Below are 55,724 nucleotides of genomic sequence, written 5' to 3'. Positions count from 1 at the left end.
TTCTGGGCCCGGACGTTGTTGCCCGTGTCCACGAAGATCAACTTGTAGAACCGGCTGACCACCTCGCGGATCTCGGCGAAGGCGGCGGCGGTGAGCATCTCGCCACCCGTGGCCGACTCGTCCGAGGCCAGGACGTCGAACATCCCCTCGCCCTGCGAGCGGACGTACTGCGACAGGTCGCCCACCCGCCCGTGCGCGCCCTGGAACTGGCCCAGGTCCCGCAGCATGTCCCGCACCGTACGGGAGTGGAAGTCCTGCTGGGCGCGCATCCCGAGGGTGCCCTGGGTCTCGTTGTTGTCCCAGGCCAGCACGTAGCCGCCGCGCTTCTGGCCGAACGTCATCGCCAGCAGCAGGATGGCCACCGTCTTACCGGCCCCGCCCTTCGGGTTCACCACGGTCACCTGGCGCAGCCCGCCGAAGTTGCGGCGTACCGTCTCGATGTCCCGCCGCATCTCCTGCTCGTGCCGCCCGGGCGGCAGCCGCAGCCCCATCCGGTTGGCCACCGCCCGTACGCCCATCGTGGCCACCGGGTCGGCGGGCCGGACCTGCCGCCGGCGCGCGAAGTCCTCGGCCGTCGGCGGGTCGGTGATCGCCGGACGCCAGTTCGGGTCGGGCTGTGCCGGCGGCACCGCGACGACCCCCTCGGCCGGCTGGTACGCCTGCTGCGGAGCCGGGGCGTGGCCCCCCGGGGCGGCCTGCTGCCAGGGCGGCGGATACCAGCCGGGCGGGTACGGCCCGGGCGGCGTCGCGCCCTGCTGCGGTGGGTACGGCCCCGGCGGACCGGCCTGCTGCGCCGGGTAGGGACCGCCCTGCTGCGGCGGGTAGGGCCCGGGCGGCGCGGACTGCTGTGCCGCCGGGTCGGCCCCGAAGTCCTGCTGTGCCGCCGGGCCGGCCCCGAAGCTCTGTTGCGGGGTCGCCGGGTCGCGCCCGAGGTCCGGCGCGAGGTTCGGCGTGGGGCCGACCGGCACGCCCTGCCCAGCCGCATCGCGCGGGAACGGCACCTGGGGCGCACCCGCCTGGGGCGGGGCCTGCCGGAGTGGGCCCTGGCCGGCCGGACCCGGTGGAGGGAGGACCTGGTCGGCCGGGCCTGGCTGGGCCGGTTGCTGGTGGTGGAGAGTCGGTCGGAGCGTGGCGCCCTGGTGCGTGGGCGCGGATTCGGTCGCGCCGGGTCCCGGTCCGGGCTCGACGGCCGCCGTGGCGGGCCGCTGCGGCGGCTGTGCCCACGGCGACTCGGCCGGCATCCGCACCCCGCTGCCGTTGGCCTGGCCGCCCCCCGGCGCCGCCCCGCCGGGACGCCCGTTAGCGGGACCGCCGGCACCGTCATTCGCGGCGCTACCGGCACCCCCGTGCGTCGGGCCGCCGGCACTCCCGTTCGTCGAACCGCCGGCACTGCCGTTCGTAGGGCCGCCGGCACCGTCATCCGCCGGGCCGCCGGCACTGCCGTTGGTCGGGCCGCCGGCACCGTCATCCGGCGGCCCGCCGGCACTGCCCTCCGTCGGGACGCCGCTACTCCCATTCGCAGGGCTGCTGATGATGCTCCCGTTCGCCGGGCCGCCGGTCCCGTTCCCGCCCGTAGTCGGCGAGCCGGCCGTCGGGGCGTCGCCGGTCCGCTGGAGGCCGTCAGCCCCGGCGGATCCGCCGGGGCCGGGCGCCGTGTCGCGGGGCGACGGCCGGCCACCAGGGAAGACGTCCGGCGAGGCAGCGTCCTGCCGCTTGGCGAACCCCTGGGCCGGCTCGCCCGGACCGCTGGGACGGGTCGAGGTGGCCGGTGCCGTGTCGGTCCGGGCGGTGCCCACGGGCTGCGGGGACGCCACCGGAACGGGTACGGCCGGCTGGTCGAGGCTGAATGGCATGTCGAGGTCGACCGGGGCGGGCCCGGTCTGCGGAGCCCGAGGAACCGGTACGCCGCCTCCGGCGGCCACCGACTGACCTCTGCCCGCCCCGACCGCCATGCGGTCGCCGGCAGGGCCGGTGGCAGGCGCGCCGACCGCGCCGAGGCCCGGGGCCGGGCTCGGGCCCAGACCCGGGCCTGCGGTCGGCCTCGGGCCTGCGGTCGGGCTCGGGCCTGCGGTCGGGCTCGGGCCTGCGGTCGGGCTCGGGCCTGCGGTCGGGCTCGGCGGGACCGTCGGGCCTGTGGAAGCGTTCGGGGTGGCCGCTGTGGGTTGCGCGGCGGGCGTCGGCGGTGCCCAGGCCGAGGCGTCCGGCCCCCATCCCGACGCCGTGGCCGGTGGGGGACCAGAGGCCTCGACCGGTACATGGGCCGACACCCCGGTCATTGGATGGCCCAAGGCGGCGGCATGCGGAGGCCCAAGAGCCCCGGCCGGTGGAGGCCCCGGAACTGCGGTTGACGGAGGCCCTGGGATCGCGGCCGGTGGAGGCCCCGGAACTGCGGTGGGTGAGGGCCCCGGGACTGCGGCCGGGGGGTGGCCCGGAAATGCGGGTGGTGGCGACGCCCAGCCGGGGTTCGCGCCCTGCGGGGCGGTCGCCCCCGCGTCGGGGAGCGGCACCCCGTGCAGGGACGGGTAGTCGGCCGGCGAGGGCGGGTGACCCGGCCGGCCCTGGGGCGGTACGGGGGACGGGGGCGCGGCGGTCGACGCCCAGGGCGGTGTGTCGGTGCCGTCGATCTGCTCCGGCGGCCAGAGTGGTTCGATGTCCCGCTCCGGCATCGGCTGCTGGCCGGGCCCGTGGACCCGGTCGACGTTCTCGTCCACCACGGTTCCTCCCCATTCCTCCTGCCGAGGATAGGCCCAGTGACCGCGCCGGGTCGGCCGTCGCGGGCCGGCCGCGTCGGTCGCGTCGGGGACGCCGAGGTCAGCCCGCCCAGACCGCCCAGGCGCCCGGCTCGGTCCACCAGGACCGCTTCCGGCTCAGCTCGCCCTCGGCACCGTCGTCGAGGAACGGGACCTTCCCCTCGCGGGGCAGCACGGCCACGGCCCGCCCCCGGGCGCGTCGTACCTCCAGCCGGACCCGCTTCCTGCCCAGCGCCGAGCGGGTCACCACGGGAACGGCGACCGCCACCTCGACCAGCCCGTCCGTCGGGTCCGGGTCGCCGAGCAGGGCCACGTCGTCGAGCCGGGCGTACCCGCCCGCGTTGCCGATCGCGCAGGCCAGCAGCGGATCGTCGCCGTTCGAGAGCACGGCGTCGTCCACCTCCACCCGCCCGCGCCAGTGCAGCGGCCGGCCGCTGTCGTCGGCGGCGCCGAGGAGCGCGCCGTCCAGGGTCACCGAGCCGCCGTCGTTGCGCAGCAGGTCGAGCCGGCGGGGCGTGCCGTCCAGCACCGCGGCGGCCACCGCCGCCGGGTCGCGGGGCAGCCCGAGCTGCGCCGCCAGGTCACGGTGCGTCGTGCTCCCTGCCGGATCGAGCGGGAGTACGCCGATCGGCGGCAGGTCCGGCACCGTCCGGTTGCCGGGCAGGTCGTCGGGACGGCGGCTGGGCGGTGGGGCGTACCGCCGGACGAGCCGGCGCACGACGGCGCGCAACTGGGCGTCGCTGGCGGCAGCGACCACGAGCCGGGCCTTGGAGTCCGGGTCGGGCCAGGTGAGGCCGTCCGGGCGGGGCGGGCCGTCGAACCGGGCCAGCACCTGGTCGATCTCGGCGTCGGAGCGGGCGGTGACCGTCTCGACGCGGGCGCCCCGGGCGGTGAGCGCGTCCGCGCAGGCCAGCACCGGCACCCGCGGGGTGTCGCAGCGCCCGTCGGCTGTCGCGTCACCGGCCGCGCAGGCGTCGGCCGTCGCGCCACCGGCGGGGGCGCAAGCGTCGTGCGTCGCGCCGCTGGCCGGGGCGTCGGCCGTCGTGCCGCTGGCTGTCGTGCCGCTGGCCGGGGCGCCGGCCGTCGTGCCGCTGGCGGGGGCGTCGGCGTCGGTCGTCGTGCCGTCGGACGCGCCGGCGGCGGTCGGGCCGGCCCCCTCCTGAGGCGCCGCGCCGCAGCAGCCGCCGCTGCCGCAGGCCCCGCCGGACGCGTCGCGGTCCGAGCCGAGGGTGAGCAGCACCACGTCGTACACCGAAAGGCCTCCTGCCTCCCGACGCGACCCCTGCCGGCCGCGCCGCCACTACTTGTTAGCCTGACACCCCGGGCTCGCTGACCGGTCGCCACCTGGCACCCGAGCCTTCTGGAGGCGAAGAGATGCCAGCGATCGTGCTCCTCGGTGCCCAGTGGGGCGACGAGGGCAAGGGCAAGGTTACCGACCTGCTGGGTGGGCGGGTCGACTACGTCGTGCGCTACTCCGGCGGCAACAACGCCGGCCACACGGTGATCACGCCGGACGGCCAGAAGTACGCGCTGCACCTGATGCCGTCGGGTGCGCTCTCCCCGAGCGCGATGATCGTCATCGGTAACGGTGTCGTGGTCGACCCGAAGGTGCTGCTGGCCGAGATCGACGGGCTCGCCGAGCGCGGTGTCGACGTCAGCCGCCTGCGGATCTCCGGCGACGCGCACCTGATCATGCCGCACCACCGGGCCCTCGACCGGGTCGTCGAGCGCTACCTCGGCAGCTCCCGCATCGGCACCACCGGCCGGGGCATCGGCCCCGCGTACGGGGACAAGGTCGCCCGGATGGGCATCCGGCTGCAGGACCTGCTCGACCCGGGCATCCTGCGCAAGAAGCTGGAACTGGCGCTGCGCGAGAAGAACCAGCTCCTGTTCAAGATCTACAACCGCAAGGCGATCGACGTCGAGGAGACCGTCGAGGAATACCTGCGGTACGCGGAGCGGCTCAAGCCGTACATCGCCGAGACCCGGGTCATGCTCTGGGACGCGCTGGACCGCGGCGAGACGGTCCTGCTGGAGGGCGCCCAGGCCACCATGCTCGACATGGACCACGGCACGTACCCCTTCGTGACCTCGTCGAACCCGACGGCCGGCGGGGCCTGCGTGGGCGCCGGCATCCCGCCGACGGCGATCAGCAAGGTGATCGCGGTCAGCAAGGCGTACACGACGCGCGTCGGCAGCGGGCCGTTCCCGACGGAGCTGTTCGACGACAACGGGCAGCACCTGCGCAAGATCGGCCACGAGTACGGCACCACCACCGGCCGGGAGCGGCGCTGCGGCTGGTTCGACGCCGTCGTGGCCCGGTACGCGTGCCGCCTCAACGGCGTCACCGACCTGGTGGTCACCAAGCTGGACGTGCTCACCGGCCTGCCGAAGGTGCCGATCTGCGTCGGGTACGAGATCAACGGCGAGCGCTTCGACGACATGCCGATGACCCAGACCGACTTCCACCACGCGACTCCGATCTACGAGGAGCTCGACGGCTGGTGGGAGGACATCACCAAGGCGAGGACCGAGGACGAGCTCCCGGAGAACGCCCGCCGCTACGTCGCCCGCATCGAGGAACTCTGCGGCACCAGGGTGAGCGTCGTCGGCGTGGGCCCGGGCCGCGAAGAAAACGTCCTCCGCCACCCCCTCCTCCCCTAACCACCCCACCCCACCCACCCCACCCGTCCCGTCCCGGCTCCCCGGGGCCCCTGCGCGGTGATCATGAGGTTGGCGGCGAAGTTGATCGCTATCAGTGCCGCTAACCTCATGATCGACTCGGCGGGGGCGGGTGGGGGAAGGGCAGGTTTTCCACAGGGTGGGGGTGGTTGTCCACAGGGGGAGCGTGGGGCGGATGGATTGGTCCATGGTGGTCAGCCATGGACCGTTCGGGGAAGTTGCGGCGGATCGCCGGTGGGCAGGACGGGTTGGTCACCCGGGGCCAGGCCATGAGTGTCGGATTCGGCCGGCACGAGATCGACAACCTGGTCGCGTTCGGCCGTTGGCGTCGCGTGGCGCGGGCCGTCTATCTGACTGACGGCGGGGCAGTCGAGGAGGCGTCCCGACGGCAACTGGTCCGCGCGGCCCTGCTGTCACTGGGGCCCGGGCGCACGCGGTGCTGGGAACGGCCGCCGAGCTTCACGGCATCGCCGGTCTTCCGCCCAGTGACGAGATCCACGCGGCGCTGCCCGGCACCTCCGCGAGGCTGGCGCGGGTTCGGGAACCCGGTCTCGTGGTCCATCAGATCGAGCACCCGGCGGCCTCGGTCGTCCGCATCGGCGGTATGCCCGCCACGAGCCCGCTCTGCACCGTGACGGAGGTGATCCGTCGCGTCGGCCGGTATCCGGCGGTCTCGGTCCTGGACTCGGCGCTGAACCGTCGTCTGATCACCGAGGCTGACCTGCTGGCCATTCCGCGCCTGGTCAGAGGCCTGCGGGGAGCCGTGGCCGCGCGCCGTCACCTGGCCGAGGCGGACGGCCGGGCGCAGTCCCCGCTGGAGACCCGCACCCGGCTCCGTTGCGTCGACGGGAAGGTCCCGCCGGATGTCCTCCAGGTGGCGGTGCGGGACGGCGACGGCCATCTGCTCGGGGTCGGCGACCTCGGCTGGCGAGGACCGAAGGTGATCGCCGAGGCCGACGGCCGAGGACCCCACGGCACTCCCTTGGCGGCCTTCGCCGACCGGCGCAGGCAGAACCGCCTGGTCAACGCGGGCTGGACCGTCCTCCGCTTCACCTGGGCCGACACCCTCCACCCCGACTACATCCCCTGGACCGTCCGCGAGGCCATCGCAGCCGCGGCACGGCGCCGTCGATCATGAGGTTGGCGGCGAAGTCGATCGCCATCAGCGCCGTCAACCTCATGATCAACGGTGTGGGGGGTGGGGGTCAGTAGGATGCCGGGTGTGCGGGTTCTTCTTCTTGGTGGTGGGGGGCGGGAGCATGCGCTCGCGCTGGGCCTCGCTGGTGATCCGTCCGTCGAGCAGTTGATTGCGGCGCCGGGCAACCCTGGCATCGCTTCGCTCGCCGAGCTGCGGGCGGTGGATCCGTGCGATCCGGCGGGTGTTGCCGCGCTGGCGGTGGAGGCCGGGGTCGACCTGGTGGTGATCGGGCCGGAGGCGCCGTTGGTGGCCGGGGTCGCCGACGCCGTACGCGCCAAGGGGATCCCCGCGTTCGGGCCGTCCGCCGAGGCGGCCCGGCTGGAGGGCTCGAAGACGTTCGCCAAGGACGTGATGACCGCCGCCGGCGTGCCGACCGCCCGCGCGTACACCTGCGCCGACGCGGAGAGCACCGGCAGGGCGCTGGACGAGTTCGGCGCGCCGTACGTGGTGAAGAACGACGGGCTCGCTGCCGGCAAGGGTGTCGTGGTGACCGACGACCGCGCCGCCGCGCTGCGGCACGCCGAGGAGTGCGGCCGGGTCGTCGTCGAGGAATACCTGTCCGGCCCGGAGGTCTCCCTCTTCGTGGTCACCGACGGCGAGGCGGCGGTGCCGCTGCTGCCGGCGCAGGACTTCAAGCGGGTCGGCGACGGCGACACCGGCCCGAACACCGGCGGCATGGGGGCGTACGCGCCGCTGTCCTGGGCGCCGTCCGGCCTGGTCGACGAGGTCATGCGCGACGTCGTCCACCCGACCCTGGCGGAGATGGCCCGCCGGGGCACCCCGTTCGCGGGCCTGCTCTACGTCGGGCTGGCGATCACCGCCGACGGCCCCCGGGTGATCGAGTTCAACGCCCGCTTCGGTGACCCGGAGACGCAGGTGGTGCTGGCGCTGCTGGAGACGCCGCTGGCCGGGCTGCTGCACGCCGCCGCGACCGGCACGCTGGCCGCGCACCCGCCGCTGCGCTGGCGCGACGGCGCCGCCGTCACGGTCGTGGTGGCCGCCGAGGGCTACCCGGCCGCCCCACGCACCGGCGACGTGATCACCGGGGGCGAGGGGCCGGGGATCATCCACGCCGGCACCCGACGGGGCGCCGACGGGGCGCTGCTCTCCTCCGGCGGCCGGGTGCTCTGCGCCACCGCCACGGGCGCCGACCTGCCCGCCGCCCGGGACGCCGCGTACGCGCTGGTCGCCGGGGTGGAGCTGGCCGGCTCGCACCACCGCACCGACATCGCCTCCGCAGCCGTCGAGGGTCGGATCACGATTCCGGGCTGACCGGGCAACCCACTCCCTCCTCGCCTCCGTTTGAGCGGTGCGGCGAGGAGGTGGCGGGATTGCCTGCCGACATCGAGGGCTACCGCGAGTACGTCGGGGCACGGCTGGAACCGCTGCGCCCGGGCTGACGCTGCATCCCTGACCGGTGCCGTAATCCCTGACCGGGGCCGTCACCCCCGCACGGGCGCGTCCCGGTGCGTGGCGGGCGTCCACAGTCCCTCGACCCGGACGCGCCCCTGTACGCGGGGCGTGTCCCGGCGCGTCGCGGAGGCGTACTGGCTGTTGAGCGGCACGAGCTCCTCCGCCCGGTCGCCCGGGCCGCCGGGCGGGGCGGGTGGGTAGCGGGGCGGATCGTCCAGCGCCCGCAGCACCGGCAGCGGCGCGGCGACCAGTACCGCCAGCAGCAGCGCCCCGGCCAGCGCCAGGAAGGCGGTACGCAGCCCGACCCATCCGACCAGCGGCCCGGCGAGCAGGTAGCCCGCCGGGCCGGCCGCGTACGCGAACGAGGTCATCACCCCGACCACCCGGCCGCGCAGGCGCTCCGGGGTGCGGGTCTGCATGGCGTAGTTGGACAGCGGGTTGACCGGCCCGTACGCGAGCCCGATCCCGGCGGCGAAGCCGATCATGGCCGGGAACGGGGGCAGGGTGGCCAGGCCGACCAGCGACACCCCGATGACCAGCAGGGAGGCCACCAGCAGGGTGCGGCGACGGACCCGCCGTCCCGCCGCGCTGGAGGCGAGCGCTCCGATCACGCCCGCGGCGCTCATCGCCATCAGGATCGCGCCGAGCCGGGCCGGCTCTCCCTGGGCCACGAACCACGCCGGCAGCAGCACGCCCTCGACCGGCAGGTAGAGCGCGGCCAGCACCATCGTGAGCAGCGCGATGGTACGCAGCAGCTTGTCCCGCCAGACGAACCGCAGGCCCTCGGCGGTGCCCTGCCACAGGCCCTCCGGGGGGCGTTCGGGGCGGCCGGCCCCGGGCAGCCGGACGGCGGCGATCATCACGACGGCCAGCGCGAACCCGGCGGCGGTGACCCAGAGCGTCGGGCCGGGGCCGATCGCGGCGATGAGGATGCCGCCGACGCCGGGCCCGATCAGGAAGGCGAGCCCCCAGACCGCCTCGTGCACCCCGTTGGCCCGTTCGATCCGCCAGCGGGCGGCCTGTGCGGCGGCCGGCAGCAGCGTCTCCCGGGCGGTCAGCCCGGCCGGATCGAACACCGCGCCGAGCACGGCCAGCGCCACGATCCAGCCGAGGTTCAGCCCGAGCAGGGCGTCGACCACGGGGATCGCGGCGACCGAGGCGGCGGAGAGCGTGTCGGAGACCAGCGCCGTACGCCGCCGGCCGAGCAGGTCCACGATGGTGCCGGAGATCAGGCCGGACAGCAGCATCGGCAGCGCGGCGGCTGCCGCGACCACGCCGGCCGCGGTGGCGCTGCCGGTACGTTCCAGCACCAACCAGGGCAGGGCGACGTTGGCCACCCCGTTGCCGGTGTTGGAGAGCAGGGTCGCCGCTTCGACCAGTAGCAGCGGTGCCATCCGTGGTCCCGGCTGGCGGTGACGGGGATGGTGGCGGTGACGGGCACGGCGGCGTGGTCCGGAGCCGATCATGGTGCCGTCAGCCTAGGGGCGGCCGGGCATCCGGGCAGTAACGGGCGGGGAACGGTCAGCCGTAGTAGCGGCGCAGCTCGCGGGCCAGCACCTTGCCCGTGGCGTTGCGGGGCAGGTACTTCACGAAGACGACGTCCCGGGGTACGGAGAACCGGGCCAGGTAGTGCCGGACGTATTCGCGGACCGCCTCCGGGTCGAGCGTCTCGCCGGGGTGCAGGGCGAGGAACGCAGCGAGGCGCTGGCCGTACTCCTGGTCCGGTACGCCGATCACGGCGGCCTCGCGTACCTGCGGCAGCCGGGCGATCAGGTCCTCCACCTCGGCCGGGAAGACGTTCTCCCCGCCGGAGACGATCATGTCGTCGGCCCGGCCGTCGACGAAGAGCAGCCCGTCGGCGTCGAGCCGCCCCAGGTCGCCGGTGTCGAGCAGGCCGCCGCGGTGCTCCCGGACGGCCCCGGAGGTGTAGCCCTCGAAGAGCATCTCGTTGCCGACGAAGATCCGGCCGACCTGCCCGGCCGGCACCGGCTCGCCGGCCGCGTCGAGGATCGCCAGCCGGGTGCCGTGCGGCGGGCGGCCGGCGGTGGTCGGAGCCGTGCGCAGGTCGGCGGGGCCGGCGATGGACGCCCACGAGACCTCGGTGGAGCCGTAGAGGTTGTGCAGCACGTCGCCGTAGACGTCCATGAACCGCAGGGCGAGGCCGCCCGGCAGCGCGGAACCGCTTACCGCGACCACCTTCAGCGGGGGACAGGGGTCCGGCGGCGGCACCTCCAGGAGCCGTTGCAGCATCACCGGCACGGCGAAGAGCGCGTCGCAGCGCTGCGCCACGAGGGCGGCCAGCGTGGCGGCCGGGTCGAACCGGCGGTGCAGCACGACCGTGGCCCGCAGGGCGAAGCAGACCTGGAGGGCCGCGTACCCCCAGGTGTGGAAGAGCGGCGCGGCGATCATGACGGTATCCCGGGCGTGCAGCGGGATCCGGTCGATGATGGAGACCAGCGGGCCGAACCCGTTCGGGGTGGGGCGCCGGGCTCCCTTGGGTGCGCCGGTGGTGCCGGAGGTGAGCACGATGATCCGGCCGTCGCGCTCGGGGGGACGCAGCTCGCCGGGGACCGCGCCGGCGACGAGCGCCTCCCGGGCGCGCTCGTCGAGCCGCTGCACCTCGGCGGGGAGGTTGGCGACCCGGTCGGCGAACTCGGCGTCGTGCGCCAGCACCCGCAGCCGCTGCTCCTGCGCGACGGTGGCGAGCTGCCCGGCGGAGAGCCCGGTGTTGACCAGCACCGCGTCCGCGCCGAGCAGGGTGGCGGCCACGATCGTCTCGACCAGGCCGTGGTGGTTGCGGCAGAGCACGCCGACCCGGTCCCCGGGTCGCACCCCCAGCGCCGTCCGCATTCCCCGGGCCAGCCGCTCCGACCGGTCGAGCAGCTCGGCGTACGTCAGGCCGGTGCCCTGCTCGTCGACGACGGCCGTGCGGTCGGGGTCGCGGGCGGCGGCCTGGCGCAGCTCGCCGGCGATGTTCCAGCCCCATTTGCGCAGCGCCTGGAGCTGCGAGGCGACGCGGATCGGTCGGCCGGGGGCGAGCAGCCCGCGTCGGGTCAGGGTGGCGACGACGAACGGCAGGTCCATGACGCGGCCTCCTCGTGCGGTGCGCGTGGGGCCCCCGGGCCGGGGCCCCACGCGGGCGATCTGGAGATCGAGCGCGCAGCGGTACGGGCGCGGCGGACGCCCGGGCCCGGTGCGGCCCCTGGACGGCGACCGCGCCGGCGGTCGGTCAGCGGATCTGGACGCCGGAGATGGCCCGGGAGATGACCAGCCGCTGGATCTCGGAGGTGCCCTCGAAGATGGTGTAGATCTTGGCGTCCCGGTACCAGCGCTCGACCGGGTGGTCCCGCAGGAAGCCGGCCCCGCCGAGCAGTTGCACGGCCCTGTCGGTGACGGAGACGGCCACCTCACCGGCCTTCAGCTTGGACATCGAGCCCTCGCCGGCCGTGAAGGGCCGGTTGTTGCGGCCCATCCAGGAGGCCCGCCAGACCAGCAGCCGGGCGGCGTCGATCTCCATCTTCATGTCGGCCAGCGCGAACGCGACCGCCTGGTTCTCGATGATCGGGCGGCCGAACTGGACCCGCTCCTTCGCGTAGTCCAGGGCGTACTCGTAGGCGGCCCGGGCCACGCCCAGCGCCTGCGCGCCGACGGTGGGTCGGGAGAGCTCGAAGGTGCGCATCGCGGCCTGACCCGAGACGCGCTTGCCGGAGCGGGCCCGGTCGAGCCGTTCGAGCAGGGCGTCCCGGCCGCCGAGCAGGCAGCGCCCCGGCACGCGTACGTCGTCGAGGAAGACGTCTGCGGTGTGCGACGCGCGCAGGCCCAGCTTGCGCAGCTTGCGGGTCGCGGCCAGGCCGGCGGTGCCCGGCGGTACGACGAACGCCGCCTGCCCGCGGGAGCCGAGCGTCGGGTCGACCGAGGCGGTGACCACGTGCACCCCGGCGATCCCGCCGTTCGTGGCGTACGCCTTCTGCCCGCTGAGCACCCACTCGTCGCTCGCCTCGTCGTAGACGGCCCGGGTGCGCATCGCGCCGACGTCGGAGCCGGCCTCGGGCTCGGTGGTGCAGAACGCGGCGACGGCCGGCTCGTCGACGGTGCCGAAGCACTGCGGCACCCATTCGACCATCTGGTCGGGGGTGCCGGCGCCGTAGATCGCGGCCACCGCGAGGGAGGTGCCGAAGATGCCCAGCCCGATGCCGGCGTCACCCCAGAAGAGTTCCTCGCTGGCGATCGGGAGGGAGAGGCCGGTGGGGTCGGCCCAGCAGGTGGCGAGGAACTCGAAGCCGTAGAGGCCGACCTTCGCCGCCTCCTGGATGATCGGCCAGGGGGTCTCCTCCCGGGCGTCCCACTCGGCCGCGGCCGGGCGCACGACCTCGGCGGCGAAGCCGTGCACCCAGTCGCGCAGATCCCGCTGTTCCTCGTTCAGGTCGAGCGAGAACTCGGCCATGTCAGGCCTTGGGGATGTCGAACAGGTTGGCGATGTTGGCGGCCAGGCCCAGGTCGCCCTTGGCCTTGAGCTTGCCGGTCATGAACATCATGACGGGGTTCGCGCCACCGGAGACGATCTTCAGGAACTCGACCGGGCCCATCGTGAGGCTGAGCTTCGGGTCGTGCTGCGGGGTCTCGTTGACGGTGCAGGTGCCGTCGGCGACGACCACCTCGTAGGTGTCGGTGCCCCCGTCGGGACGGCCGGTGATGTTCCAGTGGATGACCGCGTTGGTCGAGCCGGCCCGGTCGGCGCGGAAGAGTTGCGGCATCCGGCCGAAGACCTCGCCGAGGATCTTGCCGCGCAGGTCGCCGGACATCACCTCGGCGATCTTGTCGTCCGGGGTGGACTTGACCAGCTGGGCGAACTCCTTGGGGCCGACGTTCGCGAAGTTGGCCGGGTCGAAGTCAGTCATGGGGCTGCACCTTCCGGGTATTGGCTACTCGTGCGTAACCTTACGGGCGAGTAGGTATGCTCGCAAGGTGTCCACCCCACCCACCTTCAAGCGCCTCCCCCGCGCCGTACGCGAGCAGCAGATGCTCGACGCGGCCGTGAAAGTGTTCTCACGCAGGGGCTTCCACGCGGCCAGCATGGACGAGATCGCCGAGGACGCCGGCATCTCCAAGCCCATGGTCTACGCGTACCTCGGCACGAAGGAAGAACTCTTCGTCGCCTGCCTGCACCGGGAGGGCACCCGGATGATGCAGGCCATCGCGGGGGCGGCCGCCCCCGAGTTGCCGGCCGACGAGCGGCTCTGGCGCGGGCTGCGCGCCTTCTTCGGCTTCGTCGGGGCGCACCGCGACGGGTGGGCGGTGCTCTACCGGCAGGCCCGGGGCGAGCAGCCCTTCGCCGGCGAGCTGGCCGGCATGCGGGCCCGGCTGGTCGAGGTGGTCGCCGGGATGCTCGACCACGCGCTGCGCGCCGAGGGCCGCGAGGTGGGCGAGACCGATCTGGAGGTCGTCGCGTACGCCCTCGTGGGGGCGACCGAGTCGCTGGCGGACTGGCTCGCCGACCACCCGGAGGCCGACCCGGAGAAGACCGCCACCCGGATGATGAACGTCGCCTGGCTCGGTGCCGGTCAACTCCTGCACGGCGTCACCTGGCACCCACGGGTCACCCCCGGCTGAGCGGCGGCGGCTTCACGGTCGCGCGTTCAGCGGCGAGATGTGGCGCGGCGCCTGCGGTGGTGCAGCCAGCGGGCGGACTCCAGCAGCAGGGTGATCGCCAGCGAGAGGCCCACGCCGGCGAGGATGCCCTTGACCGGGTCGCGTTCGAAGGCCAGCCCGCCGAAGTAGCCGAGCAGGGTGCAGTAGAGCGCCCAGCTCACCGCCGCGATGGCGTCGAAGAGCAGGAACGACCGGAGCGGGTAGCGGACCGCGCCCATGGTGAGGGTGACCGCCGTCCGGCCACCGGGGACGTACCGGGACGTGGTCAGGATCAGCCCGCCGCGCTGGTGCACCGCCCGCCGGGCCCACTCGGAGCTGGCCCGGCGCCGGCTGTCCGCCGGGAAGCGGGCGAGCCGGCTCGCGCCGCCGCCGCGCCCGATGGCGTACGAGACGTGGTCGCCGAGGCACGCCCCGAGCGCGGCAGCGACGATCACCCACCCCAGGTCGGGGTTGCCGCCCGTGGCGAGCACCGCGGCGGTGATCACGGCCGTCTCGCCGGGTACGGCGGGGAAGAACGCGTCGACCGCGGTGAGCCCGAAGATCAGCAGGTACACCCACGGTGAGGCGACCAGCTGCCGGAGCAGGTCGAGCACGGACTCCATGCCTCCCATGCTCGCCGGGTGCGACCCGCCCGGTGGTCGAGTCGCCGGATCGACCCGCTCGGGACTCCGGGGCGGCCCGGCGTCACACCGACGCCCCGGCGGGCGTTCCGGCCGGTGCGAGGGGGCGCGGGGCGAGCAGCGGGCCGTGCGGGGTCTTGTCGTCGGCGGTGGGGCCCCGGGAGGTCAGCACCACGGGCGCGCCCAGCTCCTCCCGCACCGCCGCCGTCCAGTCGGGCGGCGGTGCGTCGTCGTACACGGGGCGGGCGCGCAGCAGGCGGGCGGTGAGCGCGGCCTGCCGGTCCAGGTCGCCGGGCGGGCCCGGGGTGAGCCGGTCGGTGGTGTCGTAGCGGCGGCAGATCCGCAGCCCGGGGCCGGCGAGGTCGAGGTGGGTGAGCGCCAGGCCGTCGACCCCGCCGGCCGCGGCGAGGGCGTACCGGTGGGCGACCGCGTCGAAGTGGCCGAACCGGAACCGACCCTGCCACGGGTTGGTCGGGTTGTGCGGGTCGGCCAGCGGCAGGGCCGGGTCCTCGGTCACCAGCGGGCCGGGCCCGTGCCGGGTGGTGACCACGCGCAGCACCCCGATCCGGGTGACGTCGCCGGGCTGGCCCGCCTCGGCGAGCAGGCCGTCGACGTTGGCGAAGGTGGTGGTGCTCCACGTCGTGTACGGGTGGAAGCCGTGCCACTCGTCGAGCAGCACCCCCTGCGCGCCCTCGAAGACGCAGGTGCCGGCCCGCAGCGCCCCGGCCAGCCAGCTCCGGTCGACGATCGCGACCCGCCCGGCGAAGCCGGTGAACGCGGGCAGGCAGTCGTCGACGGGCGGCGCGTCCAGCGGGCCCAGCTCGGCGGTCAGCCGGTCCCGCAGGGCGGTCAGCCGCCGCCGGAGCAGCCCCGGGTCGCCGCAGTCGGCCACCCGGGGCGCCTCGTCGGGGTGGGCGAGACCGTACGCGACGGTCTCGCCCACCCCGAGCCCGCAGGAGCCGTGCCGGTCGGCTCCCCGGGCGATCTCCCGGGCCCGGTTCGCGGCCCGGTGGTACGGGGTGGCGAGGAGCGCCTCCCCGTCGACGGTCAACCGGTCGAGTGCGTCGGGCACCCCGACCGAGGCGAGGTGGTCGGCCTCGGCGGCCAGCGCCAGCGGGTCCACCACCACGTGCCGCGACAGGTGCGTACGGACACCGGGGTGGAACGTGCCGGCGCCGAACTGCGCGAACGTGTGGTGCCGGCCGTCGCGCAGCACGACGTTGTGCGCCGCCTGCGCGCCCCCGTTGAAGCGGACCACCGTGTGCACGGGCCGGGTGGCGCAGAGCCAGTCCACGACCGTGCCCTTGCCGGCGTCGCCGTAGCCGAGGTCCACCACCGCGACGTGGTTCACAGCCGGGTCACCGCGCCGCCGGTGTCGCGGAACGCGGGCAGCGTCGACACCTCGGCGCGCCGCCCCCCGCGCAGGCGGGCCAGCGCCTTGGAGACGGTGCCGCTGGCGCCCGAGCCGGCCCGGTCGAGGTCGCGCAGGCCCTCGTCCAGGTCGATGGCCTGCTCGCCGAGCCCGACGGTGAGCGCGATCGTCTCGCAGACCGCGTCGAGGTCGTCCAGCACGACGGCGTTCTGCCCGAGCAGGTCCCGCCAGAAGTCGAGCACCTTGGCGTTGCCGGAGTAGTGGCTGCCGGCGGGGAGCAGGTAGTAGGTGTCCCAGCGGCGGGTCAGCTCGTCGACAGCCTGCCGCAGCGGCACGTCCTCGCGCAGGTCGTCGCCGACGACGCGGGCCACCTCCCGGGCCTTCACCTGCGGGTACGCCAGCTCGTCGCCGATGATGAACAGGTAGCCGCGCCGGCCGCGCTTCTCCCAGGAGTCGGTCACGGTGTGCCGGGCCATGAAGTACATGGCCAGCTCGTACGACTCGGTCATCTGTCCGCCGCCGCCGCCCTCCAGCACGATCCGGCCGAGGTCGTCGTCCATCCGGTTGTCCGACTCGAACTGGCCGACCTGCAACGGCACCCGGTCGCAGGTGGCGTCGCCGATCGCGCCGAACATGATCTGCGGGTCGCTGGCGTAGCCCTGCCGTTGCAGCAGCCCGAGCAGCTGCGGCAGCTTGGTCTGCAGGACGCGCGGCACGTTGCGCATCGAGCCGGTGACGTCGAAGAGCACCGCGATGGGCGTCGACCGAGGGTGCTCGTCGGAGTCGCGGCTCTCGCGCGTCGCGTCGCGCGGGTCGAGGGCGGGGTGCACCTTGCGCGCCCCGCTGTCGCTGTACGAGAACGCGCTCTTACCGGTCTTCCGCCGGTAGCGGTCGGCGGCGTCGTACACGTCGGTGGACCACATTCCACTGCCCATGACAGCTCCTTAGGGGTTGAGAGTGAAGGGTCGGAAGGTGCGTGGCCCGTAGAGCCGGTCCAGCACCTCGTCCAGTTCGCGCAGCAGCCGCCACGCGTCGTCGGGCCGGGCGTCCAGGGCCCGCTGGCGGCAGCCCCGCGCGAAGGCGTCCAGCTCGCGGGGCGCGCGCGGCCCCATCAGCCAGCTCATGCATCCGCTGGCCATGGCGATGTCGGTGCCCGGCCCGCAGGGCCGCTTCCGGGGGACCTCGTCGGGGTACCAGTTCGCGTCGTAGCCGGGCACCAGCGCGGGGATCGTGCTGCCGACGGGGGCGGAGAAGCACCAGTCGACAAGCACCACGCCGTGCCCGTCCGGCTCGATCAGCACGTGCGGCGGCAGGACCGCGCCGTGCACGATGCCCGCCCGGTGGGCCAGGCCGAGCGCCACCAGCAGCCGGCGCCACATCCAGGCCACGTCGCGGGCGTCCAGCCCGTCCGGGTACGCGCGCCGCACCTCGTCGAGGTCGTGCAGGCCGGGCGCGGTGGCGAGCACGTTGATCCGCCGTTCGGCGCCGGTGGCGGCGTCGAGGTGCCGGAATTCCTCGACCAGCCGGGGCACGTACGGCAGGTAGCGCGGGTCGCCGCGCTCGGCGATGGTGCGCAGGGCGTGCGCCTCGCGGGCCATCAGGTCGTTGTCGGTGGGTCGCCGGGGCAGCTTGAGCAGCCGGTCGGCTCCGACGTCGTAGAGGTCGGCCAGGTCGCCCGAGTGGGCCGGCGTGCCGAGTCGGTAGTCGCCGAGGACGGTGACCTGTCGGGCCCGCCAGCGGGTGGTGACCTGGACGAACGCGTCGGTGGCCTCGGCGCGTACCGCCGGGTCGGCCGGCAGGCGGTCGGGGTGCAGGGCCGCGACCAGCTCGCGGTAGCGCCGGGCCGGCTGGTCCGTGCCGAACAGGTCGGTGTCGGTGCGGGCCGCCGCGACCAGGCGGATGGCGTCGGCGGTCCTCATCGGACCGTCTCCTCCCGGGCGGGGCGCAGCAGCGCCGGGTGCAGCAGCCGGGCGTCGCCGGCCCGGTAGAGCTTGGCGCGGGGGCCGCCCCGGGCGCCGCCGCGCTCGGTGCTGGTGCCGGTGCTCTCCACGAAGCCCGGCACCGAGAGCACCTTGCGGTGGAAGTTGCCGGCGTGCAGCGGGTGGCCCCAGACCGTCTCGTAGACGGCGCGCAGCTCGCTGATCGTGAACTCGCCGGCGAGGAAGCGCGTGGCGAGCGGGGTGTATTCCAGCTTGGACCGGGCCCGCTCCAGCGCGTCGTCGATGATCCGGCCGTGGTCGAAGGCGAGCTGCCGGTTGGCCAGCGCGGTCACCGGCAGCCAGCCGGCCTCGTCGGCGTCGGTGCCGGCGGCCGGGTCGGGCAGGTCGGGGGCGAACGCGAGGTGGGCGACCGAGACGACGCGCATGCGCGGGTCGCGGTCGGGGGTGCCGTAGCTGCCCAACTGCTCCAGGTGTACGCGGCGCAGTCCCTCGCCGCCGAGCCCGGTCTCCTCGGCCAGCTCCCGTCGGGCGCCGGCGGCGAGGTCCTCGTCGGGGCGGACGAAGCCGCCGGGCAGCGCCCACCGCCCCTCGAAGGGCGGCTGGCCGCGCCGGATCAGCAGCAGGTGCAACGCGCCGTCCCGGATGGTCAGCGCCACCACGTCGACGGTCACGGCGACCGACGGGTAGGCCCCGGGGTCGTACGCGGCCAGGAAGTCCTGCTCGTCAACCATGTCTCTCTCATTCTGAGAACATCTCGATCTGAGAAGAACTTAGCGCACGAGAACGCCCCTGCCAAGTCCGGGACGGGATCCGGCAGGGGCGTACCCAGCTTCGGCGGGGGCGCCTCAGCGCACGAGGCCCGCCAGGTGCGGTCGGCCGCGCGAGTCGTGCAGGGCGAACCCGCCGTCCGGCAGCAGGCCGAAGCTCACCGTGCTCGGCAGCGGCACGGGCAGCTTGAAGGCCACCTCGACCGTGTAGGCGTCCGGCAGCCGGTTCTCCAGCGCGGCCAGGCAGCGGGCCTTGCTCCACATCCCGTGCGCGATCGGTCGGGGGAAGCCGAACAGCCGCGCGCCGAGGCGGGAGGTGTGGATCGGGTTGTGGTCGCCGGAGACCCGCGCGTAGTCCGTACCGACGCGGGGATCGACCCGCCAGCGGGCAGAACCGGCCGGCGTCGCGGGCCGCCCGGCCTGCTCGCGCCGCCCGCCGCCACCCCGCTTGCCCTCCCTGCCGAGGTACGTCGAGACGCCGCGCCAGACCTCCGCCCCGTCGACCGAGCCGACCAGCACCACGTCGACCTGCCGCCCCCGGTCGTGCGGGCGCAGGTTCTCGGCGTATGCGCGGAAGTCGAGGGTCTCGTCGGCGGTGACCGGGCGGTGCACGGTGATCCGGTTGCCGACGTGCACCACGCCGGTAAGCGGGATGGGGAACTCCGGCGTGGTCATCAGCCGCAGCGCCAGCGGGAAGCCCATGACGTGCGGGAACGTCGCGGGCAGCCGGTCGGTGAGCCGGAACCCGCAGACCCGGTCGTAGTCGGCGAGGTGCGTCCGGTCGACGGCGATCCTGCCGACGGCCAGCTCGACCGCCGGGACGCCCGCCGACCGCCGCCCGCCGCCGAGGCCGGGCATCGCGCCGAGCAGCGCCCGCCGGTAGAGCGCCCCGGCGGCCGGCATCCGGGGCAGCTCGACGCGCTCCCGGGCACCCGTCGCGGCCGGGCCCCCGCCCGAGAGGTCCCGCGTCGCCTCGGCGGCGGAGGCGGAGAGGTCGTGCGTCTCTTCGAGGCTCAGGTCGTGGCCGGACGCCGCCGGGCCGCGGATCGCGTCCAGGGTGTCCTGCGACAGGATCTCGGTCGGGCCGTCGATGAGCTCGTGCACCGACAGGTCGTCCGGGTCCGGCGCCGGTTGTCCTCTCCTCGCCATCACGCCCCCAGCAGGCTCTGGCCGCAGACCCGGACGACGTTGCCGCTGACCGCGCCGGAGGCCGGCCACGCCAGCCAGCCGATGGTCTCGGCGACGTCCACCGGCAGCCCGCCCTGGGACATGCTGTTCATCCGCCGGCCCGCCTCGCGGATCACCAGCGGGATGCGCGCGGTCAGCCGGGTCTCGATGAAACCGGGGGCGACCGCGTTGACGCTGATCTGCCGTTCGCGCAGCGCCGGGGCGAGCGACTCGACCAGCCCGATCACGCCCGCCTTGCTGGTGGCGTAGTTGGTCTGGCCCCGGTTGCCGGCGATGCCGGCGATCGAGGAGACCGAGACGATCCGGCCGCCGGCCGGAATCAGCTCCCGCTCCAGCAGCACGTCGTTGATCCGCTCCTGGCTGGAGAGGTTGACGTCGAGCACCGAGTCCCACCGGTCGGCGTCCATCCGGCCGAGGGTCTTGTCGCGGGTGATCCCGGCGTTGTGCACGACCACGTCGACCCGCCCGTGCCGCTCGGCCAGGTGCTCGGCGAGCCGCTGCGGGGCGTCGGAGGCGGTCAGGTCGAGCTGGACGGCGGTGCCGCCGATCTCGTTGGCGACCGCCGCCAGCTCGTCCCCGGCCGCCGGGATGTCCAGCGCGACGACCCGGGCCCCGTCGCGGGCCAGCACCCGGGCCAGCGCCGCGCCGATGCCCCGGGCCGCCCCGGTGACCAGGACGACCTGCCCGTCCAGCGGGCGGTCCCAGTCGGCCGGCGCCCCGGCCGTGCCGGCGCCGACCCGGACCACCTGCCCCGAGACGTACGCGGACCGGCCGGAGAGCAGGAACCGCAGGGTCGCCTCCACGCTCGTCCAGGTGCCGGCGTCCGGGTCCTTCGTGACGTGGACGAGCTGGGCGGTGACGCCCCGGCCGAACTCCTTGCCGATGCTGCGGGTCAGCCCCTCCAGGGCCCGCTGGGCGGTCGCCTCCCGGGGAGAGCCGCACTCGTCGGGCGGGGTGCCGAGCACGACGACCCGGCCGCTGGGCAGCACCGACCGGGCGCGCGGGTGGAAGAAGTCGTACAGCTGGCGCAGCTCGGTGGAGTCGGTGATGCCGGTGGCGTCGTACACCAGGGCGGCGAAGCGCTCGGTGGACTCCACGGCGCCGGGGTCGCGCAGCTCGACCCCGGCGGCGGTCAGGACCTTGCCGGCCCGCTCGGCGAGCCGGCCGCCGGTCGCGGCGCCCAGCAGGACGGGGCCGGGCACGATGGGATCGCCGGGGGTGTGCCGGCGCAGTCGCGGCGGGTCGGGCAGCCCGAGGCGCTTGACCAGCGTGCGGCCGGCTCCCGATCGGACGAAGGTCGCGTACCTGTCGGTCATAGGCGTAGCCTACTGGCGAGTAGGTTGAGGGCAAGTCTTTCGAGGAGGCGGGATCGTGCAGAGCATCCGGCGGGTGGCGGTCATCGGCGGCAACCGCATCCCCTTCGCGCGGTCCAACTCGCGGTACGCCAGCGCGTCGAACGCCGACATGCTGGGCGCCGCGCTGGACGGGCTCGTCGCCCGGTTCGGCCTGGCCGGCCAGCGCGTCGGCGAGGTGGTGGCCGGCGCGGTGCTCAAGCACGCGAAGGACTTCAACCTGACCCGCGAGGTCGTGCTCGGCTCGAAGCTCGACCCGCACACCCCCGCGTACGACATCCAGCAGGCCTGCGGCACCGGGCTGGAGGCGGCCATCCTGGTCGCCAACAAGATCGCCCTCGGGCAGATCGACGTCGGCATCGCCGGCGGCGTGGACACCACCTCCGACGCGCCGCTCGCCGTCAACGAGGAGATGCGCCGCACGCTGCTCCGGCTCAACAGCGCCCGCACCCTCGGCGAGCGGCTGAAGATCGCCGCGAAGCTGCGCCCCACCCAGCCGTTCAAGCCGGAGATCCCGCGCAACGCGGAGCCGCGTACCGGGCTGTCGATGGGGGAGCACGCCGCCCGCACGGCGCTGCGCTGGCAGATCGACCGGCAGGCCCAGGACGAGGTGGCCCTGCGCTCGCACCAGCGGCTCGCCGCCGCGTACGACCGGGGGTTCTTCGACGACCTGCTGACCCCCTACCTCGGGTTGACCCGCGACGCGAACCTGCGCCCCGACACCAGCCTGGAGAAGCTCGGCTCGCTGAAGCCCGTCTTCGGCGCGAAGGGGCCCGACGCCGAGGCGGCGACCATGACGGCCGGCAACTCGTCGCCGCTTACCGACGGCGCCTCGACGGTGCTGCTGGCCAGCGAGGAGTGGGCCCGCGCGCACAGCCTGCCCGTGCTGGCGTGGTTCTCCTGGTCGGAGACCGCCGCCGTCGACTTCGTGCACGGCGACGAGGGGCTGCTGATGGCCCCCGCGTACGCGGTGCCCCGGATGCTGACCCGGGCCGGGCTGACGCTCCAGGACTTCGACTTCTACGAGATCCACGAGGCGTTCGCCTCGCAGGTGCTGGCGACCCTCGCCGCCTGGGAGTCCCCGGAGTTCTGCAAGGACCGGCTGGGACTGGACGCCCCGCTCGGCGCCATCGACCGGGAGAAGCTGAACGTCAACGGCTCGTCGCTGGCGGCCGGGCACCCGTTCGCGGCCACCGGCGGGCGGATCGTGGCGACCCTGGCGAAGCTGCTCGCCGACAAGGGCAGCGGCCGGGGCCTGATCTCCATCTGCGCCGCCGGCGGCCAGGGCGTGACCGCGATCCTGGAGCGCTGAGCCGGGCACCTGATCCGCAGACGCGGGGCCGGGCAACCCGCCCGGCCCCGCGCTCCGTCCCCTGGGCATGAGGCGACGAAGGCGGAACGCGTGAAGTCGGCCGACGAGGACGAGTACCGGCAGTTCGTCGAGGCCCGGCTGGAGCATCTGCGCCGCACGGCGTACCTGCTCTGCCGGGACTGGCACACAGCCGACGACCTCGTCTCCATCACCCTGGGCAAGCTCTACCGGGCCTGGACCCGGGTCCGCGCGGCGGAGAACGTCGACGCGTACGTCCGGCAGGTGCTCACGCGCGCCTGGCTGGACGAGCGACGGCGGCCGTGGCGGCGTGAACGCAGCACCGACGAGGTCCCCGACGACGCCGCGCCGGACACCGAGCCCGACCTGGCCGACCGGGAGCTGCTTCTCGACCTGCTCGGGAAGCTGCCCGAGCGGCGGCGCGCCGTGGTGGTGCTGCGCTACTACTGCGACCTCTCCGTGGAGGAGACCGCGCAGATCCTCGGCATCACCACCGGCACGGTGAAGAGCCAGGCCGCCAGAGCACTGGAATCGCTACGCCTGCTGGCCGCTGACCAGCCGGCCCTGAGCACGGGGAGGTTCGCGTGACGTACCGGGAGATCTTCGATGCGGCGATCGGCGACGCGCCGCCCTCCTCGATCGACCTGGACGGGGTGATCCTGCGGCAGCGCCGGCTGGTACGCACCCGCCGACTCGGGGCGTACGCCTCGGCGGCCGGTGGGGTCCTCGCGCTGGTGCTCGGCGCGGGCCTGGTGGTCGACCGTCCGGACATGCAGCCGGCAGCCACGGCATCCGCCTCGCGGCCCCCGCACCGCAAGAGCAACCAGGACCTGCCCACGGAGGCGGCCGGGCGTTACCGGGACGGGGTGGCGGCGGCCGTCGAGGCGCGGGCGCCCGGAGTCCGGTGGATGCCACCGGCCGCGGGGCGCCGCGGCGTCGTTCCGACCGGTCCGGCCGGTGATGCGCCGGTCGGGGGCGCGTCCGAGGACTTCCGCAATGTCGGTTTCTCGGTGCGCGCCTACCCGGTCGACCGCGCCGGAGCGTTCAGCAACGACTTGTCCGTCCTGGCCCTGGCCGAGCCGCAGCCGGGCCTGAACCGCGACGTCATGGACTGCGGGAAGCAGATCGTCGACTCGTGCGGCCTGTCGACGGGGCCGGACGGCGCACGCGTCCGGGAGACCACGCGCGTCTGGGAAGCCTATGGGGGTGGGGCCGTGATGCACTACCGGCGGGTCGACGTCCTGTACCCCGACGGCACCTGGATCAGGATCTGGCTGCACAGCGTCGACGGGCGGTTCGTGCTCACCCCGGAGCAGCTCCGGGACCTCGCCCTCGATCCGGCCGCCCGCCCCGCCTGGTGACCCGCGCGGGACAGGGGCGGCGCGAATGGTGGCCGCGGTCAGTCGGTCGACTGACCGCGGCCGGACCGGCAGATGGGGCAAGTTCCAGGCCGTTCGCCCGGGTCTCGCATCCGCCCGCCGGGTCAGGCGGTGGCGCCGCCGTCGATGGCGATCGACGCGCCGGTGATGTGCCGGCCGCCCTCGCCCACCAGGTGGCTGACCGTCGCCGCCACGTCCTCCGGCGTGCCGTAGCGGCCGAGGGCGATGTGTGACCGCTGGGCGTCCGCGCCGGCGCTGTCCGCGCGGTTCATGTCGGTGTCGGTGGAACCGGGCAGGACCAGGTTGACGGTGATCCCGCGCGGGCCGAGTTCGCGGGCGAGCGCCCTGGTCAGGCCGTTGACGGCGGTCTTGGTCATGGCATAGACGCTCACCCCGGGAGCCGGTACGCGGCTGGCGAAGCTGCTGCCGATGTTGACGATCCGCCCGCCGTCGCGCAGGTGGCGTACCGCCGCCTGGGTGGCGAGGTACACCCCGCGCACGTTGACGGCGATGGCCCGGTCGAGATCGTCGAGGCCGACCTGTCCGATCGGCCCGGACGAGAACACCCCGGCGTTGTTGACCAGGATGTCCAGCCGCCCCAGCTCGGCGACGGTGCGCTCGACCGCGTCGACGATCGCCGTACCGTCGGTGCTGTCGGCGCGGATCGCCAGGCCGGTGCGGCCGTACGACGTGATGTCGGCGACGACGGCCTTCGCGTTCTCCTCCGCGCTGCGGTAGGTGAACGCGACGTGGGCTCCGTCCTCGGCCAGCCGCCGTGCGACGGCGGCGCCGATGCCGCGGCTACCGCCGGTGACCAGGGCGACCCTGCCGGTAAGTCTGGGCACTCTTCCTCATTCCCGTCAGTCGGCTCAGCAGGGTGATCACCATAGCCAGCCGGCAACCCTGCCGATGCGGTGCGGGCGGGTCCGGGAGAATGAGCGCCGTGACGACGATCCCGAACGTGCTCGCCAACCGGTACGCCTCGCCCGAACTGGTCGCCCTCTGGTCGCCGGAGGAGAAGATCCGGATGGAGCGGCGGCTCTGGCTCGCCGTGCTCCGGGCCCAGCGGGACCTCGGCATCGGAGTGCCCGACGGCGTGGTCGAGGCGTACGAGGGGGTGCTCGACCAGGTCGACCTGGCCTCGATCGCCGAGCGGGAGCGGGTCACCCGGCACGACGTGAAGGCCCGGATCGAGGAGTTCAGCGCGCTCGCCGGGCACGAGCACGTGCACAAGGGGATGACCTCCCGTGACCTCACGGAGAACGTCGAGCAGCTCCAGGTGCGCCGCTCACTCGAGCTGATCCGGGACCGGGTGGTCGCCACCCTGGCCCGGCTGTCCCGGCTCGCCGTCGAGCACTCCGACCTGGTCATGACCGGCCGCTCGCACAACGTCGCGGCGCAGGCCACCACGCTGGGCAAGCGCTTCGCGTCGGCCGCGGAGGAGCTGCTCATCGCGTACGAGCGGCTGGACGACCTGATCAACTGGTACCCGCTGCGGGGCGTCAAGGGCCCCGTCGGCACCGCCGCCGACCAGCTCGACCTCTTCGACGGCGACGCCGACAAGGTGGCCGAGCTGGAGCGCCGGGTCGCCGGGCACCTCGGCTTCAGCCGCGTGCTCGACAGCGTCGGCCAGGTCTACCCGCGCTCGATCGACCTGGCGGTGCTCTCCGCGCTCGCCCAGATCGCCGCCGCCCCGTCGTCGCTGGCGACCACCATCCGGCTGATGGTCGGCCAGGAGCTGGCCACCGAGGGCTTCAAGCCGGGCCAGGTGGGTTCGAGCGCGATGCCGCACAAGATGAACACCCGCTCCAGCGAGCGGGTCAACGGGTTCGCCGTGATCATCCGGGGCTACCTGTCGATGGTCGGCGAGCTGGCCGGCGACCAGTGGAACGAGGGGGACGTCTCCTGCTCGGTGGTCCGCCGGGTCGCCCTGCCGGACGCGTTCTTCGCCGCCGACGGGCTGTTCCAGACCTTCCTCACCGTGCTGGACGAGTTCGGCGCGTACCCGGCGGTCGTCAACCGGGAGCTGGAGCGCTTCCTGCCGTTCCTGGCCACCACGAAGATCCTGGTGGCGGCGGTCCGGCGCGGCGTCGGCCGCGAGGTCGCGCACGAGGCGATCAAGGAGCACGCGGTCGCGGTGGCCCTGGCCATGCGCGAGAAGGGCGCCGCCGAGAACGACCTCTTCGACCGCCTGGCGCAGGACGGCCGCCTGGGCCTGACCCGCGCCGAGATCGACATCCTCGTCGCCGACCGTACCGCCTTCGTCGGCGCCGCCCCGGCCCAGGTCGAGGCGGTCGCCCGCCGCATCGCCACGGTAGTGGACGCCCACCCCCAGGCCGCCACCTACACCCCACCCCCCATCCTCTAACCCCCAACCCCACCCCTCCGGCCCCCTGTTCAAGTCCCGGTGATCATGAGGTTGGCGGCGGGTTTTGAGATCAACTTCGCCGTTAACCTCATGATCACCGGGGGCGGGCCGGGGGGTGGGGCCGGGGGGGGGTGGGTGGGTCAGTCTCTGGTGGGGGTTTCGGCGGCCGAGCGGAGGTTGGGGGCGCTCGCCGGTTCGGCGATGCCACCCGGGGACTCGGCGAAGGCGGGGTCGTGCGCGGTCTCCGCGGCGACCAGCGGCTGGTCGGGCGGCATGACGTCGGGCATCTTGGGCGCCACGACCACGGCCGTGCCGTACGCGCAGATCTCCATCCACATCTCGCCGCAGTCGCGGCTGTCGAAGCGCATCCCCACCACGGCGTTCGCGCCGATGCGGCGGGCCTCCTCGCCGAGCCGGGCCACCGAGTCCGTACGCCACCGGGTGAGGTTGTCCGGGGCCATCGGGTCGTACGCGCCACCGCGCAGGTTCTTGACCCCCTCGCGGTACGGGTTCCGCGTCCTGGCCATCGATGACACCACTTCGCCGAGGATCTGGCGGATCTCGTACCCGGGTAGTTGCTCCGTCGTCACGACCAGCACGTTTCCGATGGTCTCAGGGTTGCGCGCACCCGATCGTGAGCCGTGTTCACCTGATCGGATGCTGCAAAACGGCGCGGCGCGGACGGCCGGCGCGCTGCCGACCATCCGCGCCTAGCGCGGCGCTAACCGTCAGACACCGGCAGTCTGGGTGATCCAGGCCCGGTTGTACGCGACGCTGCCGTAGTTCTGGATGCTCTGGCCGTCGGCGGTGGAGGCGACGCCGACCTGCGCGCCGTTGTAGAACTGCGGGCCGCCCGAGTCGCCCCGCCAGGCGTTGCCGTTGATCCGGGTGCTCCGGATCGCCTGCCCGCCGTACGCGTCGGTGGCGCTGTTGCTGGTCACCCGGACCGACGCGGTCTTCAGCTGGGTCGAGGCGGAGCAGCCGCTGTAGCAGGTCATGCCCCAGCCGTAGATCGAGTTGGTCGAGTTGAGCGGCGGGTTGCTGTTGGCGAGCGTGACGTACGAGGTGCTCACCGAGCTGGACAGGCGCAGCAGGGCCAGGTCGTACCGGCTGTAGCTGGCGCTGACGGTGCGGGTCTGGCCGCCGGAGGTGCGGTTCACGCTGCCGACCCGGACGGACATCGTGCCGTTCACGCAGTGCCGCGCGGTGAGCACCCACTGCGGCGCGATGATGGTGCCGGAGCAGGTGAACGAGCCGTTGCTGAGCACGGCGGCGGCCCACGGGGCCGACGAGACGGTGCTGCCGCCGATGATCGGCTGCGGGCCGGCCGGGGCGGCGAGGGCGCCGGAGCTGGCGCCGAGCAGGCCGGCCGCTGCGGTGGCCAGCACCGCGACCATGGATCGGATGCGCATGGGGGCTCCTTCGGGGTGGGGCCCGGGTTCACCGGGTCGAGCTGTCGGCCGGCGGGCGGGGTGGCCCGACGGCCGATCGACGTACGACGATGTACGGTAGGGCCCCTGAGATGTCGTTCACAAGAGATCCATCGGAAATGATGGATGAGACGGTATGGCGGGCGGGGCGGCGGGCGGCCCCCTGACGATCCGGCGTTGCGGGGCGAAACGGGTCGGTCGGCAACGGATGGGCATCGGGATCGCAACGAACCCGCATCGGTCCCGGGGCCCCGCGCCGGGAATGTCGATCACCGCCTGAACTGCGTCCGGCCGGTGCGTCCGGGGCGGTATCTGCCAGGTAGGCTGGCTGCGCTCGCCCGTTGTGGGTAGGCACCCAACTGCGTACACAGTCAGGAGTGCCCAGTGCCTCGCGTCGTCGTCGACGTCATGCTCAAGCCCGAGATCCTCGATCCCCAGGGCCAGGCCGTCGCAAACGCGCTGCCCCGGCTCGGCGTCAGCGACGTCGCCTCGGTTCGGATCGGCAGGCGGATCGAGATCGAATTCACCGGTGAACCGGACCTGGACCGGGCCCGGGAGATCGCCGACAAGCTGCTCGCCAACCCGGTCATCGAGGACTTCACGGTCCGCGTGGCCGAGGCCGACGAGACCGTGGACGCACGCTCGTGACCGCCCGGGTGGGTGTGGTCACCTTCCCCGGCTCGCTCGACGACGGGGACGCGGCCCGGGCCGTCCGGATCGCGGGCGCCGAACCGGTCCGCCTCTGGCACGGTGACCCGCAGCTGCACGGGGTGGACGCCGTCGTCCTGCCCGGTGGCTTCTCCTACGGCGACTACCTGCGCTGCGGCGCCATCGCCCGGTTCGCCCCGGTGATGGGGACGATCGTGGACGCGGCCCGGGGCGGCCTGCCCGTGCTCGGCATCTGCAACGGCTTCCAGATCCTCTGCGAGGCCCACCTGCTGCCCGGCGCGCTCACCCGCAACCAGCACCTGCACTTCCGCAACCGCGACCAGGTCCTGCGCATCGAGTCGGCCGGCACCGCGTGGACCAACGCGTTCCAGCCCGGCCAGGAGGTGCTGATCCCGGTCAAGAACGGCGAGGGCTGCTACGTCGCCGACACCGCGACGCTGGACCAGCTCGAAGCCGAGGGCCGGGTGGTCGCCCGCTACGTCGGCGGCAACCCCAACGGGTCGCAGCGCGACATCGCCGCGATCACGAACCCCGCCGGCAACGTGGTCGGCATCATGCCGCATCCCGAGCACGCGGTGGAGGCGCTCACGGGCCCCTCCCTGGACGGTCTCGGCTTCTTCACCTCGGTGCTCAAGCACCTGGTGGGGACGCCGGCGTGACCGTGCGCGGCATCATCGGTCGGCTCACCCGCCCGTCGGGCGGACGCGAGCGCAGCGAGGAGAGGTCATGACCACCCATCCGGACGAGGTACGGGATAACCCGGAGGCCTTCCCGGCCGCCCCGGCGCAGCCGGTGGAGCCGCGTCCGGCCGGCGTCGTGCCGCCGGCCGGACGTCCCGGGCCGGCGACCGCCGACTGGGCCGACGGACTGGACACCGTGCCGCGCGCCGGGGACACCCCCGGTGAGCTCCAGCCGTACGCCGAGCTGGGGCTCCGCGACGACGAGTACGAGCGGATCCGGCACATCCTCGACCGGCGGCCCACCCAGGCCGAGCTGGCGATGTACTCGATCATGTGGAGCGAGCACTGCTCCTACAAGTCGAGCAAGGTGCACCTGCGGCAGTTCGGCGAGAAGGCCCCGCCGAGCGACCGGCTGCTCGCCGGCATCGGCGAGAACGCCGGCGTCGTGCAGGTCTCCGACGAGCTGGCGGTGACCTTCAAGGTCGAGTCGCACAACCACCCGAGCTTCGTCGAGCCCTACCAGGGCGCGGCCACCGGCGTCGGCGGCATCGTGCGGGACATCCTCGCCATGGGCGCCCGTCCGGTCGCGGTGATGGACCCGCTGCGCTTCGGCGCCGCCGACCACCCCGACACCGCCCGGGTGCTGCCCGGCGTGGTCGCCGGCGTGGGCGGCTACGGCAACTGCCTGGGCCTGCCGAACATCGGCGGCGAGGTCGTCTTCGACCCCTGCTACCAGGGCAACCCGCTGGTCAACGCGCTCTGCCTCGGGGTGCTGCCGGTCGACCGGCTCCAGAACAAGGCCGCCGCCGGCCCGGGCAACGTCGTCGTGCTGATGGGCGCCAGGACCGGCCGGGACGGCATCGGCGGCGTGTCGGTGCTGGCCAGCGCCACCTTCGACGAGGGCAGCGAGAAGCGCCGCCCGTCGGTGCAGGTCGGCGACCCGTTCATGGAGAAGCTGCTCATCGAGGCGTGCCTGGAGCTCTACGACGCCCGGCTGGTCGTCGGCATCCAGGACCTCGGCGGCGCCGGCCTGACCTGCGCGCTGACCGAGACCGCCGCGGCGGCCGGCACCGGCATGCGGGTCTGGCTGGAGCGCGTGCCGCTGCGCGAGGCCTCGATGGAGCCGCACGAGATCCTGGCCAGCGAGTCCCAGGAGCGGATGCTGCTGGTCGTCGAGCCGGAGAAGCTCGAAGCGGTGCTCAAGACCGCCGAGAAGTGGGGCGTCTGGGCCACCGCCATCGGCGAGGTCACCCCGCCGGCGCCGGACGGCCAGCCGGGCCGGCTGCTGATCACCTGGCACGACCAGCTCGTGGTGGACGTGCCGCCGGGCTCGCTGGTCGACGACGGCCCGGTCTACGCCCGCCCGATGCGCGAGCCGGCCGACCTGATCCTGCTCCAGGCCGACCGCGCGGAGACGCTGCCCCGGCCGGCCGACCCGGACGCGCTGCGCGAGACCGTGCTGCGCATGATCGCGTCGCCCAACCTGGCCGACAAGACCTGGGTCACCGAGCAGTACGACCGCTACGTGCTGGGCAACACCGTGCTCGCCCAGCCGGAGGACTCCGGCGTGATCCGGATCGACGAGCGGACCGGGCTGGGCGTGGCGCTGTCGGTGGACGGCAATGGCCGGTACGCGCGGCTCGACCCGTACCACGGCACGAAGCTCGCGCTGGCGGAGGCGTACCGGAACGTGGCCGTCACCGGCGCGAAGCCGATCGCCGTCACCAACTGCCTCAACTTCGGCTCGCCGGAGGACCCGGGCGTGATGTGGCAGTTCGCCGAGGCCGTCCGCGGCCTGGCGGACGGCTGCGCGGAGCTGGGCATCCCGGTCACCGGCGGCAACGTCAGCTTCTACAACCAGACCGGCGCGGCGCCGATCCACCCGACCCCGGTGGTCGGTGTGCTCGGCGTGCTCGACGACGTGGCCGACCGGGTGCCGATGGGCTTCGTGCCCCGGCCGAGCGGCGACCACGACCAGATCTTCCTGCTCGGCGAGACGCACGTGGAGCTCTCCGGCTCGGAGTGGGCCTGGGTCACCCACGAGCACCTCGGCGGCGTACCCCCGCAGGTCGACCTGGCCCGCGAGCGGCTCCTGGCCGACCTGCTGGCGGAGGCCGCGCGGGTCGGGCACCTGAGCGCCGCGCACGACCTCTCCGACGGCGGCCTCGCGCAGAGCCTGGTGGAGTCCTGCCTGCGGCGCGGCGTCGGCGCCCGGATCGCGGTGCCGGAGCGGTTCGACGGCGGCTCGATGCCGTTCGTCTACCTGTTCAGCGAGTCCGCCGGCCGGGCCCTGGTGTCGGTGCCGCGCGGCCACGAGAAGGCGTTCACCGCCCTCTGCGCCGAGCGCGGCGTGCCGTTCGAGCTGATCGGCGTCACCGACCCGACCGGCGGTGCGCTGGAGGTGCACGGCCAGTTCCGCATCGGCCTGGACGAGCTGCGGGCCGCGCACAGCGAGACGCTGCCGCGCCTCTTCGGGGGCGCGGGGGTCGTCGAGGTGCCCGCGCCGGCCACCGGTGTGGCGGGTGCCGTCGAGGCCGTGCCGCTGCCCGTCGCCGAATCGGCCGGCGTGGAGCCGGTGGACCCGTCGGCCGTCGTGAGCGAGCCGATCGCGTCGGCCGGGCCGGTTCCGTCGACCGGTGCCGTCGAGCCGGTGGCCCCAGCCGAGGCGGCAGCCCCGGCGGAGGCCGTCGCGCCCGGCCCGGAGCAGCCGGCGGCCGAGGCCGCCGACCGGCCGGCCGAGGCCGGCGGGGCGTCGGCTCCCGAGCCCGGCGACACCGAGCCCGGTCAGCGCTGAGGCGGTGGCCGCGGCCGTCCACGTCCAACCCGGGTCAGGCGCCCGCTTCGACTGGGGGTTGACGGGGGCGGCCGAGCTGGGCCGGGTGTGCGCGGTGCTGGTGGTGGTGGACGTGCTGTCGTTCACCACCGCCGTGGACGTCGCGGTCGGGCGCGGCATGCGGGTGCACCCGTTCCCGTGGGGCGAGCAGGCCGCCGACTACGCGCGGCGGGTCGGCGCGGTCGCGGCGGTGGGCCGCCGGCAGACGACCCCGGAGCACCCGTGGTCGCTCTCGTCGGCGGCGCTGACCACCGCACCGGTCGTCGCCGACCTCGTGCTGCCGTCGCCGAACGGCTCGGCGATCAGCGCGGCGGCCAGCGCCACCGGACTGCCGGTGGTCGCGGCCTGCCTGCGTAACGCGCAAGCCGTCGGGCGTTGGCTCGACCAGCAGGGGTACGGCTCGACGGACGCGCCGATCGGCGTGATCGCCTCGGGCGAACGCTGGCCGGACGGCTCCCTGCGCCCCTGCGTGGAGGACCAGCTCGGGGCGGCCTGCGTGCTGGACGCCCTGTCGGGTGTGCCCGGCGGCCTCTCCGTGGAGGCGGCCATGGCCCTCGCCGCGCTCGCCAGCACCCCCGACGTGCCCGCCGCGGTCTGCGGCAGCGTGTCCGGCCGCGAGCTCATCGAGGGCGGCTTCGCCGGGGACGTGGAGGTCGCCGTCCGGGTCGGCGTCTCGGACGTGGTCCCGCTGCTGCGGCAGGGCGTCTTCTCCGCCGCCTGACCTCCCCGCGACCGTACGCCCGACCCGGTCGGGGCGGGCCGGAACGGCGGCGAGGGCCGCCCGGGGATCCGGACGGCCCTCGCCGTGGTGCTGTGTCGTTCGGGGCCAACCCCGAACGGGTCAGTCGTCCAGCCAGTCCAGCCGGCGGCCACCCCGGTCCTGCTGCGGTGGGCCGTCCGGGCGACCGCGACCGGTCTGCGGGTCGTCGTAGCCGCCCGGCTGGCCGTAGCCACCCTGGCCGTAGCCGTCGCGGTCCTCGTAGCCGCCGCGCTGCTGCGGGGGCTCCTGACCGTAGCCGCCCTGGCCGTAGCCGCCCTGGTTGTCGTACGAGGTGGGCTGGTCGTAGCCGCCCGACTGGCCGTAGCCGCCGCGTGGCGCCGTGGGCTCCTGGCCGCCGTAGCCGCCGGACTGGCCGTAGCCGCCCCGCTCGTAGCCGCCGCCCGGCTGGTCGTAACCGCCGGTCTGCTCGCCGCCCCGGCCGTACGCGCCCGGGTCGGACTGGCCGTAGCTCTGACCCTGCTCCGGCTGGTAGACGCCGGTGGCGTACGGGTCGGCCGGGGCCGGGTACTGGGTGGCGTCGCCGGTGTAGCGGCCGGTCGGCTCGTCGTACCGCTCGCCGTGGCCCCGGCCACCGCCCGCCGGCGGGTAGCCCGCGGCACCCGCCGTGCCGGCCGCGCCTGCCGGAGCGCCGTAGTCGTTGCTGCCGTAGCCGCCGCCCGAGGCGGGCGCGTTGCCGTAGCCGCTCCCGGACGAGGGCGCGTTGCCGTAGCCGCCGCTGCCGTAGCCGCCGCCGGAGGCGGGCGCGTTGCCGTAGCCGGCACCGCCGTAGCCACCCGCGCCGGCCGGCTCGTCGCCGTAGCCGCTGCCGCCCCAGCCCTGCTGGTTGCCCGCCGCGCCGTAGGGCTGCGGGGGAGCGCCGTACGGGTCCGGCGGCACGTCGTCGACCACGGGGCGGTGCATCATCGTGGGGGCGTCGCTGAGCGCGGTGCCGCCCACCATCGTCGGATCCGGCGTGGTGCCGACCCGGTTGACCACCCGGGTCTGGTCGTCCGCGCCCCGGAACGCCCCGCGGGCCGCCGGGACCGCACCGGCCGCGGCGCCCGCCGGGGCGTCGTCGTCGGCCTCGTCGCCGTTGTCCTTGCGCCGCATCAGGAGCAGCACGATGGTGCCGACACCGGCGGCGACGAGCAGGCCGCCGAGCAGGATGATCAGCCAGGAGCCCATGCCGCCGGAGTCCTCGTTGCTGGCGTTGGCCGCCGCGCCCGGGGTCGCCTCGGTGCTCTCCTCGGGCGTCTCCTCGACGGGCTCGTCGGAGGGGAGCGGCTCCTCGCTGGCCGACGGGGTGGGGCTCGGGGTCGTCTCGACCTTGATCGCCAGCGCGATGCGCTGGCCGGTGACGCTCTGCCCGGCGGACGCGTCGAAGCTCTTGGTGGCGTAGACCTCACCGACGCTGGCACCGATGGCGAGCCGGCCGGGCGCGATCGGCTTCTCGCTGCTGCCGGAGAAGCGGAAGTTACCGTCGTCGTCGCTGATCGTGTCGATCTTCTTGCCGGCGCCGTCCTGGAGCATGACCACGGCGTTCGGCACGGCCTTGCCGTTCGCCTGCACGACCACCTTGCCGGAGACCGACTTGACGGTCTGCGTCTGGGGCGGCTGGGACGGCTGGGCCCGGCCCTTGACGCCGAGCTGGAAGGTGGCGGTGCCGGCGCCGGACTTGTCGCCCTCGGCCGCCACCGTCACGGTGACGTTGGCGTCGCCGGCGTTGTCGCTGGCCCTGATCCGCAGCAGCTGGGACCTCGGCCGGTCGTTGTTGACGTTGATCTCTCCGCAGCCGCCCGCGCAGCTCACGCCGCCCGGCAGGCCGGCGAGGCTGATCTGGATCTTCTCGTCGCCTTCGCGGGGGGTCACCTGCACGGTGACGGCGGTGTCGCTGCCGGCGTTGACGGTGACCGAGCCGGGCGACACGGCGACGTCCGCGGCCAGGGCTGGTGTGGCGGGGGCGGCGAGCAGAGCGCCGACAACCAGCGCCACGACCACACCGGCCCGCTGCTTCCAGGCACGTCGGTGTGTTGACACGTCCACCGCCCTTCCGGACTGACTTCCCTCGGCGGCGGGGCGCCGGGCCGGGGATCATCACGGTACGAATACGCCGTCGGCAACTATGCCTTGTCTGACCGGATCGGCGCGACCCAGGGCCAGCGTCAGGCGCGGCGCGCCGAAGCCGTATCGTCCCGTCGTGTCCTCTCCGCACACTAAGTCCGCCGCGGTCGCGGCGGCGTTGTCGGCGCTCGACGAGGGGCGTACGCCCGAACGACCGGTCCTCCGGGAGGCGGTCCGTGCCCTGTTGACCGTCCTCGCGGAGCGCGCCCCCGGCCGATCGGTGGAGGTGCGTGTCCCACCTTACGGCGCAGTTCAGTGCGTTCCCGGTCCCCGACACACCCGTGGCACCCCTGCCAACGTCGTCGAGATGGAGCCCGAGACCTGGCTGGCGGTGGCCACCGGACGGCTCGACTGGGCCGACGCGATCACCCAGGGTCGCGTACGGGTGAGCGGAATCCGGGCGGATCTCTCCGCGCACCTGCCGCTCTAGCTGGGGCGATACGCATCGACCGGTCACACCTCGGAGCCGGATCGTGACTTTCTGTATCGACACGGATTCGCGTACACTGTCAGGCGACGACAGTGGTCCCGGCCGAGGAGTGCGGATCCGCCCCCCGCGTGATTCCGCAAGGCCGGTCCAGATCAGCATGAGGGAGCGCAGGTGCCCCGAGGCGACGGCCGGCTGAGCCACGACCTTGATCCCCAACGACCAGGCCCCCAGGACGCGTGCGGCGTCTTCGGCGTCTGGGCGCCCGGGGAGGAGGTCGCCAACCTGACCTACTTCGGGCTCTACGCCCTCCAGCACCGTGGCCAGGAGGCCGCGGGCATCGCGGTCAGCGACGGCTCGGGCGTCGTGGTCTACAAGGACCTCGGCCTGGTCGCCCAGGTCTTCGACGAGCCGACCCTGGCCAGCCTGCGCGGGCACGTGGCGATCGGGCACGCCCGCTACTCCACCACCGGCGGCTCCACGTGGGAGAACGCCCAGCCGACGATCCGGTCCACCACCTCCGGCACCACCATCGCGCTGGCCCACAACGGCAACCTGGTCAACACCGCGGAGCTCCAGCGCGAGGTCGCCGAGCGGGGCCTGGTCGCCGACGGCTCGACAAACGACACCTCCCTGGTGACGATGCTGCTGGCCAGCCGCCCGGACCTGTCGGTCGAGGCGGCGGCGCTGGAGGTGCTGCCGCGGCTGCGGGGCGCGTTCAGCTTCGTGTTCATGGACGAGTCGACCCTCTACGCGGCCCGCGACCCGCACGGCGTACGCCCGCTGGTGCTGGGCCGCCTGGAGCGCGGCTGGGTGGTGGCCAGCGAGACCGCCGCGCTGGACATCGTCGGCGCGAGCGTGGTCCGCGAGGTCGAGCCCGGCGAGCTGATCGCGATCGACGAGGACGGCCTGCGCTCCAGCCGGTTCGCCGCCCCGGAGCCCAAGGGCTGCCTCTTCGAGTACGTCTACATCGCCCGCCCGGACGCCACCATCGCCGGCCGCAACGTGCACTCCGCCCGGGTGCAGATCGGCCGCCAGTTGGCCAAGGAGCACCCGGTCGAGGCCGACCTGGTCATCCCGGTGCCGGAGTCCGGCACCCCGGCCGCGATCGGCTACGCCGAGGAGTCGGGCATCACCTACGGCGCCGGCCTGATGAAGAACCCGTACGTCGGGCGCACCTTCATCCAACCGTCGCAGACCCTGCGCCAGCTCGGCATCCGGCTCAAGCTCAACCCGCTGCGGGAGAACGTCCGGGGCAAGCGGCTGGTCGTGGTCGACGACTCGATCGTGCGCGGCAACACCCAGCGGGCGATCGTGCGGATGCTGCGCGAGGCCGGCGCGCTGGAGGTGCACGTGCGCATCTCCTCGCCGCCGGTCAACTGGCCGTGCTTCTACGGCATCGACTTCGCCACCCGCGCCGAGCTGCTGGCCAACGGGCTGGACAACGACGGCATCCGGCGCTCCATCGGGGCGGACACGCTCGGCTACGTGTCGCTCCCGGGCCTGATCGCCGCCACCGAGCAGCCGAAGACCCGGCTGTGCCGTGCGTGCTTCGACGGGGAATACCCGATCGAGCTGCCCGCCGGCAACCTGATCGGCAAGCACGTGCTCGAAGGGGTGGGCCGGCGGGTCGCCGCGCAGGCGGCCGACACCCCGGAGCACACCGCCCCGCTCGTCGCCACTCCGGGCGGCGTGACCACACACCGCCCGTAGCACCACCCGGCGCGGCCCGGCCACCGCCGGCGCGGCGCCAGAACCAAGGGGGAGAACCGTGACGCACGTGTCCGAGCGCAGCGGCGCAGGAAGCAGCCCGTCCGGCGCCGGCGGCGACCGCCAGCCCTGGACGGCCGGCACCGGCCGCCAGGCGCGCAAACGCTCGGTCTCGTACGCGGACGCCGGGGTCTCGATCGAGGCGGGCGACCGCGCGGTCGAGCTGCTCAAGTCGAAGGTGAAGCAGACCCGACGCCCCGAGGTGATGGGCGACCTGGGCGGCTTCGCCGGCCTGTTCCGGCTGGACACGAAGAAGTACAAGAACCCGATCCTGGCCTCGTCCACGGACGGCGTGGGCACCAAGCTGGTGATCGCGCAGCAGATGGACATCCACGACACGGTCGGCATCGACCTGGTCGCGATGGTCGTCGACGACCTGGTGGCCTGCGGCGCCGAGCCGCTCTTCCTGCTCGACTACATCGCCACCGGCGAGGTCGTGCCGGACAAGGTCGCCGAGATCGGCGCCGGCATCGCCGACGGCTGCCGCTACGCCGGCTGCGCCCTGCTGGGCGGCGAGACCGCCGAGCACCCGGGCGTGCTCCGCCCCGACGAGTACGACATCTCGGCCACCGGCGTCGGCGTGGTCGAGGAGAGCGACATCCTCAGCCCGGACCGGGTCGAGGTGGGCGACGTGGTCATCGCGATGCGCTCCTCCGGCCTGCACTCCAACGGCTACTCGCTCGTGCGCCACGTGCTGCTGGGCGCCGGCCGGATGCGGCTCGACGTGGTGATCGACGACTTCGGCCGGCAGCGCACCCTCGGCGAGGAGCTGCTCACCCCGACGAAGATCTACGCGCAGGACTGCCTCAAGCTCATCGCCGAGGCCGAGGTGCGCTCCATCGCCCACGTCACCGGCGGCGGCATCCCCGGCAACCTGGTCCGGGTGCTCCCCGAGCACGTCGACGCGGTCGTCAACCGGTCCACCTGGAAGCCGCAGCCGATCTTCGACCTGATCCAGTCCAAGGGGCGGATCGAGGACCCGGAGATGGAGGCGACCTTCAACATGGGCGTCGGCATGTTCGCGATCGTCTCCGCCGAGGACGCGGACCGCGCGCTGGCCACCCTGACGGGCCGGGGCGTCGACGCGTGGCAGGCCGGCGAGATCATCGAGGGCTCCGGCAACGTGCAGATGGTCGGCCAGCACACCCGGGGCTGATCGACTCCCGGTGACCGTACGGGCACCTGATCAGGGCTTCACCCGAGTGGCCGTCGCCGCCTAGCCTGAAGGGCACCCTCAGAGCTGTCGGGGCCGCCCGCCCGGTTTCCCCGACAGCCCTTCAGGCGCGGAGGAGGGCAATGGCTGCTCGGGGACTGTCGTTCAGCGGGATGCGCGGCCTGGCCGCCGTCCCCTCGTACGTGGTCATGCAGCCCACCACCCTGTGCAACCTGGACTGCGCCTACTGCTACCTGCCGTTCCGCGCGGCCGACCGGCGGATGCCGGTGTCGGTGGCCGAGGCGGTGGCCGTGTCGGTCAACCCGTGGGCGGCGGCGGGCCGGTTCTCGGTGGTGTGGCACGGCGGTGAGCCGCTGGCCGCCGGCCGGGAGCACCTGGCCGCGCTGATCGCGCCCTTCGGGCCCGGGGTCGAGCACCACGTGCAGACCAACGCCACGCTGATCGACGACGCCTGGTGCGCGTTCTTCGTCGAGCACGGGGTGCGGGTGAGCGTGAGCGTGGACGGCCCGCGGGAACGCAACGGCGACCGGGTCACCCGGGGCGGCGGTCCCGCGTACGACCGGATCCTGCGCGGGGTGGCGGCGCTGCGCCGGCACGGCCTGCCGTTCTCGGCGCTGGCGGTGGTGGGTCGCCCCGGGCCGGGCCTGGCCACCGAGCTGTACGACTACTTCCTCGACCTGGGCTGTGACGTGCTGGGCGTCAACATCGAGGAGACCGAGGGGGTCAACCTCCGCGACAACTCCCACGACGCGCGGCTGGTGACCGCCTTCTGGGCGGAGCTGGTGGCGGCCTGGCGCCGGGAGCCACGGATCCACCTGCGCGAGGTCGAGTGGTCGCTGCGGTACGCCGCGGCGGTGCTGGACGGCAGCGCCGACGACCTGCTTCCCCGGCGGTTGGACCCGATCCCGACCGTCGGCCACGACGGCTCGGTGACCGTGCTCTCGCCGGAGCTGGCCGGCTTCACCGATGTCCGGTACGGCGACTTCAGCAGCGGAAACGTGCTGGCCACCCCGCTGGTCGAGATCCTCGCCCACGCGGACCGGACGCCCTGGGTCGGCGAGTTCCTCGCCGGCGTCGAGGCGTGCCGTGCGTCCTGCCCCTACTTCGGGTTCTGCGGCGGCGGCCACGCGGCCAACCGCTACTTCGAACAGGGGCGTTTCGACGGTACGCAGACCGCGCACTGCCGCAACAGCAAGATCCACTTACTGGAGGGAGTGTTGGAGCATGCCCGAGACCACCAGTCACCGGCAGCCTGACCGGAGGACGGACACCCCGGACGAGGTCGCCGACCGGGTGCGGGAAGCCGCGCCGGGACTCACCGCACTCCTCCACGAGGCCGAGGCCGCGCGGCGACTACGGGCCGAGGTGGCGGGCGGCGACGGCGCGAGCGCCGTGTGCGCCTGGAACCACTTCGAGAACATCCCGACGTTCTACAACTGGAACAACCGCCCCCGCTGAGACAGACCGTGATCAGGGACCTGCCGATCGTCCGGAAGGCTCTCCGGGCGGGGCAGGTCCCTGATCGTCGGTCTTGGCGCCGCTTCGATGGGCACATGCGTGAGCACGCGGGCGATCACCGCGTGCTCAGCTGATACCGGAGGTCAGCGGGGCGGACGTACCCAGGGATCCGGGTCTTCGTCCGCGTGATCCTCATCATCGTCGTCGACATACTCTTTGTAGTCGTCGTCGAAGTTGTGCTCAGACTTACCAGCACCCGCCAGTTCGCGCTGCAAGGCGGTGAGGTCGGTGTTCGGGGAGTGGTACTTCAACTCCCGGGCCACCTTCGTCTGCTTGGCCTTAGCACGGCCGCGCCCCATGGCTCGACCCCCTCGCACAGAATGCGGGGCAGCCCGAAGGCGGGCCCCGATGACGTCAGGCATCTCTCGTGGCTCTTACGGTACATGGGGATGCCACCGTTCGGCACCTCGGGTTACCGTCGACCGACACCGCGCGTCGCGGTCATCCGGCCGTCACCGATTGTACCCGGTAAGGAGCGGCGTCGGGAGCGCCCATGACACCGGGCAGAGCCATGCGAAACCACCCTAACGGGACGGGCCGCCCGCCGGGGCCGGGGGCGGAACGACCGCTCCGCCCCCGAGGGCGCTCAGCGCAGGTGGATCGTGCGCAGCCGGCCGACGTCGGCCATCCGCCGCTCCGCCAGCCGGTCCGCCGCCACGGCCGGCGGCACGCCCTCGGCGTCGGCCAGTCGCAGGATCTCCCGGGTGGTGTCGTAGATCCGGGTCGCGCGCAGCTTGGCCCGGTCGAAGTTGAAGCCCTCGATCTCGTCCGCCACCTGGATCACGCCGCCGGCGTTCACGACGTAGTCCGGGGCGTAGAGGATGCCGCGGTCGGCGAGGAGCTTCTCGATGCCGGAGTGGGCGAGCTGGTTGTTGGCCGCGCCGGCGACCACCTTGGCGCGCAGCGCCGGCACCGTGTCGTCGTTGAGCGCGCCGCCCAGGGCGCACGGGGCGTACACGTCGATGTCGGCGGCGACCAGCGCGGCGGCGTCGTCGACCAGCGCGACCTGCGGGTGGGTGGCGCGGGCCCACTCCAGGGCCTTCGGGTTGACGTCGGTCGCCACCACCTCGGCGCCGTCGTCGATCAGGTGGCCGACGAGGTACTTGCCGACCTTGCCCAGGCCCGCCACGCCGACCCGCCGGCCGGCGAGGGTCGGTGCGCCCCAGACGTGCTCGGCCGCGGCCCGCATGCCCTGGAACACGCCCCAGGCGGTGAGGATCGAGGAGTCGCCGGCGCCGCCGTGCTCGACGCTGCGGCCCGTGACGTACGAGGTCTCGCGGGCGATCACGTCCATGTCGGCGACGTAGGTGCCGACGTCGCAGGCGGTGTAGTAGCGCCCGGCGAGGGACTCCACGAAGCGGCCGTACGCACGCAGCAGCGCCTCGCTCTTGATCCGCTCGGGGTCACCCCAGATGACCGCCTTGCCGCCGCCCAGGTCCAGCCCGGCGAGGGCGTTCTTGTAGGCCATGCCCCGGGAGAGGTCGAGCACGTCGGCGAGGGCGTCGGCCTCGCTGGCGTACGGGTAGAACCGGGTCCCACCGAGCGCGGGGCCGAGCGCGGTGGAGTAGATGCCGATGATCGCCTTGAGGCCGGTCTGCTTGTCCTGGCAGAACACGACCTGTTCGTGACCGCTGGACCCCGGGTCTTCGGTGGTGGCGAATACGCCCATGACTCGCTCCTGGTGTGGGGTGCGCCCTTGTGGGACGCGGACCGGTGGACCGCCGGCGGGATGCTGCCGGTGCCGCTGAGCCTAGTATCGGCCGACGCCGCCCGGCCGCCCACGGCACGCGTGATCGCGCTGCCGACGACGGTCGAGTTCCAATTCGTGGGAGGATCGCGCCGTGCCGTCGCTCTTCGCTTCATACCTGCGCGTGTACGAGCCGCTGACCGCCTTCGACCGGGACCGCCAGGCGTACTGGCGGCGCTACGTCGAGCAGGGGCGGGCGGTGGCGCCGGTGGAGGGGCCGGGCCGGCAACGGACGTCGGTGCTTGAGGCGCTCGGCGCCGGCTGGACCCGGCTGCCCGACCTGCCGGACGAGGCGTACGTCCTGGAGACCGACGAGGCCCTGCTGGTCTGCCCGTGGAACCTGCGCATCCGGGTGGCCGAGGCGGCGTTGAACGCGCGCGACGGGGTGCCGCCGGTGCTGGCCGACGCGTTCGTGCCGCCGGTGCTCGCCGGGCAGGCGAAGGCCGTGGTGGAGGACTGGCGCAGCGGGGCGCGGGTGCTGGAGCACGGCGTGCCGCGCGTGCACGAGCAGATCGCCACGTGGGGCGTACCGCTGCGCTGGTTCGTGCTCTTCGGCCCGGAGGAACGGCACCACGTGACCCACCCCGGGCGGCGGGCGCTGCACTACCGGACGGAGATCTCCAAGGCGCGGCGGCGTTCGTCGCGGGCCCTGTCGGTGCTGCGCAAGTCGATCGGCGACGCGCCGATCACGGAGGCGGTCGAGGAGGCCGCCCGCTGGCTGGAGGAGTTCCACCCCCGTTCGATGGTGGAGCTGGACTACGGCGGCCTGGTCGAGCTGCTCTCGGACGAGACGCTGGCCGCCGACGACTCGCCCCAGCTGGTGGCGAGCGGGCTCGCCGGGCTGTCCCGGGGCGAGGCGGAGGAGGCCTCGGCGGCGTACGACAAGCTGGTCGCGCGCTGGCGGGCGATCCAGTTGCTGGAACGGTGCAACTGAGGCGAAAACGCCCATAAGCTGCTCCGAAGTCGAGGCGGGTTCGTAGTCGACGCATCACGAACCGTGATCATGAGTCCGAATAAGGTACTTTCTGCCGTGTAAAAGTCGCATAAATCGGGCATGGTTCATCCGTCCGTCTAGGGACGTTCGGCCGTTCGGCCCATGTCGGACATCGGGGACTAGCCGGACCATGGGAGACGCGTCGACCGGCGGGACCCCGGCCGATGTCTATACATGTGGAGGAGTGACCGATGGCATCGCGAACGCACGAACCAGAGCCGCTACTCACACCGGCCGAGGTGGCGTCGATGTTCCGTGTCGACCCGAAGACGGTGACCCGGTGGGCAAAGGCGGGCAAGCTCAGCGCCATCCGCACGCTGGGTGGACACCGTCGGTACCGGGAGTCGGAGGTCAGGGCCCTGTTGCAGGGACAGATCCCCCAGCAGCGCCAGGGGGACTGACCGACCGGGATACAAACGGGTGTGAACGGAGGGCGGCGGACATGGTCCGCCGCCCTCCGTCGTGTCCGGACCCCGCCCGCGTACTGACGGCGGGCGCGGGATCAGGCGCCGGCCGGCGGCCGGTCCGCGAGGACGACCCGGATGCCGACCGTGCCGCTCTCGCCGCGCCGCAGGCGGCTGCCGAGCAGGCTGAGCCGGCCGATCATCCGGTACTTCTGCTTGATCAGCTCACGCACCCGCCGCGTGCCGGCCGCGTCGCAGAGGGTAGCGTGGGCGGCGACCGCCTCGCCGTGCGGGCGGCCCCGGACGTCGCAGGGGGCCACCGTGACGTCGCCGCTGCGCCGGATCCGCTTCACCTTGCCGGCGTCCGCCGCCGACCACACCCAGAGCGCGTCGCCGTCGCGCACCGCCCAGACCGGGGTCGGCACCGCCCGACCGTCCTTGCGGAACGTCGTGAGCAGGATGTACTTCTCCGCGCCGAGGCGGTCCAGGGTGGTCACCCCGCCAGGATACGGCCGGTGCGGCTGACTGACCGGCCGGATAGCGTGAAGCCCGTGACGGGACAGCCACGGATCGGTGACGTGTTCGGGGAGATGCTGCGCGACGCGTACGCCGTGGCCACCGGGGTCGGGCCCCGCCCGCTGGCCGGCGGGCGGCTGCCGCGCCCGGTCATCGAGATCATCGAGCGGGACGACGGGCTCATCAACGGCGCCCCCGCCGCGCACTACCTGGACGGGCCGGCCGACTGGCAGCCGTACGACCACCGGGCCTTGGACCGGGTCCGGGGCGCGACCCTGGACGTCGGCGTCGGGGCGGGCCGGATCGCGCTGCTGCTCCAGGAACGGGGCGTGCCCGTCACCGGGCTGGACACCTCGGCCGGGGCGCTGGCCGTCTGCCGCCGCCGGGGCGTACGCGACCTGGTGCACGGCACCGTCGACGCGCACGTCGCGGACGGCCGCCGCTACGACACGTTCCTACTGCTGGGCAACAACGTGGGCCTGCTGGAGGGCCGGGAACGCGGGCCGGCGCTGCTGGCCGCGTTGGCGGCACTGGCCCGGCCGGGAGCACAGGTCATCGCCCACGGCACCGACCCGTACGGCACCCGGGACCCGGTCCACACGGGCTACCACGAGCGCAACCGGCGTCGGGGCCGGTTCGGTGGGCAGCTCCGGCTCCGGCTGCGCTACCGGGAACTGGGCACCGAGTGGTTCGACTACCTGGTCTGCTCCCCGGACGAGCTGGCCGAGCTGGTCCGGGGCAGCGGCTGGCGACTGACCGACGTGGACGATCGGGACGCGCCGTACTACCTGGCGACCCTGCGCCTCGCCGGCTGACGACCGGCCCCGGCCGCGGACCCCGCGACGCCGACGCCGGATTCCCGCCGGACGCGGGAACCCGGCGCGGGTGTCAGACCTGGACGGTCGGGGGGAGCTGCTCGGGCGGCAGGCCGCCGTCGCCGTCGACCACCTCGTCCGGGGTGCCGTCCTCGTCGAGGTCGACCATCGTGATGTCCACCTTGCCGTCCCCGTCGGTGTCGAACTGGAACAGGTCGGGCTTGCCGTCCCCGTCGGTGTCGGCCACCCAGACGTCGGTGCGGCCGTCGTTGTTGGTGTCGGCGCGCAGCAGGTCGACCCGCTCGTCCCCGCGGGTCTCCACGGTCTCCGCCGCGTCCGCGGCGTGCACGGTCTCCGGTGCCTGGCTCATCTGGGCCGTCCTTCCCTCGGTTGGGTGCCGTGGTACCCGATCCGGCGCGCCCCCACGCATGCCGGAGAGATCGCCGCTGCATAGGGTCGGGCCCATGAGCGAGTGGAGCGGGCGGCGGGGCGCGGGTAGACCCCGTCCCGCCACCGGAGACAGGGAGGCGTCATGAGCGACCGCTTTGTCGTCGTCGGGGCCGGCACGATGGGGCTCGGCATCGCGTACGTGGCGGCCGGGGCCGGGCACGCCGTCGAGCTGGTCGAAGTGGACCGGGCCCGGGGCGCGGCGGCCGTCGAGCGGCTCGGGGAGCTGTGGGACAGGGCGGTGGCGCGCGGCAAGCTGGACGCCGACCGGGCCGCGACGAATCGGCAGCGGGTGACGCTGCGCTCGGGGCTCGCCGAGGTCGCCGAGGAGCCGGCCGTCGTGGTGGAGGCCGTACCGGAGCGGCCGGACCTGAAGCGGGCGGTGCTGCGCGAGGCCGAGGCGCTGCGGCCGGCGCTGCTGGGCAGCAACACCTCCAGCATCCCGATCGCCGCGCTGGCCGAGGGGCTGGCCCGGCCCGAGCGCTTCCTCGGGCTGCACTTCTTCAACCCGGTCTGGGCGATGGCCCTGCTGGAGGTCGTGGTCGGCCCGGCCACCGCCGAGGAGACCACCGCCGCGGCGGTCGCGCTCGCCGGCCGGCTGGGCAAGGACCCCGTCGTCGTACGCGACATGCCCGGCTTCGCCACCTCCCGGCTCGGGGTCACCCTCGGGCTGGAGGCCATCCGGATGGTCGCCGACGGGGTGGCCAGCCCCGCCGACATCGACAAGGCGATGGTGCTCGGCTACCGGCACCCGGTCGGCCCGCTGGAGCTGACGGACATCGTCGGGCTGGACGTGCGGCTCGACATCGCGCGCACCCTCCAGACCGCGTACGGGGACCGGTTCGCCCCGCCGCCGCTGCTCGAGGAGATGGTGGCCGCCGGCCGCCTGGGCAAGAAGTCCGGCCAGGGCTTCTACCGCTGGGAAGGCGGCGTTCGCCAGTGAGCGCGAGGAGTGAGCTTGCGAGCCCCGCAGTCGCGAACGGAAGGTCGGCACGGGTGAGCGCGAGGAGTGAGCTTGCGAGCCCCGCAGTCGCGAACGGAAGGGGGACCCGCTCGTGAGTGGGCTGCGGATCGAGGAGCAGCCGGACCGGCTGGTGGTGACGCTCGACCGGCCGGAGAAGCGCAACGCCATCGACGCCGACCTGATCGCCGAGCTGCACCAGGTCTGCGCGGAACTGGAGGCGCGGCCCCGCCTGCTGCTGCTCACCGGCGGCAGCGAGGGGATCTTCGCCGGTGGGGCGGACATCGGGCAGCTTCGCGAGCGGGGCCGGCTGGACGCCCTCGCGGCGATCAACTCGGCGGCCTTCGCCCGGATCCGGGCGCTGCCGATGCCGACCGTGGCGGCCGTGGACGGGCCCGCGCTGGGCGGGGGCGCCGAGCTGGCGTACGCCTGCGATCTGCGGGTCTGCACGGCGCGGGCGGTGTTCGGCCAGCCGGAGGTCCGGTTGGGGATCCTGGCCGGCGCGGGCGCGACCCACCGGCTGCCGGCGCTGGTCGGGGAGGCCCGGGCCAAGGAACTGCTCTTCACCGGCCGCCGCGTGGACGCCGAGGAGGCGCTGCGGATCGGGCTGGTCAACCGGGTGGTGCCCGAGCCCGCCGAGCTGCTGCCCACGGCGCACGGGCTGCTCGACGAGATGGCGAAGGGGTCCGCGCTGGCGCTGCGGCTGACCAAGCTGGCGGTCGACGCGCCGGCTGCCGCGCACCCGCACCTCGACCTGGTCAGCCAGGCGGTGCTCTTCGAGGACGAGGAGAAGCACCGGCGGATGACGGAGTTCCTCGAGCGGCGACGCCCCCGCTGAGCCCGGACGAGACGACGGCCGCACCGGTCACCGGTGCGGCCGTCCGTGTCCCACGGGTGGTGACTCAGTGCCGGATCTGCACCCCGGCGTCCGCGAGGGCCCGGATCACCTCTGCGGACTCGGCGAAGCCGATGACCAGCACGGCCTCCGCGCCGAAGTCCTTGATCTCCTTCGCGCCCGCGACGAAGTCGATCGGGTTCGCCTTGGCGTCCGCCGGCGGGTCGTAGGTCAGCAGCTTGAGCCGGTCGCCGCCGATGCCGGCCCGCTCCAGCTCGGCCCGGACGGTGCCCTGGAGGCCCTCGCCGTAGGAGTCCTTACGGGCGACGATGGCGATCTTCTGCGGGCCGTCGCGGAGGATCACGTCGGCCAGCGCCCGGCCCTGGAGGCTGTCCGGCGGGGCGGTGCGGAAGTAGAGGCCGTTGTCGTCCAGCTCGGTGAGGCTGGCGTCGGTGTTCGACGGGGAGAACAGCACCTTCCCGGCCTGCACCACGTCGGGCAGCACCGCGCGGGAGATGCCGGAGGCGCTGGCGCCGATGATGACGTGGACCTTCTGCGCGACGTGCCGCGCCACGGTGGCCTTGGCGACCGCCGGGTTGGTGCCGTCGTCGCCGTCGATCCAGACCACCGGCTCGCCGAGCACCCCGCCCGCCGCGTTGATCTCCCTGATCGCCAGCTTGGTGCCGGCGGAGATCGGCGGGTACGCGAGGGCCAGGTCACCGGTCTGCGACAGCAGGCCGCCCAGGATCAGCGGCGAGCCGTCGCTGCGGTCCGTCCGGCCGCCACGCTGCTTCTTCGCCTTCGGCGGGGCCTTGGTGCTCGCCGCCGACTCGTCGCCGGCCCCGACGAACTCCGTCTTGCCGTCGTTGAGGCGCTGGCCGTCGAAGTGCAGCGTGCCGTAGCTCGCGGTGGACGGCTCGCCGGCGTCGGTGAAGCCGGCCCGGGTCAGCGAGACGCTGCGGTACTCCACGTCCCGGCCCGCGCGGGCCAGGGTCAGGCACTCCGCCACCCGTTCGCAGCGCTGCCCGTCGTTGGTGACCCCGACGATCTGCTTCGCGATGGCGGCCGGATCCGTCGAGCCCGCGAGCTGGGCGGCGATCGCGCTGATCACCACCGCGTCGTACGCCTCGGCGGAGTAGAGGAAGTCGCCCAGCTTCGGGTCGACCGACCGGAGCCGGTTCTTGAAGTCCTCGGGCAGGGGCGTGAGCGGCGTGGTGCCCTTCATGCCGTCGACCAGGCCGGCGCGGTCCTTCAGCTCGGCAGGGTACGAGTTCAGCATGTTGCCGTCGGTGCCGTAGAGGCGCACCTGTTGGGTGGCCGCCTCCTCGGGCTCTTCGGTCCCGCAGGCGCTCGTGGCGAGCAGGAACGTCGCGCAGGCGGCCAGGGTGGCCGCCCGCGAGGCGCGTGACTTGAACATGGTCGTCCTTCCTCCGGCGAAGGTCCGCTGCGCACATTAGCGTGCTGGGCCGTGCGGCGGGACCACGGATGCGGCTCAATCCGCAGGTCGCCCGCCTTGACTACGGAAAGTGACCGCCGGTGGATGGCTTGACCCTCCCCTCTACCGTGCTGTGGGTGACGGACTCACCACAGCAGACGCTTGACGACGCGACCGCCGTGCTCCGCTCGGCGCTGGCCGGGGACGGCGACGCGGTGGCGGGGGCGTTCGACGCGGTCGTCGACCGGTCCGGCCTGGCCGGCGCGTACGGGGTGGCCTGGTGTCTTGCCGCCACGATGGTCGGCGATCCGGTGCCGCCGGGCACGTGCGCGCTGGACTTCCCCGGCATCGAGGAGGCGGGCTACGACACCCGCTGGGTGGCGCGCTTCGTCAGCGCGTACGCCAACGCCGACGACGACACCGGCGAGGCGCTGTTCGGTGCGGCGGCGGCCGACGGGCTGCTGCCGGAGTGCCTGCTCACGCTCGCCGGCTCGACCGTGGCGACGCTGCGTAGCCGGACCGCCTGACCGTTCGTACCGCCCGACGGCACGGACCGGGACGACGGCCGGCGGCCGGACGGTTGGGCGCCCGCCGGCCGGACCGTTGGGCACCCGCCCGCCGCCCGCCGCCCGCCGCCCGCCGCCCGCCGCCCGCCGCCCACCGCCCGCCGGCTGGCGCGGACGTGGCGCGGCGGGGCCGGACCGCCGTGACAGGCTGAGGGCATGTCCGACGCCATGCTCAGCAAGGTGCGCAAGCTGCTGGCCCAGGCCGAGGACCCGGCCTGCACCCCCGCCGAGTCGGCCGCGTTCACGGCCAAGGCGACCGAGCTGATCGCCCGCTACGGCGTGGACCGGGCGCTGCTGGCCGCCCGGGACCCGGCCACGGACCCGGTGGGCGACCGGGTGGTCGAGGTCGTCGCCCCGTACGCGCGGGACAAGGCCGGCCTGCTCGCCGCGGTCGCCGATCCGCTGCGCTGCCGCTGCGTCCGCCGCCGGGAGGGCGCCGGCTTCGCCATGCACCTGTTCGGCTTCGCCAGCGACCTGGAACGGGTCGAGCTGCTCTTCACGTCGCTGCTGGTGCAGGCCGCCCACGGGCTGGCCGGCGTCGAGGTGCCGGCCGGCGCGCACGTCGCCGCCTTCCGGCGCTCGTGGCTGGCCGGGTTCGCCCAGGTGATCGGCGTGCGACTGCGGGCCGCGGAGGCCGGGGCGGTCGCCGAGGCGGGCGCGCCCTCGGTGGCACTGGTCCTGGCCGACCGGTCGGACCGGGTCCGGCACCGCGTCGCCGAGGTGTACCCACGGCTGCGTACCGCCGCGCCGCGCCGACTGGCCGGCGGCGGGTTCGGCTCGGGTGCCGAGGCGGGCCGGCGCGCCGACCTCGGCGGCCGGGGCGTCGCCACCGCGCCGGGCGCGCGTCCCGGCCTCGGCCGCTGACCCGCCGCAGCCTCTGGCGGTACGTGGCGGATGGCATCGGTGGCGCGTGGGCCGGGCGGTGCGTGACGGCGGTGGCGCGTGACCCGGGCGGTCGGGCCTCGGTCGCTGACTGGCCGGAAGCCGGTCAGTCGACGCCGTGGTCGGCCACTCTGGCGGCGTAGCGGGTGAGCAGCTCGTGCCAGCCGGCGGTCAGCGCCTGCCGGTAGCCCTCCGCGGCCTCGCCGTGCCGGTCGAAGTGCCGGTGCTCGACCGTCACCCGCGTCCGCTCCGGCCCGTCCGCGTGGAAGAGCACCTCCACCTCGCTCGCCTTCGCCGGGTCCGGCACCGGTGCCCGGTCCGCCCCGATCTGCCAGGTGAAGACCAGCCGCTCGGGCGGATCCCAGGTCAGCACCCGGCCCCAGTCGCAGCGGAAGCCGTGCGGACCGATCTCGTAGAGCATCCCGCCGCCGCGCGGCTCCATGCCCAGGTCGGCGAGCTGCTCGGGCCCGGACCAGGTGTATTCCACCACCCACCACTGCGCCAGGGCGCCGGTGAACACCTCGAACGCCCGCTGCGCGGGAGCGGGGACCAGGAGGGCGCTGCGCAACGCGAATCGTTCGGACTCCTGCCGGATGCCGGCCGGGTCAGCCATCTCCTGTCCCATAGGCCCGGACCATACCGGCTGATGCCCGGGTGCGCAGCTTCGTGATTGCCGTCTTCGGGCCGCCCATCCGTACGCCGGAAGACGCCCGCGCGCCCGACCGTGACCGGCCGTGTCGCCGGGCCGGCGGGATGTTCGGCCGGATAGCGGGTACCCGCGCCGAACGGTCCCGGCCGGCCCGGCCGGAGAATGCGGAGCGGGGAGCATGAGCGAGAACGCGCAGCAGCGGGACGACGACCGGACCGGCGGCCGATCGGGGCGACGTGACGGGGAAGCGGAACCCGCCCGCCGGGGTGGGGAGAACGAGCCGGACGTCCTGCTGGACATCCCGGAGGTGTCGGTCGACTCGATCCGGCTCGCCGTGGACGGGCTGGACGCCGACGTCTCCCTGCGGGCCCGGCTGGCCAACCTCCTCCAGCTCGACGCCGGGGTACGGGTGCACCTGGAGGGCGTCGAGCTGGACATCACCGGGGTGCACGCCGAGGCGTTGCTCAAGGTGCGGCTGGAGAAGCTGGTGCAGATCCTCGACCGTGCGCTGACCACCATCGACCGCAACCCGCAGGTCATCCAGACGCTGTCGGGTACGGCGGCGGCCTCCATGGACGACGTGAACCGGGCCAGTCAGCAGTTGGCCAACATGAGTGGGCAGCTCACCGGCCCGGAGGAGCGGGGCGGCGGGGCTGAGCCGCTCACCGCCCTTGGGGAGCAGCGCCCGCTGGAGCGGGTCGGCGGCGCGACCGACGATCTCGGTCAGCAGGTGGGCGCGATCGGTGCGGTCGCCGACCAGTCACTGCGGGAGCCGGGCGGCCCGGGCCGGGGCGGCAAGCCCGGCGCCGGCCAGGGCGGTGAGCCGGGCGGCCGGGGGCAGGGCGGCCGAGGGCAGGGCGGGGAGCCGGGCGCCGAGCAGGCCCAGCGGGGTGGCGGCCTCGCCAGCGGGTCGGGCGGCGGCGGCGAGCAGGGCCAGGCGCAGCGTGCACGCGAGCAGGAGGGCGACGAGGCGGCCCGTCGGGAGCCAGGTGGACCCCAGGAACGGGAGCAGGGCCAGGGCGCCCCGGAGCAGGGCGGGCAGCGGCCGAGTGGTTCGCAACAGGGCGGCGGGGAGCAGGGCGAGCAGCGGCCAGGCGGTTCGCAACAGGGCGAACAGGGCGGCGAACATCGGCCGGGTGGCGAGCAGGGCGGCGGGCAGCGGCCGGGCGGTTCGCCACAGGGCGGCGCGGAGCAGGGCGGCGGGGAGCAGGGCGGGCGGCGGCCGGGGCGCGCGGAACAGGGCGCTCAGCAGCCGGGCGGTGAGAGGGTCGGCGGGCCCGGGGGCGGTACGGCCGGAGCGGGCGGCGGGGACCGGGGTGCCGGCGGGTCCGGTGGCGGGCCGGAGGCCGGGCAGCGTGAGCCGTCGGGCGGCCCGTCCGAGGGCGGGCAGGGCCGGCAGCAGCCCGAGACCGGGCAGGGCCGGCAGCAGCCCGAGGCCTCGGGCGGTGGCGGTGGTGGCGCACCGAGCGCCGCCCAGATCGCCGAGCAGGCGGGGGAGACGCTGAGGCAGGCCGGCCGGAGCGTCTGGGAGGCGATCCAGGGCGGGATCGCCCAGCACCGCCAACAGCGGCGCTGAACCCAGCGGGCGGGCCTGCCTGCGGCCCCGTGGTGGGCGTCCACGGGTCGAGGGCGGGCCGGTGTGGCGGCGGCCCGGTCTGGCGGTCCGGTCGCCCTGATGCATTCGGCGTATCCGTGGTTCGAGGAGCCGACGGGGAGCCCCGCCGGCCGACGGATCAGATGCCGGTCACCGCCGCCCGGTACCGGGCGATCCACTGCCGGTTGAGTTCGTCGGCCTGGCGTTGGTGACGCGCGATGACGGCACAGCCGTTCCCGGGCACGTCGAGCCCCAGGAAGTCGAGGACGGCACGCGTGGTGGCGGCCATGTCCTCGGCCAGGTCCTCGTAGCGCACGACGTGCGGTTGGATCCCCCACGAGGCGAACCACGCCTCCCAGGCCGCGTTGTGCTCCCGGATCTCCTCGATGTAGTGCCTGATCCCGTTCGCGTCGAAGCGGGGCGCCTGCCCGTTGCCCACGTCGCCGCTGATCTCCCCACTGCCGCCGACGAACCACGTGCCGGTCTGCTCGGCGCGCAGCCGCGACACCGCCTGTGCCAGTACGTCGTCGCGTCGCAGGTAGACGAAGGCGGTGCGGCCGAACGCCCGGTTCAGCAGCGCGACGTCGTCGCCGTCGAGGTCGGGATGGACCGCCGCGAGCTTCGCGACCACCTCCTCGAGCGTTCCCCACATGAGTTTCGCGCCGAACACGCCGTTGCCGGTCCGGCCCGCGGCGAGCGCGGCCCGTACGAAGTCCGCGTAGTCGAAGCCGCCGTCCGCCCTGCGGGGAAGCTGCCACCGGTCGGCCCACAGCGGCTCGTCCGGGGAGCGGAAGTAGGCCTGGGGGTGACCGGCGAGACCGGTGGATTCCAGCAACCCGAGCAGGAGCGAGCTGCCGGTGCGCGGGGTGCCGCAGACGAAGTACGAGTCGACACGGTGCGTAGGCATGAACGCACACAACCGTAGCGCGGGCGCCCGTCGCAACTGAATTCGTCGATGCCGTCCCCCTCCGGCCCCAGGTGTCCTACCCCGCGCGGCCGGGTTGATCAGTCGAGGACTCGCAGTGCGACCGTGACCACGACGAAGAGTGCGATGGTGGCGGCGGAGGCGATCCGTGCCTGTCGCGACCGGGTGAACAGGCCCACCACCAGTGCCGCGCCCAGGCCCAGCAACCAGTGACCGACCTCGGGGTGCCGGTCGGGATCGAAGCCGAGGTGGCCGAGGGCGGCACGCCCGTAGCCGACGAGTGCGGCACCGCCGACCCAGACGAGCAGGGTCCAGCCGCACCGGCGGCCGGGGCTCTCGGTCAGCAGCGATCCGTGGCGGGTGATCGTGCCGAGCAGGTAGGTAAGCGTCAGCAGCGTCGCCACGCCGGCGAGCAGCACGGCGTGCAACCCCACGAAGAAGGCGAACAGCAGCCACGGGCCGCCGTCGGTCCCGCGCAGGAACAGGGCGGCCGCCACGCCGACCACGACCATCTGCCCCACCGCCAGGCGTCCTGAGTTCACCACCAGCGGTGCCGACTGTGCGGTCGACTGCTCGGCCACGCTCCGTCCCCCCGTCGCGCAGGCCCGCCGCAGACGGAACCAGGGCGGGTCGGTGATCAGCCTGGCAGAGCCGGGCGGCCTACCGCTGTCCCGGATCCGTCCGTCGACAGGAGCCGGGGCGGGCGGACGGCCGACGCGCCGTCAGGCCGAGGTCGCGGCGACGCAGAACTCGTTGCCCTCCGGATCGGCCATGACGATGTGGTGCCCGGTGAACTCCCCCAGGACGCTCCCGCCCGCCTTCACCAGCCGGTCGGACTCGGCCCTGATCCGCGCCCACCGCTCGTCGGGGCTGCCGTGGCCCGGCACCCGGACATCGATGTGCAGTCGGTTCTTGGCCGTCTTCGGCTCGGGGACCCTGAGGATGGAGAGCGCGGGCCCGACGCCGTCGGGATCGCACAGCCACGCCGCGTCGTCCACCGGGTCGTCCTCCGGCAGGTCGAAACTCGCGTGCCACTCCGCACGGGTCCGGAAGGGCGCGGGCGGCGGCTCGTCCACGTAGCCCAGCGCCGTCTTCCAGAACTCGCCGAGGAGTTTCGCGTCCGCGCAGTCGAGGGTCAGGCTGATTCTGGCTGCCATGGCGGGACCGTACTGCGTGCCCCCGACAGTCCCGACCGAGCCGAAAGGGCAGGCCCCGCCGGTACGGCCTGGGACCTTGACGTTCCCTACATGATGGGCCGCATGAGCCTGAGTGATCCGGACCCGGTGTGGATCGCCGTACGCCTCGTGATCGTGGTCCTCAGCCTGGCCATGATCGCGCTCGGCGTGCGTGTCGCCGTGTCGGGACGGTTTCCCTCGGCGTGGGTGCGGGTCGCCCGCCTGACGGCGACCCAGCGGTCCCAACCCGCCCGGATCGGCGGCAGCCAGGCGCTGCTCGGCGCGTGCCTGCTGGTCCAGCAGGCGCCTTTCCTCGTTGCCATGCCCCTTGTGGCTGGGCGCACCCTGTTCGTGGTGGCACTCCTCCTCGCCGTGACCGGGGCGGGATGGTTCGCCCTGCTCCGGCGCTAGAGCACCGCTCCGTGCCGCGTCGTCGGCTGATCCTGCCCAGGCCGGGCAGGACGCGGCCCACCCTGGCCGCGTAGCGGCGTAGGCGTCGCGAACAAGGGGGTTACGGCAACGGTCGTCAGCCGCCGTCCGTCTCGTCGAAGAAGTCGCGGGCGGAAGCGACGAGGTCGGGCTTCGGGTGGCCGTCGTTGAGCAGGTCGATGCTGCGTACCGTGAGATGCGCGTTGCCGTCCGTGTCCGCGACGAACAGCACGGGACGCCATGCGGGGTTGATGCCGGCGATGCTCGCCCGGACGCGGTGGTCGCCCAGGGCGTCCTCCAGCGTCGCGCGGGCCCGGCGGCACCATTCGCCGTGAGCCTCGTCGTCGTCGCCGAGAGAGTCGTGGGCGTCGAACATGTCCCGGCTGATCTGCACCAACGACTCGACGCCGGGCCCGGCAGCCTCGTGGTCGTCCGTGACAGCCCACTCGTCGGGCCACCAGCGGTAGCCGTCGGCGTACGCGTCGTCGGCCTCGACGAGCACCTGGAGGGCCTCCTCGGTGTGCGCCAACAGGGTCACCGTGACGACGTCGCTGTCCGTGGTGAGCGCCACCGCGTACAGCTCCTCCGATTCGCGTCCCTCGAGCATCGGGCCGATCGTCGCGCAGATGCTCGCGACGATCCGCTCGCGCAGTGCGGGCATGTCGACGGTGGGCACCGCGCTCCTCCCCGGGGCTCGCCCTCGTCCTGGTCGCCGGGACGTCGGCCGCCCCGGAAGGGCGCGACGTAGCAGGGGCGCCGCCACGTCGAGGACTGCCGGAGCCGCCCGGTACGCAGAAGCGCCGACCGGCGTTTCCGCTGGTCGGCGCTTCAGTAGCCCGGCGAAAGGCTATGTGGCCAGGGGCGGGGTCGAACCGCCGACCTTCCGATTTTCAGTCGGACGCTCGTACCAACTGAGCTACCTGGCCGTGTTGCTCGGTTCATGCTACCCGCACGGTGGGTTCTCCGCCGGAAGGGTCACATGCCCCGATACGCAGAACGCCGCGCAGGGCGCGGCGTTCTCCGCTGGCGGTCCTGACGGGACTTGAACCCGCGACCTCCGCCTTGACAGGGCGGCGAGCACTCCAACTGCTCCACAGGACCTAGCTTTGTTGCCTCCGGCCGAAGCCGGACCGTGCCCCCAACGGGATTCGAACCCGTGCTACCGCCTTGAAAGGGCGGCGTCCTGGGCCGCTAGACGATGAGGGCGGCCCCGCCATCATTGCACACTCGCAACTTCAAGCGGACTTGCTCCCATCCGGCCCCGCCGGAGGCTTGGATAGCTTACGTGATGATCGGTCCGTCGACCAAACCGGTATGGCCCTGACCACAACGCACCGCAAAACCGCAGGTCAGGGGGCTCTAGCGGAGCCGGGCGACGCCGTAGCGGCGCTTCAGGTCGGCGATCAGGCGTGGGCTGGCGGCCAGCGTGGCGGCCCGATCGCCGCCGCCGTCGTGCAGCAGCACGATCGAGCCGGGGCGGGCCGCGGCGCGTACCCGCTTGGCGATCGTCGCGGCGGTCGGCTTGCCCCAGTCCTGCGGGTCGACGTGCCAGTGCAGCGACCGCATGCCGAGTTGCTTGGCGACCGTCACCACCTCGGCCGTCCACCGGCCGCCCGGCTGCCGGTAGAACGGCACCTTGGCGCCCGGCACCGCCGCCCGGATGGCCGCGTTGGTGCGCAGGAGGTCCCGCCGGATCTCGGCGGCCGGACGCCGGGCGAGATCCAGGTCGTGGTTCCAGCTGTGGTTGCAGAGTTGGTGGCCCTCCCGCACGATCCGCCGCACCAGGTCGGGATGGCGCCGGGCCTGCTTGCCCACCACGCAGAAGGTGGCGGTGACCTTGGCCGCCCGGAGGCGGTCGAGGACCTTCGGCGTCCAGGTCGGGTCCGGCCCGTCGTCGAAGGTCAGCGCCACCGTCCGTGCGCCGGTCGTGCGCCGCAGCCCCACCGGCAGCTTCGGCGGC

54 protein-coding genes, 3 tRNA genes and 1 pseudogene (2 of these 58 cut by a window edge) are annotated in these 55,724 nt (G+C 74.0%); 27 read left to right on the top strand and 31 right to left on the bottom strand.

Going from position 1 to position 55,724, the window contains the following annotated elements:
* Together ACGFNF_RS18000 and ACGFNF_RS17995 are read right to left on the bottom strand one after the other, a co-directional pair.
* Window positions 1-1,001, bottom strand: the 5' portion of a protein-coding gene (locus ACGFNF_RS18000; protein WP_393169127.1) for a chromosome partitioning protein. It extends 340 nt beyond the left edge of the window; the window shows 1,001 of its 1,341 coding nt (coding positions 1-1,001); it begins with the start codon at window positions 999-1,001; its stop codon lies off the left edge, out of view.
* Between the two features lie 1,810 nt (window positions 1,002-2,811).
* The gene (locus ACGFNF_RS17995) at window positions 2,812-4,002 is read right to left on the bottom strand and encodes a hypothetical protein (protein ID WP_393169125.1); all 1,191 of its coding nucleotides are present in this window, start codon (window positions 4,000-4,002) and stop codon (window positions 2,812-2,814) included.
* A 122-nt stretch (window positions 4,003-4,124) separates the two neighbouring features.
* On the opposite strand from ACGFNF_RS17995, the gene ACGFNF_RS17990 reads away from it, so the two are divergent.
* The 4 genes and pseudogenes from ACGFNF_RS17990 (at window position 4,125) to purD (ending at window position 7,902) form a co-directional block, all read left to right on the top strand.
* A complete protein-coding gene (locus tag ACGFNF_RS17990; RefSeq protein ID WP_327030141.1) occupies window positions 4,125-5,414 on the top strand; it encodes an adenylosuccinate synthase in 1,290 nt (429 codons plus the stop codon).
* A gap of 218 nt (window positions 5,415-5,632) precedes the next feature.
* Window positions 5,633-5,725: pseudogene (locus ACGFNF_RS17985) on the top strand (hypothetical protein); the annotation flags it as partial.
* 143 nt (window positions 5,726-5,868) lie between these two features.
* Window positions 5,869-6,570 (top strand): hypothetical protein, encoded by a 702-nt coding sequence (locus tag ACGFNF_RS17980; RefSeq protein WP_393169340.1) that lies wholly within the window; start codon window positions 5,869-5,871, stop codon window positions 6,568-6,570.
* Between the two features lie 84 nt (window positions 6,571-6,654).
* On the top strand, window positions 6,655-7,902 hold the full coding sequence (purD, locus tag ACGFNF_RS17975; protein ID WP_393169123.1) for a phosphoribosylamine--glycine ligase: 1,248 nt from the start codon (window positions 6,655-6,657) through the stop codon (window positions 7,900-7,902).
* Window positions 7,903-8,072: 170 nt separating this feature from the next.
* Here purD and ACGFNF_RS17970 read toward each other — a convergent pair whose 3' ends face one another.
* The 4 genes from ACGFNF_RS17970 to ACGFNF_RS17955 form a co-directional block, all read right to left on the bottom strand.
* A complete protein-coding gene (locus tag ACGFNF_RS17970; RefSeq protein ID WP_393169121.1) occupies window positions 8,073-9,437 on the bottom strand; it encodes an MFS transporter in 1,365 nt (454 codons plus the stop codon).
* A gap of 127 nt (window positions 9,438-9,564) precedes the next feature.
* The gene (locus ACGFNF_RS17965) at window positions 9,565-11,127 is read right to left on the bottom strand and encodes an AMP-binding protein (RefSeq protein ID WP_393169119.1); all 1,563 of its coding nucleotides are present in this window, start codon (window positions 11,125-11,127) and stop codon (window positions 9,565-9,567) included.
* 145 nt (window positions 11,128-11,272) lie between these two features.
* Window positions 11,273-12,487, bottom strand: coding sequence for an acyl-CoA dehydrogenase family protein (locus ACGFNF_RS17960; protein WP_357580394.1), 1,215 nt, complete (start codon window positions 12,485-12,487; stop codon window positions 11,273-11,275).
* Between the two features lies 1 nt (window position 12,488).
* Window positions 12,489-12,941: an SCP2 sterol-binding domain-containing protein gene (locus ACGFNF_RS17955; protein WP_132235180.1), complete on the bottom strand. Its 453-nt coding sequence runs from the start codon at window positions 12,939-12,941 to the stop codon at window positions 12,489-12,491.
* A 67-nt stretch (window positions 12,942-13,008) separates the two neighbouring features.
* Between ACGFNF_RS17955 and ACGFNF_RS17950 the strand changes: the two genes are divergently transcribed.
* A complete protein-coding gene (locus tag ACGFNF_RS17950; RefSeq protein ID WP_151455556.1) occupies window positions 13,009-13,653 on the top strand; it encodes a TetR/AcrR family transcriptional regulator in 645 nt (214 codons plus the stop codon).
* Between the two features lie 26 nt (window positions 13,654-13,679).
* Here ACGFNF_RS17950 and ACGFNF_RS17945 read toward each other — a convergent pair whose 3' ends face one another.
* From ACGFNF_RS17945 to ACGFNF_RS17915, 7 genes are all read right to left on the bottom strand, one after another.
* Window positions 13,680-14,294 (bottom strand): DedA family protein, encoded by a 615-nt coding sequence (locus tag ACGFNF_RS17945; RefSeq protein WP_393169116.1) that lies wholly within the window; start codon window positions 14,292-14,294, stop codon window positions 13,680-13,682.
* A gap of 82 nt (window positions 14,295-14,376) precedes the next feature.
* A complete protein-coding gene (locus tag ACGFNF_RS17940; RefSeq protein ID WP_393169114.1) occupies window positions 14,377-15,663 on the bottom strand; it encodes an adenylosuccinate synthetase in 1,287 nt (428 codons plus the stop codon).
* Window positions 15,660-16,619, bottom strand: coding sequence for a hypothetical protein (locus ACGFNF_RS17935; protein ID WP_393169112.1), 960 nt, complete (start codon window positions 16,617-16,619; stop codon window positions 15,660-15,662). The genes ACGFNF_RS17940 and ACGFNF_RS17935 overlap by 4 nt, the downstream gene beginning before the upstream one ends.
* Window positions 16,620-16,628: 9 nt before the next feature.
* Window positions 16,629-17,603 carry a serine/threonine protein kinase gene (locus ACGFNF_RS17930; RefSeq protein ID WP_393169110.1) on the bottom strand — a complete coding sequence of 325 codons (975 nt, stop codon included), beginning with the start codon at window positions 17,601-17,603 and terminating at the stop codon, window positions 16,629-16,631.
* Entirely contained in the window at window positions 17,600-18,355 is a 756-nt protein-coding gene (locus tag ACGFNF_RS17925) for an NUDIX domain-containing protein (protein WP_393169108.1), read from the bottom strand. Before ACGFNF_RS17925 ends, ACGFNF_RS17930 begins: the two co-directional genes overlap by 4 nt.
* Window positions 18,356-18,469: 114 nt before the next feature.
* Entirely contained in the window at window positions 18,470-19,294 is an 825-nt protein-coding gene (locus tag ACGFNF_RS17920; RefSeq protein WP_393169328.1) for a MaoC/PaaZ C-terminal domain-containing protein, read from the bottom strand.
* A gap of 245 nt (window positions 19,295-19,539) precedes the next feature.
* On the bottom strand, window positions 19,540-20,895 hold the full coding sequence (locus tag ACGFNF_RS17915) for a 3-oxoacyl-ACP reductase (protein ID WP_393169106.1): 1,356 nt from the start codon (window positions 20,893-20,895) through the stop codon (window positions 19,540-19,542).
* A gap of 55 nt (window positions 20,896-20,950) precedes the next feature.
* Between ACGFNF_RS17915 and ACGFNF_RS17910 the strand changes: the two genes are divergently transcribed.
* The 3 genes from ACGFNF_RS17910 (at window position 20,951) to ACGFNF_RS17900 (ending at window position 23,622) form a co-directional block, all read left to right on the top strand.
* Window positions 20,951-22,243 (top strand): acetyl-CoA C-acetyltransferase, encoded by a 1,293-nt coding sequence (locus ACGFNF_RS17910; protein ID WP_393169104.1) that lies wholly within the window; start codon window positions 20,951-20,953, stop codon window positions 22,241-22,243.
* 90 nt (window positions 22,244-22,333) lie between these two features.
* Window positions 22,334-22,849 (top strand): SigE family RNA polymerase sigma factor, encoded by a 516-nt coding sequence (locus ACGFNF_RS17905; protein WP_393169102.1) that lies wholly within the window; start codon window positions 22,334-22,336, stop codon window positions 22,847-22,849.
* Complete coding sequence (locus ACGFNF_RS17900; protein ID WP_393169100.1) at window positions 22,846-23,622, top strand: hypothetical protein; 777 nt, start codon at window positions 22,846-22,848, stop codon at window positions 23,620-23,622. Before ACGFNF_RS17905 ends, ACGFNF_RS17900 begins: the two co-directional genes overlap by 4 nt.
* Window positions 23,623-23,744: 122 nt before the next feature.
* On the opposite strand, the gene ACGFNF_RS17895 is transcribed toward ACGFNF_RS17900, so the two are convergent.
* Complete coding sequence (locus tag ACGFNF_RS17895; protein WP_393169098.1) at window positions 23,745-24,485, bottom strand: SDR family NAD(P)-dependent oxidoreductase; 741 nt, start codon at window positions 24,483-24,485, stop codon at window positions 23,745-23,747.
* Between the two features lie 98 nt (window positions 24,486-24,583).
* On the opposite strand from ACGFNF_RS17895, the gene purB reads away from it, so the two are divergent.
* Window positions 24,584-26,008: an adenylosuccinate lyase gene (gene purB / locus ACGFNF_RS17890; protein ID WP_393169096.1), complete on the top strand. Its 1,425-nt coding sequence runs from the start codon at window positions 24,584-24,586 to the stop codon at window positions 26,006-26,008.
* Between the two features lie 140 nt (window positions 26,009-26,148).
* Here the strand turns inward: purB and ACGFNF_RS17885 are convergent, their stop codons facing one another.
* Window positions 26,149-26,712, bottom strand: a complete 564-nt coding sequence (locus ACGFNF_RS17885; RefSeq protein ID WP_311412114.1) for a YbjQ family protein — start codon at window positions 26,710-26,712, stop codon at window positions 26,149-26,151.
* Between the two features lie 24 nt (window positions 26,713-26,736).
* The gene (locus ACGFNF_RS17880) at window positions 26,737-27,420 is read right to left on the bottom strand and encodes a trypsin-like serine protease (RefSeq protein ID WP_132235154.1); all 684 of its coding nucleotides are present in this window, start codon (window positions 27,418-27,420) and stop codon (window positions 26,737-26,739) included.
* A 402-nt stretch (window positions 27,421-27,822) separates the two neighbouring features.
* On the opposite strand from ACGFNF_RS17880, the gene purS reads away from it, so the two are divergent.
* The 4 genes from purS (at window position 27,823) to ACGFNF_RS17860 (ending at window position 32,341) form a co-directional block, all read left to right on the top strand.
* Window positions 27,823-28,086 (top strand): phosphoribosylformylglycinamidine synthase subunit PurS, encoded by a 264-nt coding sequence (gene purS, locus ACGFNF_RS17875; RefSeq protein WP_121397234.1) that lies wholly within the window; start codon window positions 27,823-27,825, stop codon window positions 28,084-28,086.
* Window positions 28,083-28,766, top strand: coding sequence for a phosphoribosylformylglycinamidine synthase subunit PurQ (gene purQ, locus ACGFNF_RS17870; RefSeq protein ID WP_151457114.1), 684 nt, complete (start codon window positions 28,083-28,085; stop codon window positions 28,764-28,766). The genes purS and purQ overlap by 4 nt, the downstream gene beginning before the upstream one ends.
* A 67-nt stretch (window positions 28,767-28,833) precedes the next feature.
* Window positions 28,834-31,581, top strand: a complete 2,748-nt coding sequence (gene purL / locus ACGFNF_RS17865; protein ID WP_393169093.1) for a phosphoribosylformylglycinamidine synthase subunit PurL — start codon at window positions 28,834-28,836, stop codon at window positions 31,579-31,581.
* 4 nt (window positions 31,582-31,585) lie between these two features.
* A complete protein-coding gene (locus ACGFNF_RS17860; protein ID WP_311412118.1) occupies window positions 31,586-32,341 on the top strand; it encodes a 2-phosphosulfolactate phosphatase in 756 nt (251 codons plus the stop codon).
* A 120-nt stretch (window positions 32,342-32,461) separates the two neighbouring features.
* On the opposite strand, the gene ACGFNF_RS17855 is transcribed toward ACGFNF_RS17860, so the two are convergent.
* Window positions 32,462-34,417 (bottom strand): hypothetical protein, encoded by a 1,956-nt coding sequence (locus tag ACGFNF_RS17855; RefSeq protein ID WP_393169091.1) that lies wholly within the window; start codon window positions 34,415-34,417, stop codon window positions 32,462-32,464.
* A 160-nt stretch (window positions 34,418-34,577) separates the two neighbouring features.
* Between ACGFNF_RS17855 and ACGFNF_RS17850 the strand changes: the two genes are divergently transcribed.
* The 5 genes from ACGFNF_RS17850 (at window position 34,578) to amcA (ending at window position 39,330) form a co-directional block, all read left to right on the top strand.
* Entirely contained in the window at window positions 34,578-34,931 is a 354-nt protein-coding gene (locus ACGFNF_RS17850; protein ID WP_225852315.1) for a sterol carrier family protein, read from the top strand.
* Between the two features lie 171 nt (window positions 34,932-35,102).
* A complete protein-coding gene (gene purF, locus ACGFNF_RS17845; RefSeq protein WP_132235148.1) occupies window positions 35,103-36,641 on the top strand; it encodes an amidophosphoribosyltransferase in 1,539 nt (512 codons plus the stop codon).
* A 58-nt stretch (window positions 36,642-36,699) separates the two neighbouring features.
* Window positions 36,700-37,854: a phosphoribosylformylglycinamidine cyclo-ligase gene (gene purM, locus ACGFNF_RS17840; RefSeq protein WP_132235146.1), complete on the top strand. Its 1,155-nt coding sequence runs from the start codon at window positions 36,700-36,702 to the stop codon at window positions 37,852-37,854.
* Window positions 37,855-38,024: 170 nt separating this feature from the next.
* A complete protein-coding gene (gene amcB, locus ACGFNF_RS17835) occupies window positions 38,025-39,128 on the top strand; it encodes a cyclophane-forming radical SAM peptide maturase AmcB (RefSeq protein WP_393169326.1) in 1,104 nt (367 codons plus the stop codon).
* Window positions 39,097-39,330: a multiple cyclophane-containing RiPP AmcA gene (amcA, locus tag ACGFNF_RS17830; protein ID WP_393169088.1), complete on the top strand. Its 234-nt coding sequence runs from the start codon at window positions 39,097-39,099 to the stop codon at window positions 39,328-39,330. The genes amcB and amcA overlap by 32 nt, the downstream gene beginning before the upstream one ends.
* A 143-nt stretch (window positions 39,331-39,473) precedes the next feature.
* Here amcA and ACGFNF_RS17825 read toward each other — a convergent pair whose 3' ends face one another.
* Both ACGFNF_RS17825 and ACGFNF_RS17820 read right to left on the bottom strand, forming a co-directional pair.
* Complete coding sequence (locus ACGFNF_RS17825) at window positions 39,474-39,689, bottom strand: DUF3073 domain-containing protein (protein ID WP_089002617.1); 216 nt, start codon at window positions 39,687-39,689, stop codon at window positions 39,474-39,476.
* Between the two features lie 287 nt (window positions 39,690-39,976).
* Window positions 39,977-41,059: a Glu/Leu/Phe/Val dehydrogenase gene (locus ACGFNF_RS17820; protein WP_393169086.1), complete on the bottom strand. Its 1,083-nt coding sequence runs from the start codon at window positions 41,057-41,059 to the stop codon at window positions 39,977-39,979.
* Between the two features lie 172 nt (window positions 41,060-41,231).
* Here ACGFNF_RS17820 and ACGFNF_RS17815 point away from each other — a divergent pair, with 172 nt between their 5' ends.
* Window positions 41,232-42,071 (top strand): hypothetical protein, encoded by an 840-nt coding sequence (locus ACGFNF_RS17815; RefSeq protein ID WP_327030157.1) that lies wholly within the window; start codon window positions 41,232-41,234, stop codon window positions 42,069-42,071.
* A gap of 251 nt (window positions 42,072-42,322) precedes the next feature.
* Window positions 42,323-42,532 carry a BldC family transcriptional regulator gene (locus ACGFNF_RS17810; RefSeq protein ID WP_007073996.1) on the top strand — a complete coding sequence of 70 codons (210 nt, stop codon included), beginning with the start codon at window positions 42,323-42,325 and terminating at the stop codon, window positions 42,530-42,532.
* A gap of 101 nt (window positions 42,533-42,633) precedes the next feature.
* On the opposite strand, the gene ACGFNF_RS17805 is transcribed toward ACGFNF_RS17810, so the two are convergent.
* Window positions 42,634-43,032, bottom strand: coding sequence for a PPOX class F420-dependent oxidoreductase (locus ACGFNF_RS17805; protein WP_132235136.1), 399 nt, complete (start codon window positions 43,030-43,032; stop codon window positions 42,634-42,636).
* 54 nt (window positions 43,033-43,086) lie between these two features.
* Between ACGFNF_RS17805 and ACGFNF_RS17800 the strand changes: the two genes are divergently transcribed.
* Window positions 43,087-43,866 carry a class I SAM-dependent methyltransferase gene (locus ACGFNF_RS17800; RefSeq protein WP_393169083.1) on the top strand — a complete coding sequence of 260 codons (780 nt, stop codon included), beginning with the start codon at window positions 43,087-43,089 and terminating at the stop codon, window positions 43,864-43,866.
* Between the two features lie 73 nt (window positions 43,867-43,939).
* Here the strand turns inward: ACGFNF_RS17800 and ACGFNF_RS17795 are convergent, their stop codons facing one another.
* Window positions 43,940-44,236: a hypothetical protein gene (locus ACGFNF_RS17795; protein WP_132235132.1), complete on the bottom strand. Its 297-nt coding sequence runs from the start codon at window positions 44,234-44,236 to the stop codon at window positions 43,940-43,942.
* Between the two features lie 162 nt (window positions 44,237-44,398).
* Between ACGFNF_RS17795 and ACGFNF_RS17790 the strand changes: the two genes are divergently transcribed.
* Complete coding sequence (locus tag ACGFNF_RS17790; protein WP_393169081.1) at window positions 44,399-45,256, top strand: 3-hydroxyacyl-CoA dehydrogenase family protein; 858 nt, start codon at window positions 44,399-44,401, stop codon at window positions 45,254-45,256.
* A 112-nt stretch (window positions 45,257-45,368) separates the two neighbouring features.
* A complete protein-coding gene (locus ACGFNF_RS17785; RefSeq protein ID WP_393169079.1) occupies window positions 45,369-46,112 on the top strand; it encodes an enoyl-CoA hydratase/isomerase family protein in 744 nt (247 codons plus the stop codon).
* A 64-nt stretch (window positions 46,113-46,176) separates the two neighbouring features.
* Here the strand turns inward: ACGFNF_RS17785 and ACGFNF_RS17780 are convergent, their stop codons facing one another.
* A complete protein-coding gene (locus tag ACGFNF_RS17780) occupies window positions 46,177-47,526 on the bottom strand; it encodes an ABC transporter substrate-binding protein (RefSeq protein WP_393169077.1) in 1,350 nt (449 codons plus the stop codon).
* Window positions 47,527-47,681: 155 nt separating this feature from the next.
* On the opposite strand from ACGFNF_RS17780, the gene ACGFNF_RS17775 reads away from it, so the two are divergent.
* Both ACGFNF_RS17775 and ACGFNF_RS17770 read left to right on the top strand, forming a co-directional pair.
* Complete coding sequence (locus ACGFNF_RS17775) at window positions 47,682-48,071, top strand: hypothetical protein (RefSeq protein WP_311412127.1); 390 nt, start codon at window positions 47,682-47,684, stop codon at window positions 48,069-48,071.
* Window positions 48,072-48,266: 195 nt separating this feature from the next.
* Window positions 48,267-48,974 (top strand): DUF2786 domain-containing protein, encoded by a 708-nt coding sequence (locus ACGFNF_RS17770; RefSeq protein WP_393169075.1) that lies wholly within the window; start codon window positions 48,267-48,269, stop codon window positions 48,972-48,974.
* Window positions 48,975-49,098: 124 nt separating this feature from the next.
* Here ACGFNF_RS17770 and ACGFNF_RS17765 read toward each other — a convergent pair whose 3' ends face one another.
* Entirely contained in the window at window positions 49,099-49,617 is a 519-nt protein-coding gene (locus ACGFNF_RS17765; RefSeq protein ID WP_393169073.1) for an SRPBCC family protein, read from the bottom strand.
* A gap of 202 nt (window positions 49,618-49,819) precedes the next feature.
* Here ACGFNF_RS17765 and ACGFNF_RS17760 point away from each other — a divergent pair, with 202 nt between their 5' ends.
* Window positions 49,820-51,217, top strand: coding sequence for a hypothetical protein (locus tag ACGFNF_RS17760; RefSeq protein ID WP_393169071.1), 1,398 nt, complete (start codon window positions 49,820-49,822; stop codon window positions 51,215-51,217).
* A gap of 157 nt (window positions 51,218-51,374) precedes the next feature.
* On the opposite strand, the gene ACGFNF_RS17755 is transcribed toward ACGFNF_RS17760, so the two are convergent.
* From ACGFNF_RS17755 to ACGFNF_RS17745, 3 genes are all read right to left on the bottom strand, one after another.
* Entirely contained in the window at window positions 51,375-52,142 is a 768-nt protein-coding gene (locus ACGFNF_RS17755) for a Stf0 family sulfotransferase (RefSeq protein ID WP_393169069.1), read from the bottom strand.
* A 98-nt stretch (window positions 52,143-52,240) separates the two neighbouring features.
* A complete protein-coding gene (locus tag ACGFNF_RS17750; RefSeq protein WP_393169067.1) occupies window positions 52,241-52,741 on the bottom strand; it encodes a hypothetical protein in 501 nt (166 codons plus the stop codon).
* Between the two features lie 141 nt (window positions 52,742-52,882).
* Complete coding sequence (locus ACGFNF_RS17745) at window positions 52,883-53,317, bottom strand: VOC family protein (protein ID WP_393169065.1); 435 nt, start codon at window positions 53,315-53,317, stop codon at window positions 52,883-52,885.
* A gap of 102 nt (window positions 53,318-53,419) precedes the next feature.
* Here ACGFNF_RS17745 and ACGFNF_RS17740 point away from each other — a divergent pair, with 102 nt between their 5' ends.
* Window positions 53,420-53,746: a hypothetical protein gene (locus ACGFNF_RS17740; protein WP_393169063.1), complete on the top strand. Its 327-nt coding sequence runs from the start codon at window positions 53,420-53,422 to the stop codon at window positions 53,744-53,746.
* Window positions 53,747-53,861: 115 nt separating this feature from the next.
* Here the strand turns inward: ACGFNF_RS17740 and ACGFNF_RS17735 are convergent, their stop codons facing one another.
* The 5 genes from ACGFNF_RS17735 to ACGFNF_RS17715 form a co-directional block, all read right to left on the bottom strand.
* The gene (locus tag ACGFNF_RS17735; RefSeq protein ID WP_393169061.1) at window positions 53,862-54,440 is read right to left on the bottom strand and encodes a DUF4303 domain-containing protein; all 579 of its coding nucleotides are present in this window, start codon (window positions 54,438-54,440) and stop codon (window positions 53,862-53,864) included.
* 176 nt (window positions 54,441-54,616) lie between these two features.
* Window positions 54,617-54,690 (bottom strand) — tRNA-Phe (locus ACGFNF_RS17730).
* Window positions 54,691-54,788: 98 nt separating this feature from the next.
* Window positions 54,789-54,865: transfer RNA gene (locus ACGFNF_RS17725), tRNA-Asp, on the bottom strand.
* A 32-nt stretch (window positions 54,866-54,897) separates the two neighbouring features.
* Window positions 54,898-54,970, bottom strand: a tRNA-Glu gene (locus tag ACGFNF_RS17720).
* A gap of 153 nt (window positions 54,971-55,123) precedes the next feature.
* Window positions 55,124-55,724, bottom strand: partial view of a polysaccharide deacetylase family protein gene (locus tag ACGFNF_RS17715; protein ID WP_393169059.1) — the 3' portion only. It continues 194 nt past the right edge of the window; only the last 601 of its 795 coding nucleotides appear in the window; the start codon falls outside the window, past its right edge — the gene reads right to left on this strand; its stop codon occupies window positions 55,124-55,126.

It is taken from the genome of Micromonospora sp. NPDC048868 (assembly GCF_043198195.1).
Classification (GTDB): Bacteria; Actinomycetota; Actinomycetes; order Mycobacteriales; family Micromonosporaceae; genus Micromonospora; species Micromonospora reichwaldensis.
This window is presented reverse-complemented; position numbering and strand designations above follow the sequence as displayed.

Coding starts and splice junctions, on each gene's coding strand:
- ACGFNF_RS17990 (WP_327030141.1), top strand. CDS start 4,125: ATGCCAGCGATCGTGCTCCTCGGTGCCCAGTGGGGCGACGAGGGCAAG.
- ACGFNF_RS17970 (WP_393169121.1), bottom strand. CDS start 9,437: ATGGCACCGCTGCTACTGGTCGAAGCGGCGACCCTGCTCTCCAACACC.
- ACGFNF_RS17965 (WP_393169119.1), bottom strand. CDS start 11,127: ATGGACCTGCCGTTCGTCGTCGCCACCCTGACCCGACGCGGGCTGCTC.
- ACGFNF_RS17960 (WP_357580394.1), bottom strand. CDS start 12,487: ATGGCCGAGTTCTCGCTCGACCTGAACGAGGAACAGCGGGATCTGCGC.
- ACGFNF_RS17955 (WP_132235180.1), bottom strand. CDS start 12,941: ATGACTGACTTCGACCCGGCCAACTTCGCGAACGTCGGCCCCAAGGAG.
- ACGFNF_RS17945 (WP_393169116.1), bottom strand. CDS start 14,294: ATGGAGTCCGTGCTCGACCTGCTCCGGCAGCTGGTCGCCTCACCGTGG.
- ACGFNF_RS17935 (WP_393169112.1), bottom strand. CDS start 16,619: ATGGGCAGTGGAATGTGGTCCACCGACGTGTACGACGCCGCCGACCGC.
- ACGFNF_RS17930 (WP_393169110.1), bottom strand. CDS start 17,603: ATGAGGACCGCCGACGCCATCCGCCTGGTCGCGGCGGCCCGCACCGAC.
- ACGFNF_RS17925 (WP_393169108.1), bottom strand. CDS start 18,355: ATGGTTGACGAGCAGGACTTCCTGGCCGCGTACGACCCCGGGGCCTAC.
- ACGFNF_RS17920 (WP_393169328.1), bottom strand. CDS start 19,294: ATGCCGGCCGCCGGGGCGCTCTACCGGCGGGCGCTGCTCGGCGCGATG.
- ACGFNF_RS17915 (WP_393169106.1), bottom strand. CDS start 20,895: ATGACCGACAGGTACGCGACCTTCGTCCGATCGGGAGCCGGCCGCACG.
- ACGFNF_RS17885 (WP_311412114.1), bottom strand. CDS start 26,712: ATGGTCGGCAGCGCGCCGGCCGTCCGCGCCGCGCCGTTTTGCAGCATC.
- ACGFNF_RS17880 (WP_132235154.1), bottom strand. CDS start 27,420: ATGCGCATCCGATCCATGGTCGCGGTGCTGGCCACCGCAGCGGCCGGC.
- purL (WP_393169093.1), top strand. CDS start 28,834: ATGACCACCCATCCGGACGAGGTACGGGATAACCCGGAGGCCTTCCCG.
- amcB (WP_393169326.1), top strand. CDS start 38,025: ATGCGCGGCCTGGCCGCCGTCCCCTCGTACGTGGTCATGCAGCCCACC.
- amcA (WP_393169088.1), top strand. CDS start 39,097: ATGCCCGAGACCACCAGTCACCGGCAGCCTGACCGGAGGACGGACACC.
- ACGFNF_RS17825 (WP_089002617.1), bottom strand. CDS start 39,689: ATGGGGCGCGGCCGTGCTAAGGCCAAGCAGACGAAGGTGGCCCGGGAG.
- ACGFNF_RS17820 (WP_393169086.1), bottom strand. CDS start 41,059: ATGGGCGTATTCGCCACCACCGAAGACCCGGGGTCCAGCGGTCACGAA.
- ACGFNF_RS17810 (WP_007073996.1), top strand. CDS start 42,323: ATGGCATCGCGAACGCACGAACCAGAGCCGCTACTCACACCGGCCGAG.
- ACGFNF_RS17795 (WP_132235132.1), bottom strand. CDS start 44,236: ATGAGCCAGGCACCGGAGACCGTGCACGCCGCGGACGCGGCGGAGACC.
- ACGFNF_RS17790 (WP_393169081.1), top strand. CDS start 44,399: ATGAGCGACCGCTTTGTCGTCGTCGGGGCCGGCACGATGGGGCTCGGC.
- ACGFNF_RS17780 (WP_393169077.1), bottom strand. CDS start 47,526: ATGTTCAAGTCACGCGCCTCGCGGGCGGCCACCCTGGCCGCCTGCGCG.
- ACGFNF_RS17770 (WP_393169075.1), top strand. CDS start 48,267: ATGTCCGACGCCATGCTCAGCAAGGTGCGCAAGCTGCTGGCCCAGGCC.
- ACGFNF_RS17765 (WP_393169073.1), bottom strand. CDS start 49,617: ATGGGACAGGAGATGGCTGACCCGGCCGGCATCCGGCAGGAGTCCGAA.
- ACGFNF_RS17760 (WP_393169071.1), top strand. CDS start 49,820: ATGAGCGAGAACGCGCAGCAGCGGGACGACGACCGGACCGGCGGCCGA.
- ACGFNF_RS17755 (WP_393169069.1), bottom strand. CDS start 52,142: ATGCCTACGCACCGTGTCGACTCGTACTTCGTCTGCGGCACCCCGCGC.
- ACGFNF_RS17745 (WP_393169065.1), bottom strand. CDS start 53,317: ATGGCAGCCAGAATCAGCCTGACCCTCGACTGCGCGGACGCGAAACTC.
- ACGFNF_RS17740 (WP_393169063.1), top strand. CDS start 53,420: ATGAGCCTGAGTGATCCGGACCCGGTGTGGATCGCCGTACGCCTCGTG.